The 57,671-nt window shown below is 67.7% G+C and carries 44 protein-coding genes, 1 tRNA gene and 1 pseudogene (1 of these 46 running past the window's edge); 23 read left to right on the forward strand and 23 right to left on the reverse strand.

All coding sequences use genetic code 11. The features are described 5' to 3' along the window. Positions 1–205 (reverse strand): HNH endonuclease (locus GF068_RS47375; protein WP_420814122.1); only part of this gene is annotated, 205 nt, incomplete at its 3' end. Between the two features lie 33 nt (positions 206–238). After that, complete coding sequence (locus GF068_RS17405) at positions 239–658, reverse strand: hypothetical protein (protein ID WP_153820539.1); 420 nt, start codon at positions 656–658, stop codon at positions 239–241. 1,747 nt (positions 659–2,405) lie between these two features. On the opposite strand from GF068_RS17405, the gene GF068_RS17410 reads away from it, so the two are divergent. Continuing rightward, positions 2,406–3,863, forward strand: a complete 1,458-nt coding sequence (locus GF068_RS17410) for an SEFIR domain-containing protein (protein WP_153820540.1) — start codon at positions 2,406–2,408, stop codon at positions 3,861–3,863. 485 nt (positions 3,864–4,348) lie between these two features. On the opposite strand, the gene GF068_RS17415 is transcribed toward GF068_RS17410, so the two are convergent. Next, on the reverse strand, positions 4,349–6,994 hold the full coding sequence (locus tag GF068_RS17415) for a phage/plasmid primase, P4 family (RefSeq protein ID WP_153820541.1): 2,646 nt from the start codon (positions 6,992–6,994) through the stop codon (positions 4,349–4,351). Further along, positions 6,991–7,827, reverse strand: a complete 837-nt coding sequence (locus GF068_RS17420; RefSeq protein WP_170319537.1) for a DNA-methyltransferase — start codon at positions 7,825–7,827, stop codon at positions 6,991–6,993. Before GF068_RS17420 ends, GF068_RS17415 begins: the two co-directional genes overlap by 4 nt. A gap of 103 nt (positions 7,828–7,930) precedes the next feature. Between GF068_RS17420 and GF068_RS17425 the strand changes: the two genes are divergently transcribed. Both GF068_RS17425 and GF068_RS47380 read left to right on the forward strand, forming a co-directional pair. Beyond that, on the forward strand, positions 7,931–8,389 hold the full coding sequence (locus GF068_RS17425) for a helix-turn-helix domain-containing protein (protein ID WP_153820543.1): 459 nt from the start codon (positions 7,931–7,933) through the stop codon (positions 8,387–8,389). A gap of 412 nt (positions 8,390–8,801) precedes the next feature. After that, positions 8,802–9,803: pseudogene (locus GF068_RS47380) on the forward strand (tyrosine-type recombinase/integrase); the annotation flags it as partial. A gap of 157 nt (positions 9,804–9,960) precedes the next feature. Here the strand turns inward: GF068_RS47380 and GF068_RS17435 are convergent. Together GF068_RS17435 and GF068_RS17440 are read right to left on the reverse strand one after the other, a co-directional pair. Beyond that, a tRNA-Arg gene (locus tag GF068_RS17435) sits at positions 9,961–10,033 on the reverse strand. Between the two features lie 524 nt (positions 10,034–10,557). Continuing rightward, positions 10,558–11,895: a thrombospondin type 3 repeat-containing protein gene (locus GF068_RS17440; RefSeq protein ID WP_338046434.1), complete on the reverse strand. Its 1,338-nt coding sequence runs from the start codon at positions 11,893–11,895 to the stop codon at positions 10,558–10,560. A 425-nt stretch (positions 11,896–12,320) separates the two neighbouring features. Between GF068_RS17440 and traA the strand changes: the two genes are divergently transcribed. Then, positions 12,321–13,583 carry an outer membrane exchange protein TraA family protein gene (gene traA, locus GF068_RS17445; protein WP_153820545.1) on the forward strand — a complete coding sequence of 421 codons (1,263 nt, stop codon included), beginning with the start codon at positions 12,321–12,323 and terminating at the stop codon, positions 13,581–13,583. A gap of 18 nt (positions 13,584–13,601) precedes the next feature. On the opposite strand, the gene GF068_RS17450 is transcribed toward traA, so the two are convergent. From GF068_RS17450 to GF068_RS17470, 5 genes are all read right to left on the reverse strand, one after another. Continuing rightward, complete coding sequence (locus GF068_RS17450) at positions 13,602–14,237, reverse strand: hypothetical protein (RefSeq protein WP_153820546.1); 636 nt, start codon at positions 14,235–14,237, stop codon at positions 13,602–13,604. A gap of 87 nt (positions 14,238–14,324) precedes the next feature. Beyond that, a complete protein-coding gene (locus GF068_RS17455; RefSeq protein ID WP_153820547.1) occupies positions 14,325–15,356 on the reverse strand; it encodes a DUF2891 domain-containing protein in 1,032 nt (343 codons plus the stop codon). Beyond that, the gene (locus tag GF068_RS17460) at positions 15,334–16,284 is read right to left on the reverse strand and encodes a DUF979 domain-containing protein (RefSeq protein WP_153820548.1); all 951 of its coding nucleotides are present in this window, start codon (positions 16,282–16,284) and stop codon (positions 15,334–15,336) included. The genes GF068_RS17455 and GF068_RS17460 overlap by 23 nt, the downstream gene beginning before the upstream one ends. Beyond that, a complete protein-coding gene (locus tag GF068_RS17465; RefSeq protein ID WP_338046435.1) occupies positions 16,281–16,958 on the reverse strand; it encodes a DUF969 domain-containing protein in 678 nt (225 codons plus the stop codon). Before GF068_RS17465 ends, GF068_RS17460 begins: the two co-directional genes overlap by 4 nt. Positions 16,959–17,062: 104 nt before the next feature. Beyond that, entirely contained in the window at positions 17,063–17,614 is a 552-nt protein-coding gene (locus GF068_RS17470; protein ID WP_153820549.1) for a GNAT family N-acetyltransferase, read from the reverse strand. 454 nt (positions 17,615–18,068) lie between these two features. On the opposite strand from GF068_RS17470, the gene GF068_RS17475 reads away from it, so the two are divergent. The 3 genes from GF068_RS17475 to GF068_RS17485 are packed head-to-tail and all read left to right on the forward strand — an operon-like array spanning position 18,069 to position 21,245. Continuing rightward, positions 18,069–18,932 carry a polyprenyl synthetase family protein gene (locus GF068_RS17475; protein WP_206079493.1) on the forward strand — a complete coding sequence of 288 codons (864 nt, stop codon included), beginning with the start codon at positions 18,069–18,071 and terminating at the stop codon, positions 18,930–18,932. 25 nt (positions 18,933–18,957) lie between these two features. Next, entirely contained in the window at positions 18,958–19,872 is a 915-nt protein-coding gene (locus tag GF068_RS17480; RefSeq protein WP_153820551.1) for a UbiA family prenyltransferase, read from the forward strand. 17 nt (positions 19,873–19,889) lie between these two features. Beyond that, positions 19,890–21,245 carry a cytochrome P450 gene (locus GF068_RS17485; protein WP_338046436.1) on the forward strand — a complete coding sequence of 452 codons (1,356 nt, stop codon included), beginning with the start codon at positions 19,890–19,892 and terminating at the stop codon, positions 21,243–21,245. Here the strand turns inward: GF068_RS17485 and GF068_RS17490 are convergent, their stop codons facing one another. Together GF068_RS17490 and GF068_RS43635 are read right to left on the reverse strand one after the other, a co-directional pair. Further along, a complete protein-coding gene (locus GF068_RS17490; RefSeq protein WP_153820553.1) occupies positions 21,246–22,400 on the reverse strand; it encodes an STAS domain-containing protein in 1,155 nt (384 codons plus the stop codon). It abuts the gene before it with no gap. A gap of 171 nt (positions 22,401–22,571) precedes the next feature. Beyond that, positions 22,572–23,489, reverse strand: a complete 918-nt coding sequence (locus GF068_RS43635; protein WP_170319539.1) for a helix-turn-helix domain-containing protein — start codon at positions 23,487–23,489, stop codon at positions 22,572–22,574. A gap of 124 nt (positions 23,490–23,613) precedes the next feature. Between GF068_RS43635 and GF068_RS17505 the strand changes: the two genes are divergently transcribed. Then, a complete protein-coding gene (locus tag GF068_RS17505) occupies positions 23,614–24,930 on the forward strand; it encodes a glycoside hydrolase 5 family protein (RefSeq protein ID WP_170319540.1) in 1,317 nt (438 codons plus the stop codon). A gap of 74 nt (positions 24,931–25,004) precedes the next feature. Further along, on the forward strand, positions 25,005–25,922 hold the full coding sequence (locus tag GF068_RS17510; protein WP_153820557.1) for an STAS domain-containing protein: 918 nt from the start codon (positions 25,005–25,007) through the stop codon (positions 25,920–25,922). Here GF068_RS17510 and GF068_RS17515 read toward each other — a convergent pair. Continuing rightward, positions 25,919–27,145, reverse strand: coding sequence for a cyclase family protein (locus tag GF068_RS17515; RefSeq protein ID WP_170319541.1), 1,227 nt, complete (start codon positions 27,143–27,145; stop codon positions 25,919–25,921). The two genes, GF068_RS17510 and GF068_RS17515, sit on opposite strands and share 4 nt — an antisense overlap. A 171-nt stretch (positions 27,146–27,316) precedes the next feature. Between GF068_RS17515 and GF068_RS17520 the strand changes: the two genes are divergently transcribed. Beyond that, a complete protein-coding gene (locus tag GF068_RS17520) occupies positions 27,317–28,450 on the forward strand; it encodes a hybrid sensor histidine kinase/response regulator (RefSeq protein ID WP_153820559.1) in 1,134 nt (377 codons plus the stop codon). Continuing rightward, positions 28,440–30,401: a hybrid sensor histidine kinase/response regulator gene (locus tag GF068_RS17525; protein WP_153820560.1), complete on the forward strand. Its 1,962-nt coding sequence runs from the start codon at positions 28,440–28,442 to the stop codon at positions 30,399–30,401. Before GF068_RS17520 ends, GF068_RS17525 begins: the two co-directional genes overlap by 11 nt. Here the strand turns inward: GF068_RS17525 and GF068_RS17530 are convergent. Continuing rightward, positions 30,398–30,961, reverse strand: a complete 564-nt coding sequence (locus GF068_RS17530; RefSeq protein ID WP_153820561.1) for a dihydrofolate reductase family protein — start codon at positions 30,959–30,961, stop codon at positions 30,398–30,400. The genes GF068_RS17525 and GF068_RS17530 overlap by 4 nt on opposite strands. Positions 30,962–31,024: 63 nt before the next feature. Here GF068_RS17530 and GF068_RS47065 point away from each other — a divergent pair, with 63 nt between their 5' ends. The 5 genes from GF068_RS47065 (at position 31,025) to GF068_RS17555 (ending at position 37,474) form a co-directional block, all read left to right on the forward strand. Further along, the gene (locus tag GF068_RS47065; RefSeq protein WP_338046437.1) at positions 31,025–31,987 is read left to right on the forward strand and encodes a helix-turn-helix transcriptional regulator; all 963 of its coding nucleotides are present in this window, start codon (positions 31,025–31,027) and stop codon (positions 31,985–31,987) included. Positions 31,988–32,411: 424 nt separating this feature from the next. Continuing rightward, complete coding sequence (locus tag GF068_RS17540; protein WP_153820562.1) at positions 32,412–34,094, forward strand: MutS-related protein; 1,683 nt, start codon at positions 32,412–32,414, stop codon at positions 34,092–34,094. A 1-nt stretch (position 34,095) separates the two neighbouring features. Next, positions 34,096–35,058, forward strand: a complete 963-nt coding sequence (locus GF068_RS17545) for a hypothetical protein (protein ID WP_153820563.1) — start codon at positions 34,096–34,098, stop codon at positions 35,056–35,058. 103 nt (positions 35,059–35,161) lie between these two features. After that, on the forward strand, positions 35,162–36,169 hold the full coding sequence (locus GF068_RS17550; protein ID WP_170319542.1) for an AraC family transcriptional regulator: 1,008 nt from the start codon (positions 35,162–35,164) through the stop codon (positions 36,167–36,169). An 81-nt stretch (positions 36,170–36,250) separates the two neighbouring features. Further along, positions 36,251–37,474: a phospholipase gene (locus GF068_RS17555; protein ID WP_153820565.1), complete on the forward strand. Its 1,224-nt coding sequence runs from the start codon at positions 36,251–36,253 to the stop codon at positions 37,472–37,474. Between the two features lie 20 nt (positions 37,475–37,494). Here GF068_RS17555 and GF068_RS17560 read toward each other — a convergent pair whose 3' ends face one another. After that, positions 37,495–38,277 carry an SDR family oxidoreductase gene (locus tag GF068_RS17560; RefSeq protein ID WP_153820566.1) on the reverse strand — a complete coding sequence of 261 codons (783 nt, stop codon included), beginning with the start codon at positions 38,275–38,277 and terminating at the stop codon, positions 37,495–37,497. A gap of 118 nt (positions 38,278–38,395) precedes the next feature. On the opposite strand from GF068_RS17560, the gene GF068_RS17565 reads away from it, so the two are divergent. The 5 genes from GF068_RS17565 to GF068_RS17585 all read left to right on the forward strand — a co-directional run bounded on the left by GF068_RS17565 (position 38,396) and on the right by GF068_RS17585 (position 46,424). Then, on the forward strand, positions 38,396–38,944 hold the full coding sequence (locus GF068_RS17565) for a hypothetical protein (RefSeq protein ID WP_153820567.1): 549 nt from the start codon (positions 38,396–38,398) through the stop codon (positions 38,942–38,944). A 65-nt stretch (positions 38,945–39,009) separates the two neighbouring features. After that, complete coding sequence (locus tag GF068_RS17570; RefSeq protein ID WP_153820568.1) at positions 39,010–41,187, forward strand: prolyl oligopeptidase family serine peptidase; 2,178 nt, start codon at positions 39,010–39,012, stop codon at positions 41,185–41,187. A gap of 103 nt (positions 41,188–41,290) precedes the next feature. Beyond that, the gene (locus GF068_RS17575) at positions 41,291–41,791 is read left to right on the forward strand and encodes a hypothetical protein (protein WP_153820569.1); all 501 of its coding nucleotides are present in this window, start codon (positions 41,291–41,293) and stop codon (positions 41,789–41,791) included. A 186-nt stretch (positions 41,792–41,977) separates the two neighbouring features. Next, positions 41,978–42,892: a M23 family metallopeptidase gene (locus tag GF068_RS17580; RefSeq protein ID WP_206079494.1), complete on the forward strand. Its 915-nt coding sequence runs from the start codon at positions 41,978–41,980 to the stop codon at positions 42,890–42,892. 163 nt (positions 42,893–43,055) lie between these two features. Next, positions 43,056–46,424 (forward strand): protein kinase domain-containing protein, encoded by a 3,369-nt coding sequence (locus GF068_RS17585; protein WP_153820570.1) that lies wholly within the window; start codon positions 43,056–43,058, stop codon positions 46,422–46,424. 40 nt (positions 46,425–46,464) lie between these two features. Here the strand turns inward: GF068_RS17585 and GF068_RS17590 are convergent, their stop codons facing one another. After that, on the reverse strand, positions 46,465–47,406 hold the full coding sequence (locus tag GF068_RS17590) for a hypothetical protein (protein ID WP_153820571.1): 942 nt from the start codon (positions 47,404–47,406) through the stop codon (positions 46,465–46,467). A gap of 202 nt (positions 47,407–47,608) precedes the next feature. On the opposite strand from GF068_RS17590, the gene GF068_RS17595 reads away from it, so the two are divergent. Further along, positions 47,609–48,955 (forward strand): sigma 54-interacting transcriptional regulator, encoded by a 1,347-nt coding sequence (locus tag GF068_RS17595; RefSeq protein ID WP_153820572.1) that lies wholly within the window; start codon positions 47,609–47,611, stop codon positions 48,953–48,955. Between the two features lie 24 nt (positions 48,956–48,979). Here GF068_RS17595 and GF068_RS17600 read toward each other — a convergent pair whose 3' ends face one another. The 6 genes from GF068_RS17600 to GF068_RS17625 all read right to left on the reverse strand — a co-directional run bounded on the left by GF068_RS17600 (position 48,980) and on the right by GF068_RS17625 (position 57,382). Then, positions 48,980–52,129 carry a beta-propeller domain-containing protein gene (locus tag GF068_RS17600; protein ID WP_170319543.1) on the reverse strand — a complete coding sequence of 1,050 codons (3,150 nt, stop codon included), beginning with the start codon at positions 52,127–52,129 and terminating at the stop codon, positions 48,980–48,982. 291 nt (positions 52,130–52,420) lie between these two features. Further along, a complete protein-coding gene (locus tag GF068_RS17605; protein ID WP_153820574.1) occupies positions 52,421–53,866 on the reverse strand; it encodes a M23 family metallopeptidase in 1,446 nt (481 codons plus the stop codon). Positions 53,867–53,923: 57 nt separating this feature from the next. Further along, positions 53,924–55,363: a glycosyltransferase gene (locus GF068_RS17610; protein ID WP_153820575.1), complete on the reverse strand. Its 1,440-nt coding sequence runs from the start codon at positions 55,361–55,363 to the stop codon at positions 53,924–53,926. Between the two features lie 9 nt (positions 55,364–55,372). Continuing rightward, positions 55,373–55,873, reverse strand: coding sequence for an adenylyl-sulfate kinase (locus GF068_RS17615; RefSeq protein WP_153820576.1), 501 nt, complete (start codon positions 55,871–55,873; stop codon positions 55,373–55,375). Next, positions 55,870–56,973 (reverse strand): aminoglycoside phosphotransferase family protein, encoded by a 1,104-nt coding sequence (locus GF068_RS17620; protein ID WP_153820577.1) that lies wholly within the window; start codon positions 56,971–56,973, stop codon positions 55,870–55,872. Before GF068_RS17620 ends, GF068_RS17615 begins: the two co-directional genes overlap by 4 nt. A 7-nt stretch (positions 56,974–56,980) precedes the next feature. Continuing rightward, on the reverse strand, positions 56,981–57,382 hold the full coding sequence (locus GF068_RS17625) for a CBS domain-containing protein (RefSeq protein ID WP_240807022.1): 402 nt from the start codon (positions 57,380–57,382) through the stop codon (positions 56,981–56,983). Positions 57,383–57,663: 281 nt separating this feature from the next. Here GF068_RS17625 and GF068_RS17630 point away from each other — a divergent pair, with 281 nt between their 5' ends. Then, on the forward strand, positions 57,664–57,671 hold the 5' portion of the coding sequence (locus GF068_RS17630; protein WP_170319544.1) for a PAS domain-containing protein. It continues 883 nt past the right edge of the window; 8 of the gene's 891 nt are visible here — the first part of the coding sequence; the start codon lies at positions 57,664–57,666; the stop codon falls past the right edge of the window.

The raw sequence follows: 57,671 nt of genomic DNA on the forward strand, positions 1-57,671 counted from the left end.
TGTGGCAATCGTTGCAGATCACGATCAGATTCGCGGGATCGAAGACGAGCTCCGAGGCGATCCCCGAGATCGAGCAGGGGATGATATGGTGAACGTGCCGCGCCGGAACGCCGCAGCACTCGCAGAAGCGGCCGCGAGCGTCGAGGACTTCGCGCACGATGCGCCGGTATCGCCGTTGCGGGGTCTCCGCCAAAGGTAGAGCCATCCTACCCTTGACGGGAAAGGAGCCGCCCGTGGGTTATTTCCGTCCTCTTTTCGGATCCGCCGCGAAATTCGACCTCTTGGCTCCGCCCTCGAGCGTCGCGAGCCTGCTTTCAAAGCCGACCATCCGCGCGTGAAACTCTTGCAGCGCGAGGACCGATGCTACCGGGATGGGACACGTCTCACGGAGCCCCTCGAGCAGCACGACCGTCCCGCGCCGCCCGATTTGCGGCACCAGGAGGGAAACGCCGTGCAGGCGTTCGAGGTAACGCAGCCGCCGCGCGAGCTTGCGCCGCCATCCGGGCGCGTCGGTCGGCTCGCCGAGCATCGAGGCTGCTTCCGCCAGGCTGATTCGACCGGACGCGCGCATATCCAGCGCCGCCGCGAGGCTCGGATCCCGCGTTCCCCTGGAGATCGTTTCGACGACGGCCTCCCAATTCGATCGCAGCCCGTCCATAAGCTACCTCCTTGGCCGAAGCGTCGCTCCGGTGGGGGATCGGGGGAAGGGAAAAATAAAATGTCGAGCGCGGTCCGGGCGCCTCGACCCCGGGGAAGATTTTCGACGAGGGCCCCCGCCTCGCCGAGCTCCCCTCGACCCCCTTGCGCGCGCCGAGCTCGCGCCCCTCGACGGCCTCGACGCGCCCCCGGCCTCGACCGTCGCCCTCGACCAGCGCGCGATCGTCCGCCTCGACCTCGACCCTCGCCGCAACGTGCGGCTCCGCCGAACCCCTGATCGAGCTCCTCGCGTCGAGCCTCGCGACCGTCGCCGAGCAGCTCGCGGCGAGGGGATTCCGCCGCCTTCATTTCCGCCACCTCGACCCCCCCGGATGCGGGGGTGGCGGAAATACGACGTCGAGCGCGGTCCGGGCGCCTCGACCCCGGGGAAGATTTTCGACGAGGGCCCCCGCCTCGCCGAGCTCCCCTCGACCCCCTTGCGCGCGCCGAGCTCGCGCCCCTCGACGGCCTCGACGCGCCCCCGGCCTCGACCGTCGCCCTCGACCAGCGCGCGATCGTCCGCCTCGACCTCGACCCTCGCCGCAACGTGCGGCTCCGCCGAACCCCTGATCGAGCTCCTCGCGTCGAGCCTCGCGACCGTCGCCGAGCAGCTCGCGGCGAGGGGATTCCGCCGCCTTCATTTCCGCCACCTCGACCCCCCCGGATGCGGGGGTGGCGGAAATACGACGTCGAGCGCGGTCCGGGCGCCTCGACCCCGGGGAAGATTTTCGACGAGGGCCCCCCGCCTCGCCGAGGTCCCCCGGGCCCCTTGCGCGCGCCGAGCTCGCCGAGCTCGAGGCCCTTCGAGGTCAAGCTACATGCACTTGTATTCTTTCCAGGTCTTGCAGCAGCCAGCCCCGACTATGCAGACCCATTGCGCGCAATCACGCGCAATTCGATCACCGTATTGGCAAGTGCCGTCCCTGTACCAGCCAGAGCATACCGGATCCGTCCCGGCACCGTTTTGGCATGTAATCGCCTGCGATACCTCTGCTACTGACTCCTCGTCGACCGCGGCTTCATTTTCCGCTTCATCCACTGTTCCGATGCACGCGGCTGAGAACATGGTGAACAATCCAACTGCAATGATCCGCGCGATACACGTACGCATAATGCGACCTCCTCCAGTCGACGTGGAATCTCGACCTTCACCAAGCTTCCTACCATCCGTTGTGCTGTGTCAAATTCCTTCCAGTGAAGGGAGTCCCCTCGACACCCGGACGAATTCGTCGAGGGCCCACCGCTCGTCGAGGCCCCTCTTCCCCGTGAGCGACTTGATGCCCTCGACCCTGCCCGGCCCATCCCGGTCTCCCCCCGACATCGTCGGGCTCGTCCGCCTCAACCCCGGGGAAGATTTTCGACGAGGGCCCCCCGCCTCGCCGAGGTCCCTTGGGCCCCTTGCGCGCGCCGAGCTCGCGCCCCTCGACGGCCCCGACGCGCCCCCGGCCTCGGCCGTCGGCCTCGGCCGTCGGCCTCGGCCGTCGCCCTCGACCAGCCCGCGATCGTCCGCCTCGACCTCGACCCCCGCGGCAACGTGCGGCTCAGCCGAACCCCTCGGCTAGGCCCTCGCGTCGAACCTCGCGCCGCTCGCCGAGCAGCTCGCCGCGCGCGATTGTGGTCCGGGCGCCTCGACCCGGGGAAGCTTTCGCGGTCTGGCGACGACTTTGTATTGGACTTCTCAAACGGCGATGGCGTAGGGTGCTACCGCCATGAGCGAGCAACCTACTCGTAAAGTGTTCATCTCGTATGCCTGGTCATCGCAGGAGCACCAAGGTTCTGTTATTCAGCTAGCCGAAAGACTTGTCGCTAATGGCGTAGACGTCATTCTCGACGTTTGGGACGTGAAGGAGGGACATGATCTGATTTCGTTTATGGAGAGAATGGTCACTGATGGCTCAATCGAAAAGGTGCTGATCGTGTGTAACAGCGTGTACGCACAAAAGGCCAACAATCGAAAGGGCGGCGTTGGAACGGAGTCACAAATTATTTCCCCCGAAGTCTACGCGAAATTGGATCAAAGCAAGTTTATTCCGGTTCTGTTTGAGCACGACGACGAGGGCAATGCCTGTCTGCCTACATTTTTGAAAACTCGTCTCTATATCGACCTTTCGAGCGTGGAGAAGAGCTACGAAAACTTCGAGCAATTGCTTAGGGCCATTTTCGATCAGCCGCAGCACAGGAAGCCCAAGCTGGGCACCCCACCCATTCACATTTTCTCGTCTGGCACAGCGCAATCTTCGACGCGTTATCATCTTCAGCGTGTCAGAGATGCAGTCACCAATGGGGCACCTCAGTCTATTGCGCTCGTTCGCGACTACCTGCGGCGAAAAGTAGAGGAACTGGAGTCCTTTCGCGTTGACGTGGCAAATGTTACTGATGTCGACGAACTTATCGTTGCAAGTATCAGAGACATGTTGCCCTATCGCGAGGAGATGGTTGAGCTATTTTCTCTGGTGGCGGAGTACAGGAATGAGCCGGACAGCTATGATGAGCTGGCGGAATTCTTCCAGTCGGCCCTGGGTTACCATCTTTTCCCCAAAAATCGGTCGAGTTGGATGCCCTTGTCTGCCGACAATTTTCGGTTCATTACCTATGAGCTGTTCCTATACCTGATCGCCACCTTGATCAAGGCGAAGCGATTTGCGGAGGCTAACCGATTCCTTGGACGTGAGTTCTATGTGGAAGATCCGCATGGCAACGATCGCTTCTGGAGCTTCGCCAGGCTTATGCCACATCTTGAATCCCTTGAGCAGCTCCGAAAGCGCCGACTGGAGCTCAACAGGATTAGCCTCACGGCCGACCTCCTTCATGATAGGGCCACCCGCACGGATATCAAGTTTGCCGAGTTGAATGAGGCCGACGTGGTGCTGTTCCTCAGAAACCGCCTGTGCCAAGCAGAATTGCGCGATGGCTATTGGTTGCCATTGACAGTAATTTATCGAGCAACCAACGGCGGCCCGAGCAAGCTGTTCCGAATGTCGGAATCCAATGGTCATTTTAGCAACCTGAAGGTCCTTCTGGGTGTGTCCCCTCAAGCGTCCGGCTCATCCTTGGAGGAGCAATACCTGGCCGGGGGTGGCGAAAGACAGCTATCGTTTGGCTCTAGGAGCTGGCCGATTTCCATTCGCAGTATTATCCCATTCGACAAACTCGGGACGCGACCGTGACACTCACTCCCGATGACCCCGAGCAACGCGGGTCGTGACCCCTGCCGCCTCGGCAGAGTCACCCTCCTCGGCGCCAGCCCTTCCCTCTCCTCAAGCAGCCGCCGCTCCGCCTCGAGCAGCGGCACCAGTGAATCTCTATCCCTCGTCTTGCTCGCCGCCCACACCACGCCCTCCGTCTTTGCGCTTTGCCGCTCCCCTGTCACCACATGACGCATGGCGCACCCCGACGGCCCCACCACCTGGCCACCTGGCCACGTCTGGACACCAGTCCCAAGAACTCCGGATCCTGCGCGCCCGCGTACGCCCCGCGAGGATACAAGATAACGTGACCAGACGTGACCAGACCGCACCCAACTCCTCTAAACCCCGAACAAATCCCCTGGCCAGATCGTCCTGCCCAGACCTCCGCCACCTGCCCACGTGCTGACCAGAACCGCGCGAGGGCGCCTCCCCGATCTACCCGCCCACGACCTCGCGCCCCGCCGTCATTGCGCATGGTCCCCCCCTTCCACCGCATCATCCGCCGCCCGCCGCAGCCTGATCCCCTCCCAAGCCCGCACCGAAGCCCCATCCACCCACCGCTTCGCCTTGTCATTGCACCCGATCTCCCGAAGGTGCCGCGTAAACGCCTTCGGCCCGAGCAAATGCCGCGCCCCGTTCGCCTTCCCCCACCGCTCGTAAGCCTCCCGCAGCGCCGACCGCGTGACCCATACATCCTGCCAAACCGACCGATCCGCTACGATCACGCACTCATCATCCAAGAAATCCCGCAGCGGGTTATTCTCCTGCCGATACGCCTCCGTCGCGGCCTCGACCGACGCCGGCACCTTGAGCCCGTCCTTTTGCCACGCCAGACAGCCCCGCACCGCCCACGCGAGGATCGCCGCTCCCGAGGCCCGCACGTCCGTCAGCGTGCGTTTCACGTTCCGATCCCGCCGCTCCTTCGGGATCACCCGCTCAAACGGAATTCGCAGGATCCGCCGCCACATCGCCAGATCATCATCGCTCACCCGAGGCGCATGGTTCGCCGAGAGCCATAACTTGAAAGTCGGCTTGAACTCGAACGACTCCTGATAGAGCAGCCGCGCGGTTACGGTATCCCCGCCCGTGATGCTCTTGACGAGTGCCTCCGCGAGCCGTTTCCCGTCGTCCACCTCGATGGAGACCACCAGGCGAGACCCGGCGAGCCGCGCGATGTCGTTCCGAGGCGCGCCCACCTGGGGCCGAGCCAGGAAGGTCTCGAAATCGGACGTCGTGCCATAGTCGCCGAGGGTGGCCTTGATCGCTTCGAGAAACGTCGACTTCCCCGACGACGCGGGCCCATGCACGAAGAAGAGCTTTTCCTCGCTGGTATCCGCGCAGATCGAGTAACCGATCGCCCGACAGAGGAACTCGAGCAGCTCGGGATCCCCTCCGGTGACCTCTTCGAGGAAGCGCTCCCAGAGCGCCGAGCGCGCCGCGGGATTGTACACGACCGGAACCAGCCGCGTGATCAGGTCCTCCCGCCGATGCGGCCGCAGCTTCCCCGTCCGCAGGTCCACCACGCCATTCAGGCAGCAGAGCACCCACGGATCCGCATCAAACGCCGACGCCCGCGCGATCACGCCCGCCTCCGACGACGCGAGCGAGAGCATGTTCGAGAGCGCGCGCGCCCCCTGCGAACGCATCGCCCACGCGTACCGACGTTCCGCGACGTCGAGCGCCCCCCGCGCGTGCTTGATCGCCGGGTCGTCCGTGGACCCTTCCACCGCGCCGAGCGCCCTCCGCGCCGCCGCGAGGCCCTCGCCCGCGACGAGCGCGAGGTGCCGCGCGTACTCCTTCGCCGCCCGCTCGGCCGCGGGCGCATCCCGAGACCAGCGCCGCCCGTCGTAATGATACCAGCCGCCGAGCTCCGCCACGTAGCGCAGGTCCGCGCCGTGGAGAGCCACCAGGCCCTCCGCATTCGCTAGCTCCGTGCATTCACCCGTCCCCGCCTGGAGAGCAGGCAGCACGCGCTGAGGGCTCGGAGCTCGGCCGCCGTCCGGCCGGGAAGGAGCTCGGTTGTCACCCGTGACGATCGTCGCCCGCTCGATGTCGTCGTCTTCCCCGAACGACTCCGCCCCCCGACCTGCCTCGCGCGATCTCGCATTGTGTAGCGAATCGGCGGAGCTCCCGCCCCGACCGTGGCTCGATCGCGCCGGAACCGACCGAGGAGCCGCGCGCCCATCTTCGAGGGCCCGGCGCAAGGTCCGGAGGTGCTGCGCCTTGATCGCCTCGGGATCCCATCGACCGTTCAGCATCGCGCCGTAAAGCGCATCCTCGACCTCGCTCGCCGAGAGCAGCCCACGCGCGACCAGGCCGCCGAGCGAGTATGCCTCACGATTGAGGGTGTCATTCCGCGAGCCCTTCGGCGCGCGCTCGACCGCCTCGATCGCCTGATTCAGCGCCGCGCGCGCATACCGGGCGTGATCCTCGCCGAAGGAGGGAGCCTCGGGCGCCGCGCTCACCTCGGCGCGCGCCGGAGCAGCCGCGCGCGCGCTCGCCGATGCCATCCGCTCGAAAAGCCACCGCGGCAACTCCGCCACCGGGACACGATCCGTCCACGTGTAGACGCTCCCGGTGCGATGCACGGTCGGGCACGTCGCGATCTGCCCGCCTTCCCCGCGCACGTCGAGCCCCGGCGCGAGCTTTCCCGCGTTGTTCCGGATCGCGCTCATGTCGAAATGTTCCGGCACGACGAACAGCCGATGCTCGCCCCCGTCGACCCGCCCTGAGCGCGACGCCAACGTCCGCGGAAGCGGCCCGTGGACCGCCTCGAGCGCGCGCAAGCTCTCCCGCCCCGCCGGCCCGTCGATATCGAGCGCGACGAGCCGCGCCTCGCCGCCCATCGCCAGCCCCACCCCGGCATCCGGCCATTTCTTCCACCACGCGAGGACATCCTCGCGCGTCGGCTGCAACTCTTGCCACGCGCGCATTCGCGGATGCTTGCCCGCGCTACCCCCGCAACGTGCGCCGCGCGAGCATTCGCAGGCGCCCGTCTTCGGATCGACGGACCAGAGGGGGATCGGCCGCCAGCCCATGCTCACATAAAGCGATGCCGCGAGCGAAGGCGGATCATCGGGATCCGGAAGGTATTTAGGATCAAGCTTCATTTTCCCTCTCCGAAAAGCGGAATTTGCGCCACCGGACCACGGGTACGAACGACACTTCGAGCCTGCGAAATCTCAGCCTTGGCCGTCGCCGCGATCCCCGGATCGATTTCGCTTCCGACGAACCGCATCCCGAGCCGCCGCGCGGCAACCCCCGTCGAGCCGCCACCCGCGAAGAGATCGACAACCAGGCCGCCGGGAGGCACCACGACCGCGAGGCACCGCTCGATCAAGCTCACGGGTTTTGCCGTTTGATGATTCCGATCCGGCGTAGGGATTCGCGACTCCCGCAGCACGTTCCCCGTCCTCGCATCGTGAAAGACCCCCGTCCCTTTCACGAAATGGAGCACCACCTCATGCTGCGCCCGAAACCCCGTCCCGAGCCCCGGTTGCTCCTTGTCCCAGACCACCATCGCCTGCCACCGGAGCCCGCTCGATTCGAGCGCCGGAGCGAGAAGCGGGATCATCTTCCAATCGCAGAAAACCCCGAGGCTCCCGCCCTCGACCAGCACGCGGAACGCCTGGACCGCCACGCACCGCAGGAGCCACACGAGCCCGGCCGAGCCCATGTTGTCATTGATGAACCAGCCGAGCTTTTTGACGCTCCCGCTCGTGAGCATCCCGCGCGCCTGCCGCCGCGCCGTCTCCGTGTATCCCCCCGAGCAATAGGGCGGATCGATCCACACGGCATGCGCGCAGCCGTCCGGCAGCTCCTCGGCGAATTCTAGAGCGTCGGCCGCCGCGAGATGCCACCCCGCCCGCCCCTCGAGCACCTCGGCGAGGGACCCTTCACCGCCGAGCGCGCCCGTCCCGTCCGTCATCCGTGAGCCCAGCATCGAGGCCAACATCCGCCCCCAGCCCCTATGTTGTCAAGTGCCAACGTAGGACCATGCCAGAAGGCGCTTGCAACCCGGGCCGGACCGTGCACAGCATCGAGCCATGGATCTTGGGGATCGGGTCAAGCAGGCCCGTCAGCTCCGCGGCATCAAGAGCACCGAGCTCGATCGGCTCGCGGGCGTGTCGCAGGGGACGACGAGCCGGCTCGAGAGCAAGCAGCGGGGGAAGTTCGGGGGGACCGCCACGACGGTTCAGCGCGTCGCGAAGGCCCTGCGCGTGAACATGGAGTGGCTGATGACGGGTCAGGGGGCGATGGAGGAGGCGGAGGAAGATCCGATCCCGAACCGCGCCATCGCCGCGAGCATCGCGCGAGACGGAGGCGTCGACGAGGAGGCGATCCGCGCCGTGCTCGGGATGCCCGTCAAGGAAGCCGAGACGCGGACCGTCTTGTGGTGGATCGACGCCTTCCGCGCCCGCGAAGCCTTCCTCGCCCAGGAGCGAGAGATCACCGGCGCAGCCCCGGCGAAGAAGCCGACGCGTGCCCGAGCGCGCGCCACGTAGGGGAGGGGGCCGCCTGTGTTGGCAGTTGACATGGTTGCCGCCTGCCAGTACCGTCTGGCGAGCTCCGCGCCGATCGCGCGGGCCGGGAGCGTGTTGTCATGGCGCGACGACCGAAAGCCAACGGAGCCGCAGCCGCCCGCCATCACGTCAGCGGGAAGTGGACGCAGATCGCCCTCCTTCTTCGCAGGATCGCCGACCTCATCGAGGCCCCCGACGACGACGAGGCCGAGGGCCCGAACCGGCCCCCGCGCCGCGCCGTGCGCTTCGACGCCCCCGTGGCCCCGCCCCTTCACCCGCCGAGCGATATCGATCGGCAGCGCGCGCGGGAAGACCTGCGCCGCCTCGGTTTCAAAGTGACGAAATGAGCGAGCAACACAAGCGCCGCGGGCGAGGCCGCGGAACCATCGAGCCGATGCCGAATGGCACGTTCCGCCCGCGCCTCCCCGGAGCCGGCGCGCGCCTCCGCCCGTGCGCGACGTACGAAGAGGCCGAGCGCTTGCTCGATGCCGCGCTCGGCGAGCTCGCCGAGGGCAACGCCGTCGAGCCCGGAGGCTTGACGCTTCGATCGTGGGGCGTGCGCTACCTCGACGAGCGCGAGCTCGCCGGAAATCGCGACGTGAAGACGGACCGATCCCGCTGGCGAAGGCACATCGACACCGGGTTTTTCGCCGACTGGCACATCGGCTCGATCCGCCCGCAGGACGTTCGCGAATGGTGCCGCGAGCTCCTCCGGAAGAAGGTCGCCCCCGGGCAGGGTCACAAGAAGACGAAGGACCGCAAAATCTCCCACGAGACCGCGCAGTACACCCTGAACCTCCTTCGATGCGCCCTCGAAGCCGCCATCGAGGCCGGCCACCTCCCCGAGAACCCCGCCCGCGGTGTGCGCCTCCCCCAGAAGAAGAAGGCCCGCACCCACGACCCGTGGACCTACCTCACCCCCGAGGAGCAAACGGCGCTCATCACGTGCGAGGCGATCCCCCTCGAAGGCCGATGCCTCATCGCCTTCGCCCTCGGGACGGGCACGCGCGAAAGCGAGCAGTGGGCCCAACACCTCACCGACATCGACCTCGCGCGGAACATGATCACCGTGCGTTACGGCTCCCACGGCAAACCACGCAAGAACGGCAGGATCTACCACATCCCGATCCTCCCGCTCGCGCGATGGGCCCTCGATCAGTGGCTCCCCATCGTCGCCGCGCGCCCGAACCCGCACCGCCTGCTCTTCCCGCTCCCCTCGGGAGCTCGCCGCCCCGCGAAGAAGGCCCCCGCCGAGTGGCCCGAGTGGCTCGCCGCCGCGAACATCCGCCCCGAGCGCCGCCACGACGGCCGCCCCGTCCGATGGCACGACCTCCGCCACACGTGCGCCTCGTCCCTCGTCGCCGGATGGTGGGGCGACCCGTGGACCTTGGAGCAGGTCGCCGCCCAGCTCGGGCACGCGTCGAGGGACTCGACGGAGCGCTACGCCCACCTCGCCCCGGGCGCCTTGCTGGCCCCCGCCGCCCGCCTCGATCTATCCAGGATCTATCCAGCGGCGGGACGGCAGAGCGAGCTAAGTGCCCGGAATCATTCAGCACCCCCGGCAGGAATCGGACCTGCGACCTTCGGTTTAGGAAACCGCTGCTCTATCCACTGAGCTACGGGGGCATCGGGGATCCTTCCTGGCGGAAGGACGGCGGGATCGTACGTGGCGTGGGGGGCGAGTCAAGGGGCAAGTGTGGTCAGGGTGGGTCTTTGGTGCGCCGGGCGTGGGTTGTCGGGCGTGCGGGTGGTTCACGGGGACGATGGGGCGCGGGGGCTCGGGTCAGGCGGCGGGCAGACTCCTGTAATCCACATTTGCGATTTATCATCCAACACGGACACATCGCGCGAGCCGCGGGCCCGGGTTGCGTCGAATGTTCCTCCCTCCCGGGAGTGCGCGCCCCCGACTCGACGGATTCGTTTTCGCTCGATGCAAGCTCACTGCATTGGCACGGTCCTCGCAGTTCGGCATTGCAGCCAGCATTGGAACGCTCTCGGATCGGGGGAGCGCATCCACTTTGAATGCGCATCAATGAATGCGACCCCAAATACAATCGGCTTCGGCGTCAGCTCCGACGACGAGCTGTGTTACCTCGGCCTCTATCGGTATCCGAAGCTCGCGTCCGCCTGCCAGGATTGACCCGCGTATCTCAGGGATGATACGGCAGCGTGTCGAAAGCTCCGCCGTAGTACAGCCCGACCTTCCGGTTCGACTCGGTGCCTGCGAGCCCGCAGTTGCTGGCCGTGCCGTAGACCTCCCCCGTGAAGTCGGTGTACGCGCAGAAATTGTCAGCCACGTTGTGCAGGCGGATCGGGAAGTTTTGGTCGAAGCCACCCTGCTCGTATTTCTCGAGCTTCCACCGCTGCTCGTCGGAGCCATCACACGGCGCCGTGATCACGGTCCACGGCCCCGCCAGGATGCCGGATTGGCTCAGGCATTGCCCGTTCGATAGATTGCGGAACCCGAAGGCGTCGCCGTCGGGGAACATCTCCCATTGCTGACGGGGATCCGTCGGCTCGCACGTGCTCGTCGATTCGGCCTTGCCGTCGCCGAGGATCAAGCAACGATTGCCGGTCTTGAAGCGAATGATGACGAAGTCCGACTTGTCGTCGCAGGCGTCGCCGATGCCGTCGTGATCCGTGTCGGACTGCTCGGTGTTCGCCTGCTTCGGGCAGTTGTCCTGGTCGTCCGGAATGGCGTCCCCGTCGGCGTCGGCCGCCTGGCAGGAGCCCTCGGATGCCACGGGGCATATATCGCCGTGGCAGCTCCACTCCGGGAAATCGAAGGCGATCTTCGAGCCCGCGGGAGCGCACTCCTTCCCCTCGAATGGATCGGCCGTACAGGCGGCGTCGAAGCTGCCGCCGCTGCGCTTCTTGTCGCCGAGCACGATGCGCGAGGTGACGCTGCCCGTGAAGTCGCCGGTCACCGTGACCGTCCCCCCCTCGTTGCCGTTGCCGCTGAAATCGGTGTCCTGGACCAATTTGCCCGTGGCCACGAGGTTGAGCGTCCGCGGGACGGTCATCCCGCCCTCCTCGACGTCGATGGTGACGGCGTGCGCGCAGGCGTCATAGGTGAACGTGCTGATCGCGCGTACGCCGCTGAGGCTCACATCCCAGTGGACTTGCCCGGAGTCGCACTGCTCGAGCCAATCGCCCGTGCCCGAGGGGTTCTGGCATCCGTTCAGCAGGCACTTCGTCTCGTCTTGCCAAATTGCGAATGCGCGCGCCAGATCCCCGTTGGACCAGGGCACCACCGGGTCGCAGCTCGCCTTGCAGCTCTCGCTCTCGACCTTGTAGTTGGCCTCGTCCGTTCCTTTCGACCACGCTATGCGGATCACATTGAACCCGCAATTCGGCACGGCGATCTGGCGCGTCGCGTCGAGCCGGTTTACGCAATTTCCCCCGTTCCACTCCGCCGGCGTGCCGTCGGTGGTGAAGCAGATGACGGGCTCTTCGTCCAGGTTGATCACCTTGACGAGCGAGTTCACCTCGGGGAGGGTGGTGGCGCTTGGGGGGTCGAAGTGCGGGACGGGGGTCTCGAGGGGCGTACCGCCACAACTCAGGGCAACAAAAGCGAGGAACAAGGACGTAAACGGACGACGCATGGCCCCAGCATATCGCCAATCGCTGTCGGGGCAGGTGGAAATTCGTGAAGCTCGCCCTCTCCCCTACGGACGAAGCCGTCCGCCCCCGTCCCCTGTCCGCCTCTACACATCAGCATGCACATTGTTCAAAACGCAACACTTCGCGCCCCCAATGGCGGCTCGGAGCTCCATTCGAAGCCGGAGATGCCTCCGAGTCCATCATCAGCCGCGCGCGAATCGTGCTCCAACAGCCTGATCTTTGCAACCACCGCATACTCGTGTTAAGGCCGCCACGCGCCGCACAATGCGGCGCATTTCATGGTGGTGCCATGCAACTTCGACGACTCTTCTTTGGTTCTTTGGCTCTCCTCGCGCTGGCTCCTGGTAGGGCCCGCGCTGCGCCCGTCACCGTGCCGAACGGCGTGGCGGACGCCCTCCCCGGCTCGGGCACGGGCCTCTGCGCCGCTTCGGCGATAGCGACGAACCCGTCGGCGGACTTCGACCTCCCCAATCCGAACGGCTACATGGAGGCGATCAATGGCTTCATCGAAGCGCACGCGGCCGATCGTGTCGAGCACGTGCTCCGCTCGGCGCTCGATCTCTCCAACAACAACTCGTCAGGCCTCGCGATGAGCTACGGCGATTTCATCGACGCGGCGCTGCCGGAATGCAAGACGGGCGGATGTGATTTCTTCGCCAACGACTCGACGATGGCCTTCGCCTCGCGCCTGCGCGGCTTCTTCAACGTCACGCCCGATCTCGTGAACAAGCCCATCCACTTCGGATTCTACGCGGACGACTCTGTCAGCTTCACGGTGTACGACAACGAATTCACCGCGTATCCCGTCGTCGTCCGACCGCCCGAGCTCGGGTTCCCGTCGTGGCGCATGACGAACCAGGTCACGTTCTCGACCCCGGGGCTCTATCCAATCGAGATCCTCTATACCGAGATCGCGGAACACGCCGCGCTGGAAATGTCGTACTTCATCGGTGACTTCACCGACTTCGAGCGGCCAGCCAACCAGCCGCCCATCGTACAGCTCGACGACGCGGGATTCACGCTTTTCGAACCTTCCCGGTTTTTCCAGACGCTGAATGGCGACCCCTCGTACCCGGACCTCGGCGTCTGCAAGCAATGCGACCGGCAGTTCATCAACCAGGCGGGCAACAACGGCTGCGACGCCGGGGATTACTGCAATGAAGCGGCGCTCTGCGCGCCTTGCGACATGGCCCAGCGCTGCGGGCCGACCTGCGCGCCGTGCGGCGGCGACACCCCGTTCTGCGTGAACCTCGACGGGAACCTGAAGTGCGGCGAATGCCGCGCGGACGCCGACTGCGCGGACGGCGCCACCTGCGATCCGAGCACCAAGACCTGCAACACATCGAATTCGCCCGCGGGCACGGGTGGAGCCGACGGAAGCGGTGGCAGCGGTGGCAGCGGCGCCGAGGACGGGGGAGCAGAGGGTGGTTGTGGTTGTCGGGCCGAACCGACCTCGAAGCACGCCGGATCCGCGGGCATTCTGGGTCTCGCAATCGCGGTGATGGGCCTCGCGCGGTCGAGGCGGCGCACGTCGCGCGCTTCGAGCCGCTGACGCCTCGTCGAGCCCGCCTCAGCCCTCCGCTTTCTCGAGGAGCGCCGTCATCCACGCCCCTTCTTCCGCGGCAAGCCGCAGCGACTTGTCGCGCGCGGCGGCGCGAACTTCTTCGACCGGCGGGTCTTCGTCGGGGTTGTGGTAGGCGCTCAAGAGCCCGATCGACGTGAGCCACTCGAGCTCGTCGAAGCCGGCGCCGATCTTGCGCAAAAAATCCGCAATGACGAGCGTCAAGAGCTTGAAATGGCCCTTGTACGGCAGGCCGAGCGGACGAACCGGCGCGTTTTCATCGATCCAGATCGACGCGGTCGTCACGAGGGCCTGCGCGGCGACCGCCGGCTCGTCCGCGAGGATCTCGACGACGTCGGCGATCATGGTGAGCGCATTCGGATCGCGGAGGGCCATCATGCCCTTCCCCTCGAAGTGGCGTGCTTCGATCTCGGCGGGTACGACCGTCGCGCGGAGCGCAGCCTGCCCGTCGTGGAGCTCCCACACGGGCGAGATCTGGATCCCGGACGCTCGTGTCTCCGTCCGGAGATTCACCGTGTGGAGCAGGAGCGCTCGCGCGTCGTGCATCAAGTGGTCGACGTCCGGGGTCGTGTAGCCCTCCGGAAGCTCGAGGAAGGCGCGGCCGGAGGTGGTATCGAATTCCATGCCCCCTTCTACCACGGATCCGCCGGGCTCCGCGCGCGGAACTTCACGGCGAAAGCACGAGCGGTTCACCGGAGCGCGCCTCGTGGCTCACGGCGACGACGGCGGCGCGGCTTCGAGCGCCAGCAGGGCGAACGTGGCGAGCCAATGCTCGCCCATGTAGTCGCCGGCCACGTGGGCGAGCCCCGCGGCGAGGTGCTCGTCGGCGGCCGAGAGCACGACGACGCGGGCCGGGTCGCCCGGCGCGAGCGAGCCCGCAATCGAACGAAAGCACCAGGCGCGGCTGAGATTGAGGCCGTCGAGGTGGGCGATTTTGCCATCCGTGCGGTCACTGACGAGGGCCGGCGTGAACAGGCCCGCCGGCTTTCGCTCGGCCGCTCGGGGCAAGAAACGCGCGAACCACGCGCGAAATTCGTCCGCCGGGAGCAAGCGGCGCAAGCACTCGGCCTCGACGAGGGTAGGCGAGAGGAAATCGTCGCCGCTGGGCTCCCAGGCCGGGGCCCCCTCGTCGGCCAGGTACCATCTCCGGGCGGTCAGCTCGATCAGCCGCGCCAATTCTTGATCGTTCGCGATCCCCGCGTAATCGGAGGCGAGCGCCAGGGCGAACGCCGTATTGGAATGCGTACCCGTCCGGATCGGATAGGTCGCCTTGGGCAAAAAGGCCTTGAACCGCTCGGCGAAGGCGCTCGAGAGCGGGCGCAGGACGTCGCGATGAGAGGCGCCCTCGTGGCGCTCGAGCTCCGCGCCCAGCATGAGGAGCCACGCCCAGCCATAAGGCCGCTCGAAGCCCCTGCTCTCCGGGCGGGCGAGATAAGCGACCTCGCCGGCGACCTTCGCCGGCGTCAGCATGCGAGAGACCAGGGCGCGGATGTCCTCCGCCGCGGCCATGTCCGGGAACCGCCGCAAGAGGCGCAAGAGCAGCCAGTAGCCGTGGACGCAGGAATGCCAGTCGAAGCTGCCGTGGAAGATCGGATGCAAGACCCGCGGCGGCAAGACATCCTCGTCGCCGGCCATGACGTGGTCGAGCCTGTACGGGTAAGGCCGGGTGACGTGGCCCAGCGCGAGCCGCGCGAATTTCGCGGCCAGCTCCGGACCGAGTTCAGGAGCGGAAGACGAGGACATACATCAGCACCGTATTGGCGAGGAGGACGAGGAGGGCCGTGGGCACCTGCGCCTTGATGACCCCATTTCGATCGGGCAGCTCCAGCAGGGCCGCAGGCACGATGTTGAAATTCGCGGCCATGGGGGTCATCAGGGTCCCGCAGAAGCCCGACAACATACCCACGGCGCCCATGATCACCGGATCTCCGCCGAAACGCTGGACGATGAGCGGCAGGCCGATGCCGGCGGTCATCACCGGGAACGCCGCGAAGGCATTGCCCATGATCATGGTGAAGATCGCCATGCCAAACGTGTAGGCGACCACGGCGGCGAACTGGCTCCCGTCGGGCAAAAGCGTCGAGGCCAGCTCTCCAATGGCGGTCCCGACCCCGGCGGCCGCGAAGACCGCGCCCAGGGCGGCGAGCATTTGCGGCAAAATGGCGGCCCATCCGACGGCGTCGAGCAGCCGGCGCCCCTCCTGCATGGGCACCTTCGGCCTCGCCCCGAGCATCGGCATGGCGATCGAAAGCGCGACGAACACCCCCAGGACGAGCGAGACCAGGGTCGCCTGCTTGGGATCGACGAGGCCCGCGAGCTCCGGCCGCTTGAACACGAACGTCCCCAGGAGCGCCGTCGCGGGGATCGCGAGGGCCGGCAGGAACAATTTGTTGCCGAGGCGGGAGGCGCTCGCGCGGCGCGCCTCGGGGTCACGCGCGGCAGGTGCGCCGCGGCCGAGGCCACCGATTCCCGCCGTGAGCACCATGGCGATGACCACGAACCCATGGACCACGTCCGGCAGGTGCGAGCCGAAGAGGAAACTCGAGGCGAACAGCCCCCAGAAGGTGGTGTTCTTCCAGCGCTTCGGGTTCTTCGCGTCGCGCGCGCCGAGCACAGCAATGGCCGCGAAGAAGACGCCGGCGATGACGTAGAGCAGCCCGAGCCCGATCATCGGCGGCCTTCGGCGATCATGCGGGCCAGATGCCGATCGAAGAGCATCATCTGGATTCCGTGGATCAACAAGGCGCAGAGGGCCGTGGGAATGGCCCAGACGGAGAGCTCGAGGGGCTCGACGAGGATCCCGTTTTGCGCGAGGAAGCCCTTGATCAGCAGGATCGAGGCGATGGCGATGAAGATATCCTCGCCGAAGAAGAGCGCGATGTTATCGGCCGCGGCGGCGTGGGCCCGCACGGACGCACGGACCTCTTCGGGGAGCGGACCGTGGTGGTGCTCGGCCGCCGCCTCGGCCATGGGGGCGATCAGCGGTCGCACCATCTGGGCATGGCCGCCGAGCGAGGTCAGGCCGAGGGCCGCGGTGATCTGGCGCAAAACGAAATACAGCAAGAGCAGCCGCCCGGCGGTGGCCGCATGAATGGCGCCGATGAGGGCCCTGGCCCGCTCCTGCAATCCGGCCCGCTCGAGGAGCCCGATCACCGGCAGCACCACCCAGACCACGCTCACGTATCGGTTCTCCTTGAACGCCCGGCCGAAGGTCGCCACGACCTCGAGCGGCTCCATGCCGCCTGCCACCCCGGTCACGAGGGCCGCCGCCGTCACCACGAGGAGCGGGTTCTGGCGGGCCATGAAGCCCAAGACCACCACGGCGATCCCTATCAGCGACAGCACGCGCCCTCCCGTCCGGCCGGATGCTCCGCGGCCGGGACGAACTCTAGCGGAGCCGGGAGGTTCCGCAATCGGGCAAATCGCCGGCCCGACGAAATCGAGGCCGTTCAGCGCGTGATGGGGGCCGTGGAGATCGTGAAATTGCCGTCGCCCAGGTATCGCTCGTAGATCACCGTCTTCTGCGGGTCGACCGCCTGCATCGCCGAGCGCGTGAACCCGAGCTTCGTGAGCAGGCCGATCGAGGCCGCGTTCGCGGGGGAGACGAGCGCGATCACCTTGCGGAGCCCGAACGCGCCGGCCGCGAGCCCGAGCACCGCCGACGCCGATTCGAACGCATACCCGCTGCCACGAAACTCCGGCAGGAAGGCATAGCCGATGTCGACGTCGGCGTATTGCTCGCGCTTCAAGAGCCCCGAGAGGCCGGCGAGCTCTCCCGTTCGGCGCAGCGCGACACCCCAGAGTCCGTGCCCGTGCCGTTCATAACTGACGATCGGCCCCTCGCGGAGGTACACGCCCGCGTCCTCGAGCGTCCGCACCCCCCGATCACCGATGTGCTCGAGGAAGTCGGGGTCGTTGAGGAGGCGGAGGATGAACGGCGCGTCCGCCGGGTCGAGGTTACGGATCGTGAGCCGTTCGGTCGTCGCGAGGGTGCCCGTCATGATTGCGCTCCTCATGAGAACGGATCCAACGCGATGTGTCGAGTTTCGGAGAGGCTCTCGGCCGAGGAGCACGTTTTTGACGCGTAATTTCGAGTACTTCGGTAGGCAGGGATTGTCCGTCCGTGGTAAGTCAACTGCCTGCGTGAGTTCCTCACGCGAGCGCCGGGGGCCCGGTTCGGTCCGAGCTCGTCCGGGGGCCTGCGATGTCGTAAAGGTCCGCTTTCAACGGCATGAGGGTTGGCTCGCCCGCGGAAAATTCGAGTACGAATCGAGGGTCACCATAACGAAACGATAGCGGAGTCTCGCGCGACTCGGTTGCTCCGGTATGTGCCGGAGCGCCCGCGCGACATCTTCGGCGCGGGATTCGACGCGCTGCAGGGGAGGACTCCATCCCGAGGAGACAGCCATGTTGATGCACGTCGAACCTAGCCATTCGTTCGATTTAGCTGCCTATTTGGGCAGCCGTCGAGCGAGGATCGATGCGACGCTCGAGAGCCTGATTGCCCTCGAGGAGCCTCGTGTCCTCTTCGAGGCCATGCGGTATTCCCTGCTCGCCGGCGGCAAGCGCCTGCGCCCCATCCTGTGCCTCGCGGCCTGCGAGCTCAGCGGCGCGCGGGCCGAGGTCGCCCTCCCCACGGCCTGCGCCATCGAGATGATCCACACGATGTCGCTGATCCACGACGACCTGCCGGCGATGGACGACGCGGATTGCAGGCGCGGCCGCCTCGCGAGCCACAAGATGCACGGAGAGGCGCTCGCCATCCTCGCAGGCGACAGCCTGCTCGCCCATTCGTTCGAGGTCATCGCCCGCCACACATCGGGCGTCCCTGCCAAACGAATCCTCGCGGTCATCGCCGAGCTCGGCCGAGCCGCCGGCCCCCGAGGGCTGGCCGGCGGCCAGGTGGAAGATCTCACGCACGAGGGCAAACGGTGCGTCAGCGTGGAGACGCTCGAGGACATCCATCACCGAAAAACCGGCGCGCTCCTCACGGCTTCGGTCCTCTCGGGGGCCCTCCTCGGCGGCGCGGACGGGCCCACGAAGGGCCGCCTGCGCCGATATGCCGAGAGGCTCGGGCTCGCCTTCCAGATCGTCGACGATATCCTCGACGTCACGTCCACCTGCGAGGCGCTCGGCAAGAGCGTGGGCAGGGACGCGTCCGCCCAGAAGGCCACGTATCCACGCGTGCTCGGGCTCGCGGAGTCGACCCGCCTCGCGGAGGCGCTGATCGCGGACGCCAAGGACGAGCTCGGCTGCTTCGGCGAGCGCGCGGCGCCGCTCGTGGCCCTGGCCGAGTCGACCATCGCCGCCATCCGCTGAGGCTTTGCCATCAAGGAGCTCCACCATGAATGCCTCGGAAGCATCCATCACGCGCGACAAGCCGCAGGCGCGCCCCTCCATGAACCCGGTCACGCGCGAGCTGTCGCTCATGTGGGCCTTCATCTCGGGGGATCTCTCCACTGCAATCATCCCTGCGCTCCTGTTCACGCTGGCAGCGTGGAAAACAGCGGGCGCGGATCCGGCTCGGCTGCCGGTCGTGCTCGGCCGCAGCTTGCTCTACTTCGTCCTCTATCTTTATAGTTTTTGCCTGACGAACCAGGCCACGGGTATCGAGGAGGACCGGCGCAACAAGCCGCACCGACCTCTCGTGACGGGGGCCGTCTCGCTCCGCGGGGCATGGCAGCGGTGGGTCGTGGTGATGGTGATGCTCACCCTGGCCGGCGCGTGGCTGGGGGTGCTCGAATATGCGCTCGGATGGCAGCTCATCATCGTGGCGCACAACGTCGTCCGGGGAGCGCGTAGCTGGATCGTCAAGAACCTGGCCAATTCGCTGGGGCTCGTCGTGCAGCTCGCGGCGGCCTGGCAGATGGTCACACCGCTGACGCCCGCGGCGTGGCGATGGATCGGGGTGCTGGCAGTCATCATGTTTCCCCTGATCTCCGTGCAGGATCTGCGCGACATGGACGGCGACCGCGCGAGCAACCGGCGGACGCTGCCGCTCGTGCTCGGAGAGCGCGCCACCCGCATTCTCTTGACCGTCGGCTTCGCGCTGGCGCCGCTCGTCATTCATTTCGCGCTGATGCGCCCCGCCGGCGCGCGGTGGTCGGTCTGGGCGACGGACGCCGTCCTCGGAGCCGTCTCGCTCTGGGTCGGGGCCCGCGTGGCGTGGCACCACACGTCCAGGGAGGACCACCGGACATACATGCTCTTCACGTACTGGTACTGCCTGCTCCTGATCGCGACGATCGTCGTACTCTGAAGGAATCGAGGGACACTGTGAGAATCGTATATCCGCCCGGGCCCCGAGGGCTGCCGCTCGTGGGCAATCTGCACCAGATCCGCAAGGACAAGATCGCCTTCATGCTGGAGACGGCGTCCCACGGCGACATCGCCCATTTCCGACTGGGCCCCACCGACGCGTACCTCGTGAACCATCCCGATCACATCCGCGACGTGCTCATCGAGCGCTCGGACGTCCTCCCGAAGGACTGGCTGCAGCGGAAGATCGTGTCGCCGTTTTTCGGCAATGGCATGCTCATCACCAACGGGGAGGAGCACGCCCGCCAGCGCCGGATGGCGCAGCCCGCATTCCACCCGAAACGCCTCGACAGTTATGGTCGGGTCTTCGTCGAGCAGACCCTCCACGGGATCGCCGGATGGCGCTCGGGCGGCGAATACGAGATCGACACCGAGATGCTGAAAATGACGATCCAGAACGTCTGCTTGACATTGTTCAACGCAGACGCGACCGACATCGTGGCGCGCGCTGCCGTCGCGATGACCACGATCATGGATCTGCTCAGCATGGAGTTCGACCTGGCGCTGCCCATCCCCATGTGGCTGCCGACGGAGCACAACCGCCGCAAGCGGGAGGCCATCCGCGAGCTCGATTCGATCGTGATGAAGTTCGCGGAGGCCTGGCGCAAGTCCGGGCAGGACAGGGGCGACCTCCTGTCGATGCTGATGCTCGCGCACGGCGAAGGACGCGGGGGGGTCACGCACGACGAGCTGCGCGATCACCTGATCGTCATGTTCGCCGCCGGACACGAGACGACGGCTTTCACGCTGGTATGGGCGTGGGTCATGATCTCGCAGCACCCGGAGGTGGAGGCCGCGTTATGGGAGGAGGTCGACCGCGTGCTCGGCGGGCGCCCGCCGACAGCCGAGGATGTCCCCCAGCTCGTCTATACGAGCATGGTCGTGAAAGAGACGCTGCGCCTCTATCCGGCAGGGTGGATCCTCTCGCTGCGCCAGCCCGGCGAAGACATCCGCCTCGGAGGCTACACGATCCCGAAGGGAAGCCGCATTTTCATCTCGCCGTACGTGACGCACAGGGATCCGCGTTATTTCTCCGAACCCGAGCGTTTTCGGCCCGAGCGCTTCCGGCCGGGGCTCGACCAGAACATCCGCCGTGGGAGCTACATTCCATTCGGGATCGGACCGCGGGTGTGCATCGGCAACGGCTTCGCGATGATGGAAGCGGTGCTCATCCTGGCGACAGTGGCGCAGCGTTATCGGGTGTCGCTCTTGCCAGGGCAAACACTCGTGCCGCGTGGAAACCTCGCGCTCCGGCCGCCTCCGGGCGTGAAGGTGCGGGTCACCGAGCGGCTGCGAAGCGCTGCCGCTGCGTGATCACCGAGGGCCTGCCAGCGTCGTCCGCTCTTCCTTCATGCGGCGTATGCAGAACGCAAGACCGTCGCGCAGGCTCGCCAGCGTGACGACGCTGGACAGGTCGAGGCCCAGGCTGACCATGGTCTGGGCGACGGTCGGCCGGATGCCCGTGATGATCCCCTCGGCGCCGAGCAGGCGGACGCCGGCGATGATGGAAAACAGGTGGCTCGCCGTCGCCGTATCGATGACGTCCACGCCCGTCAGATCGAGAATGGCGAAACGCGCAGAAAGACGGCTGACGGCGCCGAGCACGTCATCCATGACGCGCGCGGCGCGGCGGCTGTCGACCGTGCCCACCATGGGCAGGGTGAGCACGTGATCCCAGACCTGGATGATGGGCGTCTCCAGATTCCGGATCACCTCTTGCTGGCGCTCGATGAACGCGAGCTTCGCCTCGAGCTCGGCCTTGGCGTGGTGGAGCTCCGTGACGTCGAGCGACATGCCCACGGTCCCGGTCACATTTCCGTGCTCGTCCAGCACGGGGATGTCCCGGTTGTCCCAGTACATGCCATTGTCGGCGCTGATATGCCGGGCCATCGTGCCTCGGAGGGCCATCCGGAGGCCGGTGGTGGTCTCCGGCGGGTAGAGGTCGAGGGCGCTCTTGCCGATGAGATACTCGACCTTGATGGCCGAGGTCTCCATGCCTTTGCCGTCGGCGTACGTGCATACGCCGTCTTTGTCGGTGGCCCAGACCAGGATGGGGAGGTTGTCGAGGATGACGCGCAGCACCTGCTCGCGGCGACGCACGGAGGAGGCATCGGCCTCGATGTCCGCTTCCTTGGGCCGCAACGACACATACACTCTGTCACCGGAGGAGGCGCGACGCGCGTGGACCACGTAGGCCCGGCCCTTCGTGCCCTTGGCGCCGAGGAGCACCGTGAACACGGCCGAAGCGCCGCTCCTGACGAGCGCCGTCCACTCGGAGAGGAAGTGCGCGAAGTCGGCCGGATGCACCCGCTCGGACAGCGGGGTCTCGGGCCCGACGTCCCCGCCGAGCGCGATCGAGGCCGCCGCGTTCACGTAAAGGCAATGCCCTTCGCAGCTCGCAACGATCTGCGCGTCGGGATGCTCGTGGAAGAAATCTTGCAACCGTTGCGGATCGTGGGTGTTCTGCATGCTTTACCCTGAAAGCCAGACAACCCCATCCCAACATATTTTGCCGCCTGCGGCTAGAAAGAAAGCGCAGCCGGTCCGAAGCACGCCGAAGAAATCCGTTGCTTCCCTTACCCATGGCGACCAACAATGTACGGGAGCACCCTGCCGGGCGGGCGCCACGTGCTTGCACGTTCAGCGTTCGAGGAACCTCGCGATTGCGGAGCCGAGCCAGCGGCTGTCCTCGTATTCGGGCGAGAGGGGCTCACCCTTCATGGCGGCGACGAGCTCCCAGTACCGTAACGCGCGCGGATCTTGCGTCTTTCGTAGCTGCGCGCGGAAATCGTCGTCGAGCTCCTTGCCGTTCGCCGCCGCGCTCGCGCGGACGAACCGCTCCGCGATCACGAGGGCCTCGGCCGAATCCGGCGCCGCGCCCCGCGCCCGCGCCGCGCGCGTGGCCGCGATGGCCTCGCTCTGCGCGCGGAGCAGGGCCGCCTGGTCGACCGATTCGTCCCACGTCACGGCCGCCATCACGCGCATGTTCGCGACGAACGTCGGATCGGCGAGGATCTCGGCGAGCTCGATCCACGCCTCGAGTTGCGCCGCCGTGGCGTCGTCGGGCAGCTTGGGGGAGCTCGCCTCGATCATCCCTCGTCGCCATTCGGCGTCCATGGGCACGCCCTCGGCGACCTGCTCGTAAAAACGGGTGATGACGGCCTTGCGTTCTTCGTTCGAGAGTCGAGTCACGGTCCACAACCTCCTGAGGTCCTCTTCACTGGGCGCGGCGCGGAGCGCGGCGCGAAGCGCGGCGGCGATACACGAGAGCGAGGCCACGTGGGCCTCGACCGCCGCGAGGCGCAGGCGCAGCGCGTCCTCGAGCGACAGATCCCGGGCGAGCACCTTGCGGATCGTCGCGAGGTCGAGCCCCGCCTCCCGGAGCGTACGCACGAGCTCGACACGAACCACCTGCGCCTCGTCGTAAAGCCGATAATTGGCGCGTGATCGCCGCGCCGGCGGCAAGAGCCCCTCGTCCGCGTAAAATCGCAGCGTCTTGACGGGGATCCCCGTCCGCTTCGACAGCTCCCCGATGGTGAGGGCTCGTTTCTCGCGCATCGCGGCCACTCTGAGGTCTCCACCTGCTGGAGAGTCAAGCGAGAAACGAGGACCGCCGAGATCGGCGCGACCACGGCTGGACGGCGGCCCCTTCGGTATCATCTTCCAACAAGGGGACAGCCTCATGAGGTACTGGTTGCCGATGCTCGCCTGCGCCATGACGTTGCACGCCGAGGCCACGTCCGCCGCGGGGTTCGTGCGCGCCTCCGAGGGCCACTTCCAGCGCGACGGCAAGCCGTACACGTTCCTCGGCGCGAATTTCTGGTATGGCATGAACCTCGGCGCCGAGGGGCCCGAGGGGGACCGGGCGAGGCTCGCGCGGGAGCTCGATCGCCTCGCGGCCCTGGGGGTCACGAACCTGCGGATCCTCGCGGCGACCGAGGGCCCCGAGTCCGAGCCCTGGCGGATCCTCCCCGTGCTCCAGCCCTCGCCGGGCGAATACCACGAGGCGTCCCTCCTCGGCCTGGATTTCCTGCTGAAGGAGATGAAGGCGCGCGGCATGGTCGCCGTGGTTTGTTTGAACAATTTCTGGCCCTGGTCGGGCGGCATGGCGCAATACCTGCGCTGGAGCGGCGCGGGGCCGATCCCCTATCCCCCGCCCGAGCCCGGCGGGAGCTGGGGCGGCTATCAGGCCTATACGGCGTCCTTTTATTCGAACCCGGCCGCCGTGGAGGCCTCCCACGATCTCATCCGGATGCTGCTCGGCCGCAGAAACCATTTCACCGGCGTGCGATACACGGACGACCCGACGATCATGGCCTGGGAGCTCGCGAACGAGCCGCGGGGCGGGGCGAACGTCGAGGCCTTCAACGCGTGGATCGAGCGCACCGCCGCGCTCATCAAATCGCTGGATCCTCGGCACCTCGTGACCACCGGCACCGAGGGGGAGACGCTCTGGCCGAGGCGGAGCGGCCTCGACCTCGTCAAGAACCACAGGTCCTCGTCGATCGATTACATCACGGCCCACGTCTGGGTCCAGAACTGGGGCATTTACGACCCGGGGCGGCCCGCCACCTTCGACAGCGCCATCCAGGTCATGACGGCCTACCTCGAGCGCCACATCGAGCAAGCGAAGATCCTCGGAAAACCCCTGGTGGTCGAGGAGTTCGGGTTCCCGCGGGACAGAGGCCGCCACGATCCCGACGCGACCACGACCGCGCGGGATCGATATTACCGCGCCGTCTTCGAAGTGGTGCTCGAGGCCATCCGCAAAGGCGAGCCCGTGGGCGGGGCGAATTTCTGGGCCTGGTCCGGGGAGGGCCGGCCGCGCTTGCCCGGCGGCCATTGGCGAAAAGGCGATGCGTTCCTCGGGGATCCACCCCACGAGGCCCAAGGCTGGTACGGCGTGTACGACACGGACCAAACGACGCTCCGCGTGATCGCAGAATATACACGAAAGATCGCCACCGGCAGACGGCGCCCCCCGCACACGAGGCCTTGATACGTCCCCGGCGAACGTCGTACCGTGGTAGGAGCGGCCACGCGTAGCGATGCGCCGAGGAGCGAAGGCGGGACGTGAACGGGCACCAGACAGAGATCCACCGGGACGACGAGCGCGAGACGTTGCTGGGCCGTATCGAGGCGCTGGAGCGCGAAAACGCGGCCCTCCGGCAGAAGGCCCAGGAGGCGCAGCGCGTGGAGGACGAGCTCCGCGCGAGCGACGAGCGGTTCCGCGCGCTGCTCGCGGGCCTGCACGTGGGCGTGGTCGTGCAGGATCCGAGCGCGAGGATCATCCTCCACAACCCCCACGCCCTCACGCTGCTCGGCTTGACCGAGGACCAGATTTTCGGCCGAACCTCGTTTGATCCACGGTGGAGCGCGGTGCACGAGGACGGCTCGCCGTGTCCGGGCGAGCAGCACCCGGTCTCCGTCGCGCTCCGGACGGGAAAACCCGTGCGTGGCTTCGTGATGGGCGTCGACCGGCCCGCGCTGGGCGATCGCGTGTGGCTCCTGGTGACCGCGGTTCCGCAGCTCGACGAGCGAGGCGCCGTGACGGCCGCCGTCGTGACCTTCACGGACATCACCGCGCGCAAGCACGCCGAGGATCTGGTGCGCGCGCAGGCCCGGATGCTCGAGGAGATGTCGACGCCGCTCGTGCCGATCGGCGACGATATCGTGGCCATGCCGATCGTCGGCACGGTGGACGCGCGGCGGGCCGAAATGGTGCTGGAGACGCTGCTCGCGGGCATCACACGAAGAGGCGCGCGCGTGGCCATCCTGGACATCACGGGCGTGAGCGTGGTCGACGCGCAGGTGGCGACCACGCTGGTCCGCGCGGCGCAGGCGGCGCGGCTCCTCGGCGCGCAGGTGGTGCTGACGGGCATCCGCGGCAACGTGGCGCAGACGCTGGTGGAGCTCGCCGTGGACCTCTCGGGGCTGGTGACACGAGGCACGCTCCAGGGCGGGATCGCCTGGGCGCTCGCGCGGCGTTAGGGCTTCTTCTTCTTCTTGCGCGGCCCGCCGATCGCGGCGGGCGCATTTCCAGCGCAGGTCGCGCCGGCGAGGTTGTAGGGCGTGTCGAAGAACATGAACTCGTACACCCCGTCGGCGGCGAGCGCCGCGGAGTTGAAGCCCTCGCCGATTCGAATCCCGTTCGCGACCATGAGCACCTGGTGCCCCTCGGCCAGGGCGGTCGCCCGCGGGCCGGGGAAGACCTCCATGGCGTAGGTATCCGAGGCGACGATCGCCGGCCGGAACTGCGCGAGCCAATGGCATTCGGCGATCCACGGGCCCGGCGCGGCGCCGAGGTACGTGGGCCAGAGGGCCTCGTCGGTCCAGTAATGGCTCCATCCCGTGCGGATGATGACCACGTCCCCGGGCTCGATGCAGCCGAGGCCCTCCCAATCCATCGTCGCCTGGAGGTCCGCGATGGTGATCCGATATCCCGGCGCGAGGGATTTCCCGTCCGGCGTGACGGCGCTCGTATGCCCCGCCGCGAGCTTGTAGCCGAGCACGTCGAGGAGCAGGCCCCGCGTGACGATCGGCCCGATGTTCTGGATCCCGAGCGACGCCGTGCCCCCGAGGATGCTGTTCGGCCCGTAGTTCGCGGCCTCGGAGTCGGCGCGGGCGAGGGCCTGCCGCTCGAGCGGGTCGAGGATCTCGGGGCGCGGCGTGATCTGCTCGAATCGGTGCCCGCCGTAGAACCAGCCGCCGAAGCTCGGGTGGCCGAAATCGTCGACCTGCGTCGCTTGCTGGAACGTGAATGCCTCGAACCGCTCGTCCTGGTAGAAGAACTCGTTCTCGCCGACGGGCCCGTACGCGGCGATCCAGTAATCGGCGCGGCGAGGCGGATCGTGCGGGAACGCCGGGTTCCCCGCGCGCATGGGCTCGCCGAGCGAATACACCTTCGCGTCCCCGCGCTGCCCGAGCTTCAGCGCGTCCTTGCGCTTCGCCTCGTTGATCTCGACCAGCGTGCCGACGGTGTCGCCCCAGACCCCGAGCTCGTCCCAGCGGGAAAAGATCCAATCGAGGGTGACGGGATCGTCGTTGAAGGGCCCCGCGGAGCCCGGGAGCGGGGGGCCCGCGTGTGCCCTGCCCGGGATCATCTGCGCGAGCACCGAGACGCCCGCCGCGCCCGCCGCGCCGCCGAGGAAATCACGACGGCTCACCCGCGCCTTCTCGCCCTGGACCGCGAAGACCTGCTTCAAGAAACGCATGTTGCGTTCTCCTTCCGTGCAGCGCAGCCGCAAAATTCGGCGACTGTGCCAATGGTACAACCATGGATCGAACGGCAAAGGCCGCTCGGTGTGCCACTGAACCACGACACGAGCCGACCTGGCAAGCTTGACGCAGGTCACGCCGATCCGCCAAAGTGCCGGTTCCATCCCATGAACACGCCGGAGAAGAGCCCAAAAATCCTGGTCGTCGACGACAACGAGCAGAACAGGGAGCTCGTGGCAGCCACCGTCGACGCCGAAGGATACGAGGCCATCCTGACGTCGAACGGCGAGGAGGCATTACGCGCGTTCGAAAGCGCGCAGCCCGACTGCATCCTGCTCGACGTGCGTATGCCCGGCCTCGACGGATTCACGGTCTGCGAGCGGATCCGCGCGCTGCCCGGTGGCGCGGACGTCCCGATCATCTTCCTCACGGCCCTGCGCGACGTCGACACCTTCGATCGGGCGCTCGTCGCGGGCGCCGACGACTTCCTCACGAAGCCCGTGCGGCCGACCGAGCTCGTCGTCCGTGTCCAGGCCGCGCTCCGCCTCCGCCGCCTGAGCGCCGAGCTGCGTGATCATTATGACCTCATACGACGTCAGCGCGACGACTTGATGCGGCTGCAGCTCCAGAAGGAGATGCTCATGTCCTTCGTCATCCACGACCTGAAAAACCCGGTCGGGTCGATGGACCTGCTCGCCCAGGCGCTCGTGCGCGACAGGGCCCTTCCCGACGACGCCCGCGACACGGCCCAGCACATCCGCGACTCGGCGCGGCGCCTCATGCGGCTCATCCACAACCTGCTCGACCTCAGCAAGGGGGAAGAAGGCAAGCTCGTGCCCAGGCGCTCGAACGTCGATCTGCGCGCGCTCGTCGACGTGGTGCGTGACACGTTCGACGCGCACGCGCGCGCCGTGCGCGTGACCCTGGAAGCGGACGTCGACGCGCCGAGCCTCGTGGCCGACCAGGATCTGCTCCTGCGCGTGCTGGAGAACCTGACGGAGAACGCCATCCGTCACGCGCCCCAAGGCAGCACCGTGCAGCTCAGCGCCGCGCGAAGGGACCGGGCGGTCGAGGTGCGCGTGACGGATCGCGGCGCGGGCATCCCCCCGGAGATGCGCGAGAGGATCTTCGACCGCTTCGTGCAGCTCGACGACGCCGCGTCGGATGTCGCGAGCCGCTCGGGCCGCGGGCTCGGCCTCACCTTCTGCAAGCTCGCGGTCGAGGCGCACGGCGGCGAGGTCTGGGTCGAGGACGCGACGCCCGGAACCATGGTATGCGTGCGGGTACCTCATGACACGTGAAGCTGGCCCGGACGAACCGGGCGACGCGCGGTTCCGGCAGCTCCTCGAGGCCGCGCCCGACGCGATGGTCATCGTCGACGAAGCCGGGCGGATCGAGTTCGTCAATGCCCAGACCGAGGCGCTCTTCGGCTACGAGCGCGCGGAGCTCCTCGGACAACCCGTCGAGCTCCTCATCCCCGAGCGATTTCGACCCAAACACGCGAGCTACCGCGCGGGGTTCGTCACGTCGCCGAAGCTCCGGCCGATGGGGTCCGGGCTCGCGCTCTCCGGCCGCCACAAGGACGGCGCCGAGGTGGCGATCGAGGTGAGCCTGAGCCCGCTGCGCACGCCCGAGGGCGTCCTCGTCTCGGCCGCGATCCGCGACATCCGCGAGCGCAGGCAGATCGAGGCCGCGGCGAAGCTCGCCGCCGATCGCCTCCTCAGCGCCGTCGAGAGCGTGCAGGACCCGTTCGCCTTGTTCGACGCCGACGATCGGCTCGTGCTCTGCAACAGCGCGTTTCGCAGGACGCTCTCCGAGGTCCCCGGCCCGGCGATCGGCGAGACGTACGAGGCGCTGACGGACGCGCTCCTCGCGCAGGGCGCGTATGACCTCGGGCAGGAGTCGCCTGCCACGTTCCGCGCGCGGCGCCTCGCGTATCGGCGGGATCCGAAGGGCACGTTCGAGGTCCGCACGAAAGACAATCGCAACTTGCGGATGACCGATCGACGGACGGGCGAAGGGGGCACGGTCACGACGATCTGGGACGTGACCGACGATGCGCTGCGCGAGGAGGAGCTCCGGCAGGCGCGCTCCGCGGCGGAGGCGGCGAGCGCGGCGAAGACCGAGTTCCTCTCCTCGATGAGCCACGAGCTGCGCACGCCGCTCAACGCCATCCTCGGCTTCAGCCAGCTCCTGCAGCGCGACCGCAAGGCGCCGCTGAACACGCGCCAGAAGGGCATGGTCGACCAGGTGCTCAAGGCGGGCGAGCACCTCCTGCGCCTCATCGACGACGTGCTCGATCTGTCGCGGATCGAGACGGGCAACGTGCCGCTCTCGATGGAGCCGGTGGGCGTGGCGGGCGTGCTCGCGGAGGCGAAGGCGGCGCTCGATCCGATGGCCGATCGTGCCGGCGTCGAGCTCGCGATCGGGCCTCTGCCCGACGACCTGCCGATGGTCTCCGCGGACCGGACCCGCTTCGCGCAGATCCTGATGAACTTCGGGTCGAACGCTATCAAGTACGGCCGCCAGGGCGGGCGCGCCGTGTTCGAGACGAAGGTCGCGGCGAGCGGGCGTGTGCGGATCACCGTCGTCGACACCGGGATCGGGATCCCCGAGGACAAACACGGGAAGATCTTCCAGCCCTTCCAGCGCGCCGGCCAGGAGACGGGGCCGATCGAAGGGACGGGCATCGGCCTCAGCATCACCAAGCGCCTCGCCGAGATGATGGGCGGCAGCGTCGGCTTCCGCAGCGTCGCGGGTGAGGGCTCCGCGTTCTGGGTCGAGCTGCCGGCGCTCGAGCCGAAGCAGCTACCCGTCGACCCCACGAACCTCCAGGTCCAGGCGAGCTCGCCGCTGCGGGAGGGCGAGGGCCCGCGCTACATGGTATTGTACGTGGAGGACAACCCCTCGAACATCGCGTTCATGGAGGCGCTCATCGCGGACCTCGAGCGGGTCGAGCTCTTCACCGCGCCGACGGCCGAGATCGGCGTCGAGCTCGCGCGGGGGCGCCTGCCGAAGGTCGTCATCATGGATATCAACCTGCCCGGGATGAGCGGGTTCGATGCCTTGCGGCAGCTCCGGGAATGGCCGGAGACCCGCTCGATCCCGGTGATCGCCCTCAGCGCGGCGGCGATGGACCGCGACAAACGGCGGGCCGAACAAGCCGGGTTTTTCCGCTATCTGACGAAGCCGGTCCGCGTGGACGAGCTGACGGACGTGCTCGAGACGCTCTTGATGGCGGATTCGCCCTAACCTCGTTCTCCGCTCCGGGCGCGCGCTGGGACCTCGTACCGCAGCTCGACGAATCCGCCTCCGAAGCGGGTGACCGCCTGGAGCTCGAGCGGGCCCGGGATCGAGGTGGGCAGGAGCGGCGTCCCGCCGCCGAGCACCACCGGGGCGACGCCGAGCAGGATCTCGTCCAGGAGGCCCCGCTGCGCGAACTGGGCGACGAGGTTGCCGCCGCCCATGAGCCAGATGTTTTTCTCCCCGGCCGCGCGCGCCATTTGCTCGCAGACGGCCGCCACATCCTCGGCCGTGAACCGGATGTCCGCGCCCGCGAAGGTCGGCAACGCGCGATGGGTGAACACCCAGGTCGGCAGCCCTTCGTAAGGCCAGGTCTTCAGGCCTTCGCCGAGGAGAAACTCGTAGGTCGAGGCGCCCATCGCGAGCGCGCCCACCCCGGCGAGGAATGCCTTGTAGTGCTCGTCCACGCCCGGAGCGCCGTTGAACTGAAAGAGCCACCCGAGGCGCCCCTCGGCGTCCGCGATGTACCCGTCGATGCTCGCCGCCACGTAGTATTGGGTCCGTGTCATGGCGAGAGTATGCCTGACGATCCCTGACATCTTCTGTCAGCCATTTTCTGGTAGCTTGCGGACGTGCGATCCAGTCGGCTCCTCGCGCTCCTCCTCGTCCTGCAGCGACGTCGGCACGCCACGGCGACCGAGCTCGCCGAGGAGCTCGCCGTCTCGGTCCGCACGCTCTACCGGGACATCGCGGCGCTGATCGCGGCCGGGGTCCCGCTGTGGACCGAGTCGGGGCCGGGCGGCGGCGTTCGCCTGGCCCCGGGCTGGCGCACGCAGCTCGATGGGCTGACCGCCGAGGAGGCGAGCGCCTTGTTCCTGTCCGGCGCGCCGCAAGCGGTCGCCGATCTCGGCCTCGCCGCGGTCGCGGTGACGGCCCGCGCCAAGGTCGACGCGACCCTGCCCGCCGAGCTACGTGGCCGCGCCAGCCGGATCCGGGAGCGATTTTTTCTCGACGCGCCCGGCTGGTTCACCCGCCGGGACAAACTCGACGCCTTGCCGGTCGTCGCCGAGGCCGTCTGGGAAGGTCGGCGGCTCGACCTGCGCCACGGCGATCACGCGGCCCGCCGCCGCGTGGACCCGCTCGGGCTCGTCCTCAAGGCGGGCACCTGGTATCTCGTCGCGCGGCATCGCCGGCAGATCAAGACCTACCGGATGAGCCGCATCCACCGGGCCGAGCTGCGGCCCGAGTCGTTCGTCCGTCCCGCACATTTCGACCTCGCGGCCTTCTGGTCCGAGTCGTCGGCCGCGTTCGACAGGTCCTTGCTCACCTACCGCTGCCGCGTCCGCCTCTCGCCCCGCGCGGAGCGGCAGCTCCCGCATGTGGTCCCGCACGACGCCGTCCGCCGGATGCTCGAGGACGCGGCGCCGCCGGACGCGGAGGGCTTTCGGACGGTCGAGCTCCTCCTGGAGAGCGAAGACGTGGCCACGGACCAGCTCACGGGGCTCGGCGACGGCGTCGAGGTCCTCGCGCCGGAGGCGTTACGTCGCAGGCTGTATGCGGTGGGGATGCGGATGGCCATGCGGAATGGGTGTTGAGATCCCCTGGCACGATCTTCAGGTGTGACCCTCCCACCTCCCAGATTCGTTTGAACCTCCTCTTCCCTCCCCCGTCCTCCTCCTCAGAAACGTTGGCACTTGCCCTTCCCTCCCCCGTCCCCCTCGGTAGAACATCTTACCTTTTCCTTCCCTCCACCGTCCTCCTTCTCAGAACGTGTTCTGACTTGGCCTTCCCTCCCCCGTCCCCCTTCGTAGAACATCTTACCTTTTCCTTCGCTCCACCGTCCTCCTTCTCAGAAACGTTGGCACTTGACCTTCCCTCCCCCGAAGCTCGGTCCCAAAATCGAAGATCGTTGTACAGTCCCCCACGGAAAAACTTCGATTTTCGCTGGAGCCCCGGGGCGGGCCGTCCTTGTGGCGGCCGGAACTTTCGGCGACGCTAGGGCCTCCCTCGACGGAGCCCATGAAGCCTTCCTCGCCCGCCCCCGACGCCGCGCCGGCCCACGAGATCCTGAGCTTGCTCCACCCCGATCCGGTCCCGCGGCCCGACCTCGACGAGCTGCGCCAGGCCCTCTCGTTCGCGTTCGCCAGCGGCGTCTCGGGTGGACTCTTCAACCAGGCGCTCGATCGGGCCCCGCTCGCGCCGTCCACGTGGGACCCGCAGAGCTTCGCGCCCGACCTGTTCCTGGAGGAGCTCGTCTCGCGGGGCTTCCGCGTCAAATCGGGCGAGCGCGACGTGGTCGTGAACCGCGCGTTCATCTATCGTGTCCTCGCGCATCCGCCGTCCGATCCCCGCGTCACGGACCATCGCCGCGGCGTCCTGCACGAGCTCTCCACCTCTCCCGTCTTTCGCCGCCAGTTCGAGGACCTCTACACGACCGCTTGTCGCTTGCGCTCGGCGCTCGAAGGCGCGGCGGCCGCGAAGAAGTTCGACGCGACGAGGCGTCAGCTCGACGTGCTCCTGCTCGTCAAGCAGGCATTCGAACGAATGAGCGAGTCCTTCGACGGCGCGACGTCCGGCCTGTCTCGCCTGCGCGAATTCGGCGAGAGGGTGCGCGAGACCGAGGGGTATCGATCGATGATCGACCTGCTCGATTACGACGACCACCTCGCCACGCTCGGCGTGACCATCCGCGTCGGCGCCGACGGGCGCGTGCGCGGGTTCGAGGTGAAGAACCTCAAGGAGCGAAAGGACAACCCGTTCGTGCTCTCGCCGGCGCGGCGGTGGCTCGCCAGGATCGAGATGTTCTTCCGCGGTTATCGCTTCAGCGACGGCGAGGTCATGGCGCGCCTGCTCGACGCGGTCTTCGAGGGGATCGAGGCGCACGTCCTCGCGTTCATCCCGCTGCTCGGCGAGATGGAGGTGTACCTCGGGGCCCTCGGCTTCCGGGACCTCGCCGAGGCCGCGGGCCTCGAGGTTTGTCTGCCCGATTTGCGAACGGCCGAGGAGGGCGCGGACGAGCAGCCGCGCGCGCTGCGTGGGCTCTTCAACCCGCTGCTCGTCGCCAGCGGCATCCGCGCCGTGCCGTGTGACCTCGTGACGGATCGGACGGGCGTGACCCTGCTCATTACGGGGCCGAACTCCGGCGGCAAGACGCGGCTCTTGCAATCGGTGGCGCTGGCGCAGCTCCTCGCGCAAGGCGGGATGTTCGTCCCCGCGCGCGAGGCGGACCTCACGCGGGTGCCGGGGCTCGTCGTGTCGCTGATCCAGGAGACGCGGGTCGATCAGAGCGAGGGGCGGCTCGGAATGGAGCTCGTCCGGATCCGGGCGCTCTTCGAGATGCTCGGCCCCGGCGCGATGGTGATGCTCGACGAGCTCTGCTCCGGGACGAACCCCTCCGAGGGCGAGGAGATCTTCGAGCTCGTGATCACGCTGCTCGCGAAGCTCCGCCCGCAGGCGTTCATCACCACGCATTTCTTGACGTTCGCGGGCAGGCTCGCGCGGGAGAAGACGATCCCGGGCCTGCGGTTCGTCCAGGTGGAGCTCGACGCGTCCCAGCGGCCGACCTATCAATTCGCCCCAGGCGTGGCGACGACGTCGCTCGCGTCCCACGCGGCGGCGCGGCTCGGCGTGAGCCGCGACGAGCTCGAGGGGCTCATCGATCGCAACAAACGCGCGCCTGTCGCGCGGGCCCGGGAGAGCTGAGGTGGGCACGTTCCTGGTGACGCCGCGCATGAACCCGGCGCTGCGCGCGCGGGTAGAGCGCGCCGTCAGCCCGAAGGCGCGCGCGCGTCACCACGCGGCGACGGTCGGGCTCTCGGCGCCCTTCGCGAAGCGCGAGCCGTTTCGTCCTGCCAAACTCTTGCCGCTGCTCGCGCTGGTCCTGCTCGGCGGGCTCTTCGCCGCCATGGTGATCCACGAGCGGCGCGCGCTCGAAGCGGAGCGGGGCGCGCTCTTGAACGACCTCGCCGCGCTGCGCGCGGGGATGCCGGCGGGGCACGAGAAGCTCATCGGGGAGACGAGCCTCGCGCTCCTCCTGGCCGCGGCGGACGCGGAGGAGCCGGACCTCGTCGATCCGACGCTGAAGGAAGCGGGCGCCCTCGACGCCGCATTGCGCCGGCCCGCGCTGTACGTGCGCGCCCCCGCCGCGGAGTTGCAGGACACGCGGGGCATCGACGATGCGGCGCGTGGATCGGACAAGGACGCGTTTCTGGTTTGCCTGCTCCATCCGCCCGCGTCGACGTCGGAGCGTGACCTGCTCGTGAAGGTGCGGGGCGTGTATTTCGCCGGAGCGAAGGTCGACGACGAGACGGCGCACGTGCGGCGGCTCGCGGAGGCGCGGCTCGGCCTCGCCGTGTTCGGGCCGGAGTTCGAGGCTTCGGTGCGCGCCGCGCAGGACCGGAACATGGTCAAGCGGCTCCGGAAGGAGCTCGAGAGGGCTCCGGTCGAGCGCGCGAAGAAGTCCGTGGGCGCGGAGCTCTTGCTCGTCGTCGCGGACAGCCGGGCCGGGGCGCGTGTATCGCTGGTGGAGATCGCCACGAAAAAGACGCTCTTGCGGCTGCGCCTGCGCGCGGAGGAGCTCGCCTTGTCCTCGCTCGGATCGAGCCACCGCGACGAGCTCGAGGCGTGCAACCTCGCGGTCGCGGCGCGCCGCGCCGTGTCGCCCTGAGCTCGTCCGTCCCCCGATGCCTCGACGCGCCCCCGCACGTCCATCCTTCGCAAAGGCGGCCCTCCCGCCCGCCACGAACCCTACCCGCGTCGCGCTCCGGACCTTGCGCCCCCTCGCGGCTTATCTGCGTCACATCGGCAAGGACGCCACGTCTTTGTTCACCGAGGCGGGCATCGATCCGCTCGGGCTGCTCGATCCGAACGCGTCGATCCCCCACCCGCTGCTGCTCGATCGCTGGCGCCGCGCGGAAGAACTCTGCAATGACCCGAACCTCGGGCTGCGCGTGCTCGAGCGTATCGAGGTTCATGCGATGGCGCGGATGCAGCTCGAGACGGAGTGGGTCGTCCTGCAGATGTTCGTCGTCAGCGCCACCGTGGGCGAGGGGCTCGCGCGGTTCGCGAAGTATTTTCCGGTGTCGTTTTATGGATCCCGGATCGTCGTGGAGCACGACGGGCGAATCACCCGCGTCCGCCACGAGGTCCTCGGCGTGCGCGAGGTCCCGCGCGGCTTCTCCGAGTTCATCCTCGGGCTCGTCGCGCTGCAGATCCACGAGCTCGCGATTCGACCCGTGAAGCCGCGCGAGATTCGTTTCGCCCACCCCGCGCCCGCGTCGCTCGCCGATCACGAGCGGATCCTGCCCGGGCCCACGCGGTTTTTGGCGGGCGAAGACGCGATCGTCCTCGACGCGGCGGACCTCGAGGTGCCCATGCGCGCGGCCAACGAGGCGCTCTTGACCGGGCTCGAGCGCCACGCGGCCCAGGCGCTCTCGCGCTTGCCGGCCCTCGAATCCCTGGTCGATCGGGTCCGCGCGCTCATCACCGCCGAGCTCCCCGGCGGAAACCCGAACGCTGACCACATCGCGAGCGCGCTCCAGATGTCCGTCCGGACCCTCGCGCGCAGGCTCGACGAGCTCGGCACCTCGCACAAGGCGCTGCTCGACGACGTACGCGCGAAGCTCGCGCGGAGCTATTTGCTGGAGGAAAAACGCTCGGTGAACGAGGTCGCGGGCCTGCTCGGTTTCTCCGAGGTCAGCGCGTTCCACCGCGCGTTCCGGCGCTGGTTCGGCCAATCCCCCACCGACTTCTGCCGTGACGCCGGCGGCCCCCCTTGACGCGACGGGTGGCCGAAATCGTCAACGGCGATGGCCGATTCGGTCATCGCGCGCGGGCGCGCAAAGGTGTCTCCTCGGAGCATGAACCTTCGAGATTCGATCCGCGCGTCTTCGCGTTGGCTCCTCTTCCTCCCGCTCGCGGGCGCCGTCGCCTGCAATCCCGCCGCCGCCCTCCAGGAGGACAAACTCGTCCACGCGGACCTGTTCTCGCCCGAGGCCGAGATCATGTCGGCCGGTTATGGCTTCGAGGGCATCATCGGGGTCGAGGGCGGCGAGGCCGAGGTCCGAGCCGCCGGAGGCGCCTGGAACAAGGTCACTTGCACGAACGGCGCCGAGCCGCAGCGCCGCGTCCTCACGTCGTCGGTCGAGCCCAACGGGAACCTCGACGTCACCCGCGCCGACGCGATGCCGATCGTCTTCAGTTGGCCCTACCTGCCTTCGACGCTCGCGCCGACGGATTTTTCGGTCGTCCTGAATGACGGATCGAAGGTCACGCCCGCGTTCGCGACCATCATGCCGAACTACGAATACAACGAGCGACAGGTGGCCGTCCTGTTCGGGGAATTCGGCAATCGCCTGCGCCCGGACGAGGCCGGGTCGCTGCACCCGGTCCGCGTCGACGTCGTGGCCGACGACGAGCCCCTCATGCTCGTGGGGCCAAAGGGCCCGGTGAGCGCGGTGGGGCTCAGCAAGGAGAGCACGAACCCCTACGTCGCCGGGCCAGGGCTCGTCGCGGCGAAGCTCTCCCGGTTCTCGACGGAGGGCGAGGGAGGACCCGAGGTCGTCGAGGGGCCCTTTCCGAACGACGGCGTGGCCCTTTATGGATCGGCAGCCAAGTTCCGGTTGCGCGTGTATACCTCGGGAGGCTTCTCGCCCGACGGCGTCCGTGGGCTCCGCCCGGACGAGTTCGAGCATTTCTTTCGCCTCCACGCGAAGGCGCCGGACGGGAGCGACGTGCTGCTCGAAGAGACGGGCGTCGATCACGCGGTGGACCAGGGCGTGATCCGGATCGTGGGCCTCGCCGACCTCGGCCGCGCGGCCTCGGGCGAGGTCGTCTACGACGATTGCTACGTGGAAGACTGGGACAACTACATCGATATCGTGCTCGACGGAGACGAGGCGGCCATGCGATCGATCACCGGCGTGGAGATCCCGGCGTCGGGATCGTACGGCGCGTTCTTCAACCCCGGCGGCCCCGGCAATTCCCCCACCGAAGGCGTGCGCTACACCGCGCCGGGCCTGCCCCAGCTCCAGCCCGTGACCCTCGCGCTCGACGATCCGATGACCGTTTCGTACGAAGAATGAGCGGCGTGGGGGACGCGCGCTCACCGCTCGGGCGGCTTCGGCCCGATGAACGAGGCGCGCTCGAAGGCGTCCATGTCCTCGAAATAACGGCGAACGTTCTCGGCGTAGACGGGGCGCGTGTACACGTCGATGCGCGGATCGCGGATCACGTCGAGCACGACGTCGGCCACCTCGTCGACGCTCTGCGCGCCCGGCATCGATCGCGAATCGAGGCCGCCGTGTAATGCATTGAGCCCGAACTCCGTGGCGACGAGCCCCGGGGAGACCGTGGTGACGACGATGCCTGGAAACGTGTGCCGGAGCTCGGCGCGCAGGCCGGCGGTGAGGGCGTTGAGCGCGTGCTTCGAGGCCGAATAGGCCGAGCGCGCGGCGAAGAACGGGATCCTGCCCAGCACCGAGGAGACGTTGATGATCTGCCCGGCGTTGCGCTCCTTGAAATGAGGCAGGATGGACTGCATGCCGTAGAGCGCGCTCTTCACGTTGTCGCGCATCATCAGATCGATATCGTCGTCCGTGATCTCGGAGGGGGCGCGCGTGATGCCGCGGCCCGCGTTGTTGATCCACACGTCGACCCTGCCGAACCGGTCGAGCGCCTGCCGCGCGAGTGACTCCACCTGGGGCCGCGCGGTCACGTCGGTGACGACGGCGAGCGCCTCCGGCCCGGACGCCGCGGCGACCTCCGCGAGCTCCTTTTGCCTGCGGGCGGCGAGCACGACACGCGCGCCCTCGGCCGCCGCTTTGCGCGCGACCGCCGCGCCGATCCCCGCGCTCGCGCCCGTGATGACGATGACTTTGTCCTTCATGTCCGCGAGTTTCGCACGAAGACCCCGCGCAGGGGAAGCGAAGACCTGGAGGTTTTGGCCTCCATCACCTCGCCGATTCGTGATCCGCGCCTGGAGGATCCGCGGTATCCTCCCGGCGATGGCGCACGAACAGGAGACTCCTGAAGGGGAGGAAGGCCTCCCCGAGACACCCCCCAAGCGACGCCGGAGCCCGTTTCGTCGCGTCGTCCTCCTCGCGCTCTTCGCGCTCACGCTCCCCTTCGATTGGGGAGAGCGCTCCTCGTGCCAGGGGGGCCCCCGGACGTTCACCGGGATCGACCTCTTCACGGACAATCCGAGCAATGGGATCATCGACGCGTTCGTCTTCCTGGCGCCCGTCTTGCTCGGCCTCGTGCAGCGTCCCGTCCGCAATGCCGCCGCGCGCCTGCTCATGGAGCTCGGCGCGATGGTGTTCGCCTCGGTCGCGACGCTGTATTGTTTCCTGAATGCCGTCTTCTCGGGCGGCTTCCCTCACAGCAGCGGCCGCGTCTACCTGGCGCCGTGGATCGCCACGCTGGCCCCGCTCCTGATGCTCGTCGACGCCTGCCAGGGCGCCGTGGAGCGAATCCGGGAGCTCCTCGAGGCACGAAAACGAAGGCGCTCCGTGAGCACGGACCAGGAAGCGCCCCGAGGTTCGCCCGAGGCTTGAGGCGCGATGAAGAAGAGCTCCGTTGTGGCCTTTCGCCGCGCCAGGAAATACGCTTTACTGCGCCCATGCGAACCCTGGCCTCTCTCCTCGGCGTGAGTCTGCTCGCCGCGTGTGGCGCGCCGCCGGCGCCACCTCCCCCGCCGCCCACATCGACGGTCGCGAACGCCCCTCCGGTCGCGACGGAGGCTCCTTCCGCGAGCAAGGTCGAGCCCAAGGTCGAAGACCCCCACCTCTGGCTCGAGGAGGTCCTCGGCGAGAAGCCGCTCGCGTGGGTGGCCGAGCGGAACGCGAAGTCGAAGACGGAGCTCGAGGCCGCGCCCGGGTTCGGCGCGCTGCGGGACCGGCTGCGCAAGTTCTACGATTCCAAGGAAAAAATACCCATGCCGCAGGTGCGCGGCCGGTACGTCTACAATTTCTGGCGTGACGACGTGAACCCCCGCGGCCTCTACCGGCGCGCCTCGCTCGACGAGTTCAAGAAGCCGGCGCCGAAATGGGAGGTCGTCCTCGACCTCGACGCCCTCTCCAGGACCGAAAAAGAGAACTGGGTGTGGCACGGGGCCGACTGCCTGTACCCGAAGTACGAGCGTTGCCTCTTGCACCTCTCCCGCGGCGGCGCGGACGCGGTCGTCGTCCGGGAGTTCGATACCGTCGAGAAGCAGTTCGTCGAGGGCGGGTTCTCGCTGCCGGAGGCGAAGAGCTCGGTCGACTGGAAGGACCTCGACACGGTGTACGTGGGGACCGATTTCGGCCCCGGCTCGCTCACGGACTCCGGGTATCCGCGGATCGTGAAGGAGTGGAAGCGCGGCGCGAAGCTCTCCGAGGCGAAGACGCTCTTCGAGGGGCAAAAGACCGACATGGTCGTCGCCGGCGAGCGCCAGTTCGATCATGGCAAAGAGCTCGACTGGGTCTACCGCAAGCCGTCGTTCTTCACGGAGGAGCTCTACGCCCGCAGCGGCGACAAATTCGAGAAGGTCGACAAACCCGACGACGCCGAGTCGAATGTCTGGGACGGCCAGCTCGTCCTGCGGCTCCGGAGCCCGTGGGTCGTCGCCAAAAAGATTTATCCGGCGGGCGCCCTGCTGATCACGCCGCTCGCGGATTTCCGCGCCGGAAAACGCGAAATGACGGTGCTGTTCGAGCCGAAGCCGAACACGTCCCTCGAGAGCTACGTGGGGATGAAGACGTCGCTCGTGACCGTCGAGCTCGAGGACGTGAAGAGCACGGTGTTCGTTCATACGCGTACGAAAAATGGGTTCGTCCGGACGAAGCTCGATACGCCGCCGATGAGCTCGGTGCACGTCAGGGCCTACGACGAGCACACGTCGGATGAATACTGGCTCATGGAGAGCAGCTTCACGGCGCCTTCGTCCCTGGCCCTCGGGAGCGCGACGAAGAAGACGCGCGCCGCGATCCTCAAGAAGAACCCCGCTTTCTTCGACGCGAGCGGGCTCGAGGTCGGGCAGCGGTTCGCGACGTCGAAGGACGGGACGAAGGTCCCCTACTTCCAGATCGCCAAGAAAAACCTGTCGCTCGACGGCAGCGCGCCCACGCTCCTCGAAGGGTACGGCGGCTTCGAGGCGTCCATGACGCCCCATTACCACGCGGCGACGGGCGCCGGCTGGCTCGAGCGTGGGGGCGTGTACGTGGTGGCCAACATCCGCGGGGGCGGCGAATACGGGCCCGCGTGGCACAAGGCCGCGCTCAAGGAGAACCGGCAACGCGCGTACGACGATTTCATCGCGATCGCCGAGGACCTCGTCGCGCGCAAGGTGACGAGCGCGGCGAAGCTCGGGATCATGGGCGGGTCGAACGGGGGCCTGCTCATGGGAGTCATGATGACGCAGAGGCCGGACCTCTTCGGCGCCATCGTGTGCCGGGTCCCGCTGCTCGACATGATGCGCTACCACAAGCTGCTCGCGGGCGCGTCGTGGATGGAGGAGTATGGCGACCCGGACAAACCCGAGGAGCGAGCGGCGCTGGCGAGGTTCTCGCCCTACCAGAACCTGAAGAGCGGCACGCGGTACCCGCGCACGTTGTTCACGACGTCGACGCGGGACGATCGGGTCCATCCGGGCCACGCCCGCAAGATGGTCGCGCGGCTGCTCGAGCTCGGGCAGGACCTGCTCTATTACGAGAATACCGAGGGCGGCCACGGCGGCGCCGCGAACAACGAGCAACGCGCCTACATGGACGCGCTCGCGTTCACGTTCCTCGGCAAGCAGCTCGGTTTGCCGGCCAGGTAACCTCTCCCCACGACCCCCCAAAACGAGCGCCTCCCGGCACGGGCATTGCTCTTCGGCTCCCGAACGAGGGCTTACGGCCATGCTTGGAATCGTGAGGTATGACATGCGAGACAGAGCAAAGTGGATGTGTGGCATCGCGGCGACACTCGCCGCGATGGTGTCGGTGGTGGGGTGCATCGGCGACAGCGTCGAGTACGGGCCGTGCCCCAAGGACAGACAGCACGGCGTCAGTTGCTTCTGGGAGGGCGGGATCACGTTCGAGCCGGACAGGGTGTCGCAGGCCGACGGGTTCGTCTTCGTGCACGGGGAAATGACGTGGGGGCCTTGTGCCATGACCCCGGGCAAGCAGATTCGTTCGTACCGCATCAACCCGGCGGACGGGTCGACGACGCAAATGGACGCGCCTGCGAACGCGGAGCCGGTCGCCATCCCTGCGGAGGGAATGATCGAGGTGGTGCCCACGGGGAGCATGCGCCGCGTACGTATCGATCCCGACGCCGTCATCTCCGTGACCCAATCGAAGCTTCCGATCGGCGAGGTCCTCGACGAGGCCACGGGGATGTCGCTCGCGGTGATCGAGCTCGCCGCCGTATGCGATGGCTGAGGGCCAGGAGGTGGGGAACGGTTCCCCCAAGGGGTGGGGAACGGTTCCCCCACCCCTGCCCCATTTCTGTGATGTGCCGCGCCGGCTCCACGCGCAAAAGTTCAACGAATCTGCATACTCGCGCGAATTCTGTGATCCAACCCCTGCGATGACGCGTCGGTACGCTCGTTGCTGATTCGGTCGTCCATGCGAATCCTGTCGACCTGGGCCCTTGCCTCGAACCTGCTTGTCCTCGCCTCTGGCCTCGCCCTGAGCGGCTGCGTCGGAGAGCCCCCCGTCGAGCTCAGCGACGATCCGGCCGCGGCGCTCGGTGACGAGGAGTGGCTCGACGACGGCCCGCCGCCCGGCGAGGAGGCCATCGACGAGGAGCTCGGCAGCACGAGCGACGGCGTGAGCAACATGCCCGCCTTCCAGCTCCCGTTCCCCTGCGGGCAGATCTGGGCCGGACAAACCCGGACGAACCACAGCCCCCTCAACTCGATCGATTTCAATCGCAGCGACGACATCGGCGACGCGGTGGTCGCGTCGGCGGGCGGCAAGGTCACCCGCGTCGCGAACGAGGGCAACACGAGCTACGGCCGGTGGATCGAGATCGACCACGGCAATGGTTATCGCAGCCGCTACGCGCACCTCAACTCGCAGATCGTCTCGGTCGGGCAGAGCGTGAGCAAGGGCCAGAAGATCGGCACCGTGGGCAGCACCGGCGGCTCGTCGGGCCCGCACCTCCATTACGAAGTTCGCCGCAACGGCGTCGCCATCCGGCCCGTCTTCAACGGCGCGACGGCGTACTTCTATGGCACCAAGAACTACACCAGCAAGAATAGCTGCGGCGGCGGCGGCGGCGGTGGCGGCGGCGTCACCGGCACGGTGAACACGAGCGGCGCCGCGCTCACGATTCGCGCGGACGCGAGCACGAGCAGCGCCGCGGTGGGCTCGGTGCCCGACGGCGCCAAGGTCACCATCACCTGCCAGAAGAAGGGGACCTCGGTGACGGGCACCTATGGCACGTCGACCCTCTGGGACTACATCGGCAGCGGCTACATCGCGGACGCGTACGTGCACACCGGCTCGGACGGTCAGGTCGCGCCGACCTGCAAGTGAGCCGACCCTCCCCGGGTTCGTCCTGACGGATTGTTTTCCCTCGCCACCTCGCGCCTCACCATTCCTTGGTCTCCGGATTGCAAAGCAGTCCGTCACGTAACGGGCGCTGCTCGGCGCACGTCGCGCTTGACGAGCGGCGGCATCCCGAGACCAAGGTGACGTGATGGGGCAGCCGAAAAAGGGCCAGGATCAAGAGACGCTCGCCCACGCCGATACGGTCGCCCCTGCCCCGGCGGAGAAAGCGGCCCCGGTCACGGTCAAGCTGGCGCGCGAGAGGCGAAGGAGGCGCGGCGCGGCGCGCGTGGAGTCCACGCCACCCACCGAGCCTCCTGCCGAAACCGTCGCCGAGGTCCCCGCCGATCTGCCCGCGGCCTCCGAGCGCTCGCCGCTCGCCGATCCCAGGCGCTGGGATCGTTACGAGATCGTACGATTCCTCGGCCGAGGCGGCATGGGCTCCGTCTACGAGGCCCGCGACAAGCGGCTCGCCCGTCACGTGGCGATCAAGTTCATCCACGGGGCCGATCCCCTCACCACGAAGCGTTTCCTGCAGGAAGCGCGGGCGCAGGCGCGGATCGATCATCCGAACGTCTGCAAGGTCCTCGAGGTCGGAGAGGTCGAGGACAAGGCGTACATCGCCATGCAGCTCGTGCAGGGCGAGTCGCTGCACGACGCGGCGAAGGAGATGACGCTCGACGAGAAGGTCCGCGTGATGAGGACGGTCAGCGAGGCCGTCCACGCGGCCCATCGCCTCGGCATCATTCACCGCGACATCAAGCCCGCGAACATCATGGTGGAGAAGCTCGGCGCGGGCGCGGACGAGGGCGCGTCATATCGCCCGGTGCTCATGGACTTCGGCCTCGCCCGCGAGGCGAGCGAGACGAAGGGCCTGACCGAATCGGGCACGGTGATGGGCACGCCGGGCTACATGCCGCCCGAGCAGGCGCGCGGGAGCGTGCGCAGCATCGATCCGCGGAGCGACGTCTACAGCCTGGGCGCGACGCTCTACGACCTCCTCGCCGGCGCGCCGCCGTTCGAGGACGAGAGCGCCGTGAACGTCCTGCTCAAGGTGCTGATCCAGGATCCGGTCCCGCTGCGGGAGAAGGAGCCGTCGATCCCGCTCGCCCTCGACGTCATCGTGGGCAAGTGCCTGAACAAGGAGCCACACCAGCGTTATACGAGCGCCGCGGAGCTCGCCGACGATCTCGAGCGTTTCCTGAACCGCGAGCGCGTGCTCGCGCGCCGCCTCGGCCTGCCGACGCGCCTCTACTGGCGGGCCAAGCGCAACAAGCCGATGGCGGTCGTGATCCTCGCGTTGTGTTCGAGCCTGATCGCCTTTGCGGGATACGGCGTCCGCACGGTGATCGTGAATGCCCGGAGGGAGGCGATCGCGCAGAAGCGCGCCGAGCTCGGGCAGAAGCTCGGGCAGGCGGTGAAGGACCTCGAATGGCTGGTGCGCAGCGCGTACCTCGTGCCGCTGCACGACACGGGCCCCGAGAAGGCGTTCGTCCGGACGCGTATGGCCGAGATCGAGGCCGAGATGCAGAGCTTCGGCGACCTCGCGGCGGGCCTCGACCACTACGCGCTCGGCCGCGGTTACCTCGCGCTGAAGGAGTGGGACCGGGCGCACGCGGAGCTCGCGAAGGCCGCGGCGCTCGGCGTGCGCGAGCCCGAGCTCGATTACGCGCTCGGGCGGGTCCTCGGCGAGCTCTACAGCCAGGCGCTGGACGACGCGCGCCGGAGCGGTGACAAGAGCTATTTCGAGAAGCGCAAGCAGGAGCTCGACCGGGAATACCTCGCGCCGGCGCTCGTGCACCTCGAGCGTTGCCGGGGTTTGCCGACGGTGCCGGCGAGTTACCTCGAGGGGTTGATCCATTTCTACAACCGGAGGTACGACCAGGCGATCGAGAGCGCGCAGAGCGCCCGCGGGAAGCTGTCGTGGCTCTACGAGGCGGAGAAGCTCGAAGGCGACGTGTTCATGGCGCGCGCCCTGGACGCGAAGGATCGCGGGGACAACGAGCAGGCGGAGCGGGATTTCGCGCAGGCGGTGGCGCATTACGAGGAGGCGGCGGACATCGGGCGGAGCGATCATCAGATCTACGAGGCGCTCGCGGAGGCGTGGATCCGGCAGGAGGAGATGGATCTCTACCGGGGCCGGGATCCCGGGCCCAAGCTGGAGAAGGCGCTCTCCGCGGCGGACAAGGCGCTCCTCGCGGCCCCCGCGGAGTCGAATGGGCACACGAAGAAGGCCTTCGCGTATCACTTCCAGGCGCGGTATGCGCAGAGCCATGGCGCTCCGCGAGACGAGGTCGAGCGGCTGTTCCGGGCGCAAATCGCGGTAGGAAAAGAGGCCATCGCTCTCCACCCCGCCGACGCTCATGCCCAGGAGATCACGGGAGCCGGGTACACGAAGCTGGCAGAGCACCTGTTCGATCTCGGACAGCCCGTGCAGCCCTCGCTGGACCGGGCGTGCGCCCATCTGGAGGAGGCCATTCGAATCAACCCCAGGTTCCCCTGGGCCTACAACGACCATGGGCTGGCGCTCGGCCTCTCCGGCGCCAGCATCCGCATGCGAAACGGCGAGGCGCGTGGCACGCTCCAGCGAGCGATCGACACGACCAAGAAGGCCATCGAACTCGATGACCAGTACCTCATCGCTTACACCAATACCTCGGCCTGGTTGACAGAGCTCGGCGAATGGCAGGCAGACCACGGAGAGAACCCCGAGAAGACCCTGCTCGAAGCCGTGCAGATGGCGGACCGCGTGCTCCAGATCAACGACAAGCACCTGCTGGCGTCCGTGAACTCCGGCTTCGCTTCGATGAAACTCGCGGCCTACCGGCTCGACGCCGGTGAAGACGGTCGAGAGCCTGCCCGGGTGGCCATCCACCGTTTCAAGGCCGCCCTCGAAATCGACTCCAATTTCGTGCTCGCCCAGCGCGAGCTCGGCCGGGCCTATCACCTCCTCGCGAGCCATGAGCGCGCGCAGGTTGTCGACCCGCGAGCGAGCCTCGACGAGGGGCTACGCGTGGTGGGGCAATGCCTTCGAATCGAGCCGAGCAGCGCCGACTGCATGATGGTCGAGGCCCAGCTTCGGATGGAGCAGGCGACCTGGGCCCGGGAGCGAGGTGAGGCCGGTGGGGCTGCCTTCGAGCAAGCACAGCGGCTTGCGCGGGAGGCCACCCTGAAGGCGCCCGACCGCGGGGATCTACGCCTGATCGCCGCGCAAATCTGCCTCCAGCGGGCCGAGGCGTTGCTCAGGGCCGAAAAGCCCGAAGCCCCGCCGTTCCCCGTCGTGGATGAGGGCCTCCAGAGGATCACGCAAGCCCTGAAGCAGGCTCCAGGACTGCCGCGGGCGCTGGCCATCCAGGGAGCGCTTCATTTACGAAAAGCGCAGATCGGCCCGGCCCACAAGAAGGAGTCGCTTGAACGAGCAAAAGATAGTTTGTCGCAGGCGTTCGCTGGGAACCCGATCCTGAAGCACCGCTATGGCACGGCCGCCGGGGAGGTGGACTGGATGATCGAGGGGCGATGAGGAGGACGATGGCCAGGGAGGATGAGAACGGCAGGACGGTTCACTCGACCGGCGGGACGAACGTCGTGAAGACGTTCGTGTAGCTGCGGCCGGGCTCGCGGGTCGAATGAAATGAGGGGCAGTACCTGAGACCGCCGCCAGCGTCCACGAGCTCCGCATTGCAGCGCTTGTTTGCGAAGTTCTGGTCGGGCGAGCCAAGGATCGCGCCGGTCAACACGATGCGGTGGTCGCAACTCGTATCGTTCTCGGCGCAGCAGTAGCTGCCCTGCGAGCCGAAGCACGCGCGCCCGCTGTCCACCGGATCCGCCGTGTCGGGCCCGGCGACGTACGCCGTCGGATCGGCGGCGAAGAGATTCCCATAGAAGCCACCCTCGCGCAGCGTCGTGTTGGAATCGCCGCACGGCGTGCTGAAAGGCGCTCCGCCAGGGCCGATGATGCAGATGTGGAGCTCTTGATTGTTACCATTGAGGAGCGAGAGGAGACAAGAGCTAATACGCTCGCGTTTGTCCTCGCCGGTGAGCCGGTTGGTCGTCCAGTTCGGGTAGAGCTCCCACTGCCCCTCGAACGTCTGCGCCCCGTCGTTCGTCGAAATCGTGAAGCCCGACGCAACGGCGCACTTGGCAATCCCCTTCATCGTCGGGGCGCGGTTCGTCGGATCCCCGGCCATCCACGACTCCCACTCCGGCTTCATCGTGCAGCCTGTCCCTGTGACCGTGTTGCCCTTGCAGAGCGGGAGTGGATCCGGGTTCGTGGACGACGTGATGCCGAAGCTGTTCGTCACGCTGCGCTTCAGAGGATCGCTGTCGACCACGAACGGCGGCAGATTGTTCGTGCCCGTGGCGCCGATCGCCTGCTCCCCCTCGCCCACGTTCTCCTCGAAATCGACAGGCTCACCCCCGCACGCCGGAAGAACCGAAGCGGAAGCGAGGAGAGCGCCCACGAACCCGTACCGCGACACGAGATGAGCAAGCTTCGTCGTCATGATATCTCTCCTCCACCAAGTCCTTGACCTCTGGACCATCCACGTCCCGTGCCAGCGCAGGCGCCGCGGCGAAGACCTCGCGGGCGCACCTCCCCTGGAGGCTCGAACCTCCATCCCGCCGCCTCCCCCTGGAGGCTCGAACCTCCATCCCCAGGGGCTCGACCCTCCACCCCGCGCGAGCGCCGCGTGGTAACCTGCCGCCATGTCGACGGATGGCACCCTGCTCCTCCGCCCCAGCGCAAAAGAGCTGCGGCTCGAAGGATTCTCGCTCACCGTGATCGAAGGCCCCGACTCGGGAGCCGCGCTGCGCGCCGAAAAGAGCGAGGTGTCCGTGGGCACCGCACAAGGCAATGACCTCGTCCTCACGGATCCGACGGTCTCGCGACACCACATCAGCATCACGGCCACGCCCGACGGCTTTTTCCTGCGGGATTTCGACTCCTCGAACGGCACGTGGATCGGCAGCACCCGCATCCTCACCGGGTACATCGACGACGGCGCGAAGCTCCGCGTCGGGCGCACCACCCTGCGCGTCGACCTGCTCGACGAGGACATTTGCGAGGCCCTGAGCCCCGAGGACCGATTCGGCTCCGTCCTCGGCGCGAGCGACGCCATGCGCCGCATCTTCGCCGCCCTGCCGCGTATCGCCCCGTCCGACACCACCGTGCTGCTCGAGGGCGAGACGGGCACGGGCAAGGGCGTGCTCGCCGCGGCCATCCACGAGGCGAGCGCGCGCAGCCGCGCCCCGTTCGTGGTGCTCGATTGCACGGCCATCGCGCCGACCCTCATCGAGAGCGAGCTCTTCGGCCACGTGAAGGGGTCGTTCACGGGCGCGAGCGCCGATCGCCCCGGCGCCTTCGAGCAGGCCGCCGGCGGCACCATTTTCATCGACGAGATCGGCGAGCTGCCCCTCGACATGCAGCCGAAGCTCCTGCGCGCCCTCGAGGAGAAGACCGTCAAGCGCGTGGGCGGCAATCAACGCATCCGGCTCGACGCGCGCGTCATCGCCGCGACGAACCGCGACCTCCGGACCGAGGTCAACCGCGGCACCTTCCGCGCCGACCTGTACTACCGGCTCAACGTCGTGCGTATCCACATCCCGCCGCTGCGCGAGCGCACGGGCGACGTCGAGCGGCTGGCGCGCCATTTTTATGCCGAGCTCGCCCCGAACCGGCCCATGCCGGCCGATTTGCTCGAATCCTTCTGCCGGCAGGCATGGCCGGGCAACGTGCGCGAGCTCCGGGCCGCGGTCGAGCGCGCGGTCCTGCTCGACGATCCGGCCCTCCTGGCGCTCGGGAGCGGGCGGGACGAGGGCAGCCCCGGGGCCGCGCCCGAGGACGAATTCGACCTGCGCGTGCCGTACCGAATGGCCAAACAAAGGGCCGCGGATCGCTGGGAAGCGCGTTACGTGCGAGAGCTCGTCTCACGCGCCAAGGGCAACGTCTCGGAGGCCTCGCGGCTCGCGCGTATGGACCGGAGCCATTTGCGCACGTTGATCCGGAAATACGACATCCGCGCCGGCGAGGAGAGCGACGCCGGCGACGGATGAGGGGCGGGGTGGGGGGACCGACGATTACTGCAGGAGGTTCGAGTCGTTCTCGCCGATCTGGTAGACGCCGAGCCTGCCGGCCGCGGCGAGGATCTCGCCGTTGTGCGTGACGACCCCGCCGTTCCCGTAATAAACCGGGAAGAACGCCTGCGCCTTGATGTCCGCGGGATCCTCGGCGTTGATCATCAGCGTGCCGCCGGAGACCGACATGAACCAGCGGTGCGAGCTCACGCCTTGGAGCGGCACGTGGTAGCCGTCGATCGACGTCTCCGAAAGGACGTCGAAGCTCGGCTTGTTCCCGTTCTGCGGCGCCAGCATCGCAATGATGTTACCTTGATAAACCCAGGTCGAGAGCAGGTTGACGACGACCCGATCGTGGGCGGTGCTGTCGGCCAGCATCACGGTGAGGGCCTTGCCCACGAACTTCTTGTGCTTCTCGAGCTTGGCGCCATTGCCCGTCAGCTTGACCTGGGCGATGGCCTCCTCGTACCAGCGGCTTCCCCATTGACGGTCGCGGGTGAAGATCCGGTTGCCGAACGCGTCGATGGGTTGGCCGGGGATGTTGAAACTCCCGGCGAGGACGGGTGACGAGGGGTTCGTCAGGTCGTAACGACGGAGGAAGTTCTTCGTGTACGGACGCAGATCACCCGGCTTTTGCGCGTCGTTCTTGACGGTGATGTAGAGGTCGTCGCCGTTCGTGCGCGCGTCGGCGAACCAATCGGCCCCCGAGAGCTGGATCTTGTTCGGGACGACCTTCGGGTTCGCGGGATCCGAGAGGTCGACGATCTGGAACGAGGCATAGGTCGGGTTCCGGTGCGCCTCGCCCTCGTAGGTCTCCCAGGTCAGGTACGGCTCGATCCAGCTCGGCTCGACCGGCACGCACGTGGTCGCGGCGCCCACGTGAATCGTGCACCTGGCGAATCCGCCGGCGCAGTACTCCTGGCCGTTCTCAGGCGTCTGGCACTGGCGCTCACCCGTGTAGAACTCGCAGCCGTCCGCGTTCTTGTTGCAATACGTCGGCAGACCCTGGAGGTAGGCATCACGCCCCTGGTACAAGCCGATTTGCTCGTAGGCCCACTGCGTCTGCTGATAGACGAGCGCGTTGCTCGTCGCGTGGACGTTCCGGCCATAGGAGTTGGTCGGAGGCAACGCGGTCGTGACCAGCGTGCCCTTCGTCTGCGGGTTCAGCGGGTCGGTCAGGTCGAACACCTTGACCGTGGTCTCGTAGTTCGGCCACAACCACTTCGAATTCGTGGTGATGAGGTAGTTCCCCGCCGTGAAATGGGCCGCGTAGAGGGGGATCTCGAAGGTCGTGAGCGGCTCGGCGAGGTCGGCGTTCGCGTTCGCCGGGATGACCTCCACCCGCGCGCTCGCCGTGTTGTTGTAGTACCAGGAGTAGTATCCCTCGGGGTTGCGGATGCGGAGGCGGTAGTCGTCCCCCCACGGGATGATCTTCACGTAATCGGGCGCGAGGTCGATCTGCGAGAGCTGCGCGGGGTTGTCCACGTCCGCCTGATTGTGGAACGACATGACCGTGTCGGAGATGACCACGGCGTTGCTCGTCCCGCCGAGCGGGGTCGATCGACGCACGTTGTCCACGTGATCCAGCGTCCCCCGGCGCGTGAGCGTGCTGTTCGAGAACGTGAAGAGCTGGACGCCCGAGCGATAGATGTAGCTGTTGTTCTGGTACTTGTAGCCCGTGAAGGGCAACATGATGAGGCCCGTCTCGACCCCGGTCCCCGTCGGCGTCGGCACGGTGACCGCATTCTCGAGGATCTTGAACGCGCGGTGATCCCACTGGGCGTCGGAGAAGTTCCAGGTGCCGTCGTCCTCGGCCGTCTCGGCGCGGGCGATCAGCGGGTTCGGGTTCGTGAGGTTCGTGATGTCGTAGAGGCTCGCGGCCATCTTGCGGCCGTTCTGATCGTTCACGCCGATGCCGATGAGGCGCGTGCCGCTCGACACCGGGCGGAGGTAGTCGTTCCAGCCCGAGACGATGAACTCGCTCTCTTCATTGACGTTGCCATACGGGTCGATCGAGAAGCTGTGGAACGGATCGACCTGCTGGTAGGTGACGGCGAACGCCTTGTCGTTCATGAACACGGCGCCATAGAGCCGCTCGTTCACGCCGAAGCTCTCGGTGTCGACGGGGATCGGGTTGTCCTTGTCGGCCGCGTTCCAGGTCTGCAGATAACTCTGCTGGCCCACGCCGCCCCACATCGGGCCCGAGAAGACGCGGAGCTGGTCGTTGCGGAAGTCCATGTGGAACTGCGTGCGGACATAGCCGGACGTGGTGACCGAGCCGCGCAGCGACATCGCGCCGTTGATGTCGGAGATGTCGACGATCGAGACGACGCTCGTCGTCGGCCAGGACGACGTGCGACGCGCGACGAGCAGCGTGGTCCCCTCGCCCTGGATCGCGGTCACGTTGCCGCCGAGCTGGAGCTCGGTCATCGGGACCATCGACGTGGCGGACACGTCGAAGCTCTTGACCACGCTCTCGTTCTTGTACGTCCAGACGCCATTTTCGTTGATCCAGCCGTTCTGGAGCGCGGAGACGTAAAGCGAGTTCTTCGTCGAGCCGTTCGCGTAGCGGCTCGTCGAGATCTTCCCCGGGACGTTGTATTCGGAGATGAGCGTCGGAGCGAGGGGATTGCTGACGTCCACGAGGGCCACGAGGCCGCCGGCGCGCTCGCGCGCGATGAGCGTGTTCGGGTCCGCCTTGTAGCCGTACCACTCGTTCAGCAGCACCACGGCGACGTTGCCGTCCACGTACATCTCGACGGGCGTGCCGGAGATGGGCAACTTGCCGACGATCTGCGGGTTCGAGAGGTCGTTGTAGTCGACGACCTGCAGGCCACGGTAACGGTTCAGGTTGAGCAGATACCCGTTGCCCATGACGCGGTAGATATCCGCCTCCTCGAGCTCGCGATCGTCCTCCTCTTCCTCCTCTTCCTCCTCTTCTTCTTCCTCTTCCTCTTCTTCGCCCCAGTAGATGCTGACGAAGTCACCCGCGGTCAGGAAGGACGGCGTGTTCTTGACCTGAGCGCTGTCGTCAGCAGTCTTCTCCTCGTCGCCCGGGGCGCCGCTCACCGCGCATCCCGGCCCCACCAACAAGAGCAACGCGCCGAGCCATGCCGTGCCCGTCGCGATCCTTCTGCGCCAAAAGCCCATCATGTTCGCTCCGTTTCTTCCTTCATAAAGAATGAAGGAAAATGCGAACGCCATGATAGCTGGCCCCCGACGCAAGAGAAGGTAAAAACTGGCAACTCCGAACGCCCGGCGGGTTGACCGGAACCTCGTCCGAGCCCCAGCCACGTGTCCATGAACACAATCCAGCGTGCCGTTCCGCCGAGGATTTGCTCGGAAAGCAGGGCGCTGTCGAATTTCTCTTGAGCTGCGGGCCCACCTGTGCATTGACCCGCGGGCGAGCCCGAGGCCCGTTCTGTCGACAGCGGTCGACTCGGCTCAGAAGTGATGCGCGTCGATGAAATCGTGCGGGGCCAGGATCTGGTATCCGTTCAGGCTGCAACCATTGTTCGTGCCCTGAGCCGTGTACGACGCCGGCGCGTTCGCGAGGTCGGCGTGCCCGAGCCCGGGGACGCCGCCGGAGCCGTCGTATCCGCAGGCACCCCCGCCATTCAAGCCGGCGATCTTGTCGCAGAGGTTCTTCGGCGCGATGAAATAATGCAGGTGGGAGTTCGAGCCCTGGTCGAGGATCGTGCCGATCGGATCGCCGCGCTTCACGGTTTGTCCAGGCGATACCGTGCGCGTGGCCAGGTGGCCGTAGAAGGAGCACACGCTCGTGCCGTCCGGCATCGGGTGCTGGACGAGGATCACGTTCACGTAGGAGCTGCCGTTCGGCGCGGAGACCAGGACGACGCCGTCCGCCACCGAATACACGGGCGCGTTCGCCGCGCCGGCCTTGCCGATGTCCTCGGCGAGGTGCGCGCCGCCGTACACGTCCCAGTAATGCCCGAGGACCTGCCAGACCTGCCATCCCGCCCCGCCCGCGGGGCTCGTGCTCTTGTCGCCCACGGGGTATCCGAAGGCCCCGCCGACGGGCGGATTCGAGTTCGGGATCCCCGTGCCGCAGCAGCCGGCCTTGCAATCCCAGGTGATCATGCCCGAGCCATTGCAGGCGCCGTTGTTCCCGTCGTCGCACTTCGCGTCCGCCGCGCCGTAGTGGTTCGCGAGCACGCCGCACGAGGGGGTGCAGCACCGCACGCAATCACTCGTGGGCGTGCCCGTCCCCGCGCACCAGTTCTTGCTGCCGTCGTCGCAGGTGTACGTGCCGCCGGGCCAACCATTGGCCTGCGCGAGGTCGGCGCAGCTCGCCTGCCCGCCGCCCCCGCTGCCGCTCCCGCCCGGGTCCGTGCTGCCCTCGACGAGCGCCTGGACCTGGCATTGCGCGACGGGGTTACCGGGGTTGCCGCCGTTCTCCCCTTCGACGAAGGTGAAGGTCAAGGTGCCGGGATCGTATCCGTACACGGTGTACGTCCACGTATACGGACCGTTGCCCACCACGCCGCCCCATTGCGAGGCCGGGGCCCCCGGGCCCGTCACCTTCATGTTCACGTAGGCATACGGCGTCTGGTTCGTGTACGAGACGGTGAGGATCGGCGAGGTGATCGGATTGCTGTCGAACGCGAACCCCGGATCACACGGGAGCATCGGCAGGCTCCCGCCGCTGCCCGTCGCGCCGCCGGGCCCCACGCCCGACGAGGAAGAGGACGTCATTCCTCCCATACCGCCGACGCCGCCGAGCCCCGCGCCGCCCGAGCCAGGCCCCGCGGCGCCGCCTCCGCCTTCGCCTCCGCTCCCCGTGGAGGATGGCCCCGAGGAGGAGCACGCGAGCGGGATCATGGCGAGGAGAAAGAGGCCCGAGAGGGTGGTGCGTGAGGCGAGGCGCATGGCAAGGGCGAGACTATCGAAGGAGCCAATACGACGGAAGCATTTTCGAGAGCGGGCTCAGGCCGCGAGCATCCGCCCGATGATCTCGCCGTACTGGACGAGGTGCCGGACCCCGAGAAACCTGTCCCGCACGCGCGCGCGCGCCGCGGCGCCGAGGTGATCGGCGAGGGCAGGATCGGCGAGGATACGATGCAGCGCGTCGGCGAACGCCTCGTCATCTCCGGGATCGGGCAAGAGGACGCCGCTCACCCCGTCTTCGATCTGGTCCTGAATCCCGCCGACGGCGCTGGCGACGACGGGGCGCCCTTTCCACATGGCCTCCGTCACCGTGAGGCCGAAACCCTCGTGCAGGCTCTTCTGCACGACGACGGCCGCGTGCCGCTGCAGGGCATTGACGATCACCGCATTCTCCTCGACGTCCGCGGTCGGGAGCATCGCGAGGTGGATACGCGCGCGGATGGCGGCCGGCTGCTCACGAAATGCGCGGTAGACGTCCTCGAAGACGGCGGGGCCCTCCGGATCGTCGGCCACCGCGCGTACGTTCGGGCCCGCGAGCACGAGGTCCGCTTCGGGCAGGGCGTGGTTCTGGACCATGAGCGAAAACCCACGCAGCACGCCCGCCATGTCCTTCAGCGGATCCCAGCGGGACACCTGGACGACGAGCGGCGTCTCCCACGCGGACGCGCGCCCGAGCCGGATGACGTCGGCAAAGCGCTCCACGCGCCCCGGCGTGTTGTCACTGCGGAGGAAGGACTCGCGCGGCGACGGCGGCGGAGGCCCTTCGACGAGGCCCACGTGGACGAGGATCGAACGGACGGTGTCCTCGTCGAGCTCGACGTTTTTCGCCGAGAACGCGTCGATGCTCGGCTGGATGATCACCACGCGGCCGTCACGATAACGGTCCGGGACATACCGCTCGCGCGAAAAGATCAGGATCGGGACGCCGTCGAGGTACCGCTCCAGGAATCGCCAGCCGAGCTCGACGTCGGCATTGACGTCGTCCGCCCCGATATGGCACCGCCAGAGGACCCGCGCGCCCGCCGCGAGCAGCGAGGGCGCGAGCCCCGCGGTCTGCGGGTCGTGGAGCAGCACCACGTCGCCTCGACGGACGAGGCCGCGGAGCTCGACGGCGTTCTTGCAAAGGTTCGACGCATAAACGTGATGCTCGGCCTCGCCCAGAGGAGAACCATCGCCGCGCCCGCCGTGGAGGGCGTGGTGCAGGCGCTTGGTGAGATGGAAAAACTCGGGAGGACCGCCGATCGTCAACCATCGCACGTCGAGGCCCGCGCCGCGCGCATAACCGAGGAGCGAATGCAGCATCTCCGCCACGCCGCCGCCCACCGCGGTCGAGTTGACGTTCCAGACGACGGCGCCGGCCAGCCGCTCCTGGAGCCTACGCGCGAGGTTTCGCGCGTCCTCGACGGCGGCCTCGCCGAGGAGGGGCACGAAGCGCGTAAGCGAACGTATCTCCGAGGGGACCTCCTGAACGAGGGGCATGCGGCGACCTCAGGTGCACAGGCGGACGATTTTCCCCACCGCCTCCTCGTCATAACCGCCGAGCGCGACCACATCGGGCGCCTCCGGCGGCTCGTAGGGCACGTCGAAGCCGGGCAGCCCCGAGACCTTTCCCTCGCGCGCCGCCGCGTAAAGCCCCTTCGCGTCCCGCTCCGCGCAACGCTCGGCCGGGGCGCAGACGTAGACCTCGAAGAAGCGGGGCGCGACCGCGCGCGCCTTTTCACGGAACACGCGGAGGTGCGCCGTCGCCGGCACGATCACCACGTGCCCCTGGTGCGCCAGCAAGGCCGCGAGGTTCGAGAGCGTCTCGTAAAAATGCGCTCGCGCCTCCTCGTCGTACCCGGGCGGCGGGCGCATCGCCGCGCGCACCGCGTCTCCGTCGAGCAAGATGCTCGGCCTCTGCTCGTGCGAGAGCCGCCTCCACGCCCGCTCCGCCAGCGCCGATTTCCCGGACGAAGGCAGCCCCGTGATCCATACGACCGCGCCTTTCATGGAAACAGCCCCTCCGCTTCATCGGGATCAAAACGCGGCGCCTCGAGCACACGCTCGACGAACGAGAGGAGCGCGTCCCGCGTGCTCGCGTGGATCGACGGATACCACCGCGGATTGCAGAGCACGAGCGCGCGCCACGCGAAAAACGGCGCGGCCACGGCGAGGAGCTCGCGATCGCCCGTCACGTCGAGGTAGGTCCGGAAAAACGTGCGCCAGAGTGCCTGGAACGCGCCGCGCCACGAACCCGGCGACTCGAGCGCGAAAAATAAATAATTGATCGACAAACACGTGACGTCGTCCGCGGGGTCGCCGGCCGAGCCGCGGCTCGTATCGAGCAGCCGAGGCTCCCCCGCGCGGTCGAAGACCACGTTGAACGGATGGAAATCGCCGTGCGTCCGGCGCAGGCGCTCGGCGCGACCCTTGAGCTTCCACCGCCACGCGAGGCAGAGCCGCTCGATCCCCTGGAGCCTCTCGGGCGGCGCCATCGGCACGTCGTCCGGATACCCGTCGACGAGCCCGAAGATCCCCTCGCCGTGGCCCACGAGGTCCCGGATCGCGCGCCGGTAGACCGCGGGGGCGTCCTGCCGGACCGCGTGGATCTCCGCGCAGGACCGCGCGAGCGCCTCGCAGCGGCCGAGGTCCCGATCGGTGAGGGCGCGATCGCGGGCGATCCGCCGCAGATCGTCGGCGTAGACGTGCCCCTCGACGTATTCGGTGACGAGGTAAAACTCGCCGCTCTCGCGGAGCGATACGAGGCGGCCGCCCTCGAGGACCGCGCCGACGTCGAGCGCGCGCACGTGCCGCGGGATCCTCGCGAAGCTATCGAAGGCGAGGAGCATGTTCGAGGCCCGGTCGGCGCGCCGGTCGTGCCCGAATTCGTCCGGCCCGGCGGTGTGCAGGCAGAGGTCGCTCAACGCGCCGTCCGGCCTCTGCACGCGGATCCGCAGAGGCACGCCATATCCGATCGCCTTGCCGGTCGCCCCGCCGTCCTCGTCCTCGTCGGGGCCGAGGCGCGAGACGCGCAGCACGGCCGCCCCCGGCATCACGGAGGCGACGAGCTCGCTGATCTCGTCCTCGATCGTGGGCGGCCTCGCGGTCATCACTTCCTCATTTCCCGCCGAGCGCGTCTGCGAGGGCCCGCAGCGCGTCGGTCGTCGTGAACACGCCGACGACGTGGCCTTCCCGCATCACGACGGCCGAGCCGTAGCGGTGCTCCGCCATCTCGCGCGCCACGGCCCCGAGCGAGGCGTCCGGGGCGATCGTGTACGGCAGCGGGGTCATCGCCTCCTCGACCGTGACCTTCGCCGAATCCACGTCGCGGAGCGCTTCGACGAACGCGAGGTCCCGCTCCGACAGAATGCCGACGAGCCTGCCTCCTCGAAGGACGGGCAGGTGGCGAATGTCGTGCTCTCGCATGAGCTTGTGCGCCTGGACGAGCGTCTGGTCGAAGCCGATCGAGTGGGGGCTCCGGGTCATGTAGTCGGCGACGGTGGGGTTCTTCGTGGTCATGGGGTCCTCGGGGGCGAAGCGGTAGCAAGACCGTGGCCAGCCGTGTTCGTGTGGCGGATCTTGACCGATCGCCGCCGATGAGGCGCGAAAAATGCGCCACGGCGCAGTTCGTGCGCCGCGGGGCGCGGTGGGGGCCGGCGCCAAGCGGGGCTGCCGCCACGAACGTCTCCGCTCCGATTGAGGGAGGATTGAACCGACACCCGGGTCGGATCTATCATCACAGCGGGGGAGCGTGCGCTTGGGCGCGCCGCGCGGTTCGCGCCGAGGGGAGAAAAAATACAATGGGAGA

The sequence above is a fragment of the Polyangium spumosum genome (assembly GCF_009649845.1).
Classification (GTDB): Bacteria; Myxococcota_A; Polyangia; order Polyangiales; family Polyangiaceae; genus Polyangium; species Polyangium spumosum.

Excerpts from the sequence above, each read along its gene's own strand:
- GF068_RS17555 (WP_153820565.1), top strand. The coding sequence starts at position 36,251 with ATGAACCTTCGAGATTCGATCCGCGCGTCTTCGCGTTGGCTCCTCTTC.
- GF068_RS17625 (WP_240807022.1), bottom strand. The coding sequence starts at position 57,382 with ATGACCACGAAGAACCCCACCGTCGCCGACTACATGACCCGGAGCCCC.
- GF068_RS17605 (WP_153820574.1), bottom strand. The coding sequence starts at position 53,866 with ATGCGCCTCGCCTCACGCACCACCCTCTCGGGCCTCTTTCTCCTCGCC.
- GF068_RS17405 (WP_153820539.1), bottom strand. The coding sequence starts at position 658 with ATGGACGGGCTGCGATCGAATTGGGAGGCCGTCGTCGAAACGATCTCC.
- GF068_RS17525 (WP_153820560.1), top strand. The coding sequence starts at position 28,440 with ATGACACGTGAAGCTGGCCCGGACGAACCGGGCGACGCGCGGTTCCGG.
- GF068_RS17600 (WP_170319543.1), bottom strand. The coding sequence starts at position 52,129 with ATGATGGGCTTTTGGCGCAGAAGGATCGCGACGGGCACGGCATGGCTC.
- GF068_RS17425 (WP_153820543.1), top strand. The coding sequence starts at position 7,931 with ATGGATCTTGGGGATCGGGTCAAGCAGGCCCGTCAGCTCCGCGGCATC.
- GF068_RS17560 (WP_153820566.1), bottom strand. The coding sequence starts at position 38,277 with ATGAAGGACAAAGTCATCGTCATCACGGGCGCGAGCGCGGGGATCGGC.
- GF068_RS17530 (WP_153820561.1), bottom strand. The coding sequence starts at position 30,961 with ATGACACGGACCCAATACTACGTGGCGGCGAGCATCGACGGGTACATC.
- GF068_RS17575 (WP_153820569.1), top strand. The coding sequence starts at position 41,291 with ATGCGAGACAGAGCAAAGTGGATGTGTGGCATCGCGGCGACACTCGCC.
- GF068_RS17420 (WP_170319537.1), bottom strand. The coding sequence starts at position 7,827 with ATGCTGGGCTCACGGATGACGGACGGGACGGGCGCGCTCGGCGGTGAA.
- GF068_RS17470 (WP_153820549.1), bottom strand. The coding sequence starts at position 17,614 with ATGACGGGCACCCTCGCGACGACCGAACGGCTCACGATCCGTAACCTC.
- GF068_RS17580 (WP_206079494.1), top strand. The coding sequence starts at position 41,978 with ATGCGAATCCTGTCGACCTGGGCCCTTGCCTCGAACCTGCTTGTCCTC.
- GF068_RS17615 (WP_153820576.1), bottom strand. The coding sequence starts at position 55,873 with ATGAAAGGCGCGGTCGTATGGATCACGGGGCTGCCTTCGTCCGGGAAA.
- GF068_RS17620 (WP_153820577.1), bottom strand. The coding sequence starts at position 56,973 with ATGACCGCGAGGCCGCCCACGATCGAGGACGAGATCAGCGAGCTCGTC.
- GF068_RS17540 (WP_153820562.1), top strand. The coding sequence starts at position 32,412 with ATGAAGCCTTCCTCGCCCGCCCCCGACGCCGCGCCGGCCCACGAGATC.
- GF068_RS17595 (WP_153820572.1), top strand. The coding sequence starts at position 47,609 with ATGTCGACGGATGGCACCCTGCTCCTCCGCCCCAGCGCAAAAGAGCTG.
- GF068_RS43635 (WP_170319539.1), bottom strand. The coding sequence starts at position 23,489 with ATGCGCGAGAAACGAGCCCTCACCATCGGGGAGCTGTCGAAGCGGACG.
- GF068_RS17480 (WP_153820551.1), top strand. The coding sequence starts at position 18,958 with ATGAATGCCTCGGAAGCATCCATCACGCGCGACAAGCCGCAGGCGCGC.
- GF068_RS17460 (WP_153820548.1), bottom strand. The coding sequence starts at position 16,284 with ATGATCGGGCTCGGGCTGCTCTACGTCATCGCCGGCGTCTTCTTCGCG.
- GF068_RS17520 (WP_153820559.1), top strand. The coding sequence starts at position 27,317 with ATGAACACGCCGGAGAAGAGCCCAAAAATCCTGGTCGTCGACGACAAC.
- GF068_RS17455 (WP_153820547.1), bottom strand. The coding sequence starts at position 15,356 with ATGTCCTCGTCTTCCGCTCCTGAACTCGGTCCGGAGCTGGCCGCGAAA.
- GF068_RS17515 (WP_170319541.1), bottom strand. The coding sequence starts at position 27,145 with ATGCGTTTCTTGAAGCAGGTCTTCGCGGTCCAGGGCGAGAAGGCGCGG.
- GF068_RS17585 (WP_153820570.1), top strand. The coding sequence starts at position 43,056 with ATGGGGCAGCCGAAAAAGGGCCAGGATCAAGAGACGCTCGCCCACGCC.
- GF068_RS17410 (WP_153820540.1), top strand. The coding sequence starts at position 2,406 with ATGAGCGAGCAACCTACTCGTAAAGTGTTCATCTCGTATGCCTGGTCA.
- GF068_RS17415 (WP_153820541.1), bottom strand. The coding sequence starts at position 6,994 with ATGAAGCTTGATCCTAAATACCTTCCGGATCCCGATGATCCGCCTTCG.
- GF068_RS17450 (WP_153820546.1), bottom strand. The coding sequence starts at position 14,237 with ATGGAATTCGATACCACCTCCGGCCGCGCCTTCCTCGAGCTTCCGGAG.
- GF068_RS17610 (WP_153820575.1), bottom strand. The coding sequence starts at position 55,363 with ATGCCCCTCGTTCAGGAGGTCCCCTCGGAGATACGTTCGCTTACGCGC.
- GF068_RS17590 (WP_153820571.1), bottom strand. The coding sequence starts at position 47,406 with ATGACGACGAAGCTTGCTCATCTCGTGTCGCGGTACGGGTTCGTGGGC.
- traA (WP_153820545.1), top strand. The coding sequence starts at position 12,321 with ATGCAACTTCGACGACTCTTCTTTGGTTCTTTGGCTCTCCTCGCGCTG.
- GF068_RS17505 (WP_170319540.1), top strand. The coding sequence starts at position 23,614 with ATGAGGTACTGGTTGCCGATGCTCGCCTGCGCCATGACGTTGCACGCC.
- GF068_RS17570 (WP_153820568.1), top strand. The coding sequence starts at position 39,010 with ATGCGAACCCTGGCCTCTCTCCTCGGCGTGAGTCTGCTCGCCGCGTGT.
- GF068_RS17490 (WP_153820553.1), bottom strand. The coding sequence starts at position 22,400 with ATGCAGAACACCCACGATCCGCAACGGTTGCAAGATTTCTTCCACGAG.
- GF068_RS17565 (WP_153820567.1), top strand. The coding sequence starts at position 38,396 with ATGGCGCACGAACAGGAGACTCCTGAAGGGGAGGAAGGCCTCCCCGAG.